A 57671-nucleotide genomic window follows, 5' to 3' on the forward strand; every position below is an offset into this window, starting at 1 on the left:
CTGGCGATTTTCTTAATCCCAACCTGGGGTATGGGATTTTTCCAGGGAACTGTTGTGTACGACCGCCTGGTGCGCTGGGGGGCCGTCTACCTGCCGCAGACACCTATTGTTGAACTTAGAAACCTGCATTTCCATTCTCTTTACACCGGTGAAATATTATTTTACGCCATAATCATGGCAGCGTTGCTTTTCATCTCGGGTTGGCTGCTGGATCACAAAGTTGAGGTGTAGCCTATGGGAGAAGAATTCAATTCTACACAACCGATTTATCACCAGTTGGTACAGCGGGTTTGCAGACAAATTGTAGGCGGCGTTTTAAGAGCCGGAGAAAAACTCCCCTCGGTCCGGGATTTTGCCGTTCGGAACAGTGTTAATCCCAATACGGTGCAGCGGGCCTATGCTGAATTGGAACGATTAGCGGTGGTGGAGTCTCGCAGAGGCTTGGGAACGTTTGTAACGGAAGATGCGGCACGACTTGATGAGTTGCGTGAACAGCTTAAAGATAACCAAATAACGGCTTTTGTATTGGATATGAAAGAGATGGGTTTTTCTTCAGAAGAAATTATGGAAGGTGTGGAGGAACATCTTGCTGAAGATAAATGAGGCTATAAAGGAGGACCTGGCATTGGCTACAGATATTGTGCGGTTTGACCATGTAACAAAACGATACCCGGGGAAGGTTGCATTGCGTGACGCCACTTTTACGCTGCCCCGGGGGAAGGTGATAGGTTTAATCGGCCCCAATGGCAGCGGGAAATCCACCGTGCTTAAGCTAATGGCCGGGTTACTCAGGGCCAGCGGGGGAACTGTTGCGATTAACGGCAAGCCTGCTACAAGGCGAATCGGCGGTGAAGTGGCTTACCTTTCGGAGTTGGACGCCCTTTACTCCAGCTTTACCATTGAAGAAACAATTAGGCTGCACCAGGGTCTCTACGAAGACTTTAACCAGGAAAAGGCGCACGAGATGCTGGCTTTTATGCAGCTAAACCCCGGTGACCGGGTAAAAAACCTGTCCAAGGGGAACCGCGGCCGGTTGAAAATTGTGCTGGCCCTTTCCCGCCGCGCTGCGCTGATACTGATGGACGAACCATTGTCCGGACTTGATCCCATTGTCCGGGAATCTATTATCAAAGGTATGATTTCTTTTATTGACCTGGAAACTCAGACGGTAATCATGACCACCCACGAAGTTGCGGAAATTGAGCCGGTGTTGGATTTGGTGGTGGCTATCAGGGACGGGCAGGTGCTTAAAGTAGAAGAAATTGATAATATCCGCGGCGAGCTTAACATGAGCCTGGTGGAGTGGATGAAACAAACCCTGGCGTAGCATTTAAAAAGGGGACATACCTCCTATGTCCCCAACTTTATGTCTTCTATTTTTTTAAGCAGCTTGATGAACTCTTTCATGAAACCGGCAAGCCTGGCCAGGCATGGCCGGATAATATAATGATAAAACAGGCCAACCTTGAGTGGATTCCACCTTGAGACTGGCCTGTTCTTTACAAAAATGGTAAATTAGTTTTATTTGGTGTTTAATTCCTTAATGGCATCAACAATCATATCCACTCCCAGGCCGCCATGGAACCGGGGCTGGCCGTTGATGACGGTCAGGGGCAGCCTGACCTTAGGCAAAATCTTTTCAATTTCAGGGTAATTTTTTATTTCACTGGTGCTGACATCAATAAAACTGGTTTCTACCCGGTCGCCTAAAGCAAATTTTAGCTTATCTCCTAATTCAGCCGCTTCTTCCTTCATAGTTTTCGCAGGCCCACATCCAGTGGAGCCACTGCCGCAGCCTCAGCCACCTGTCGGTATTGGCGCGTCAATGCCGAATACCTGTACTAATGTTTTTTGTTCTTCCATAAAAATGAAGCCTCCCTTAGTATCTTAATTGTATATTTATAGGTTAACCGTAAAAATAGAAACAACACATATAACAATAATTATATTATCATTATATCTCATTTTATATATCTTATGTTACTACTAAACAATGACCAAGTCAATGTATTCTTTGGCGCCTAAACCACTACGAATTTCGCCACGCTGCCCTTTTCCGAGGGCTTAACTTCAAGCCTGGCGTCTATTCGCTCTTTTAGTTCAGGCACGTGCGAAATTATTCCCACCAGGCGGCCGCCCTTTTGCAAGTCAACCAGAGCCCGCAAGGCCAGATCTAATGCTTCGGTGTCCAGAGTGCCGAACCCCTCATCTACGAAAATCGTATCCAAATGGATGCCTCCGGCATATGATTGCACTACGTCTGCCAGACCCAGGGCCAGAGAAAGGGAGGCCAGAAAGGTTTCCCCTCCCGACAGGGTTGCCACGCTGCGGGCTACGCCGGTATAAGCGTCGAAAACCTCAAGCTCCAGCCCGCCGGCGGCGTTCCTGCGGACCCGGTCCAAGGTGCGGTGCAGGTGGTAGCGGCCCCGGCTCATCAGTTTAAGCCGCTCCGTTGCCGCCACAGTCACATCATCCAGCAGTGCTCCAAGTACAAAACGCTGAAAAGTTATACCGTAATTATTTTTGCCGCCGGCTACATCAGCCAGGCGACCCATTACGAAGTACCGTTTTTCCAAATTGGCTATTGCTTCTGCTAAATCGCCAACTGTTTTCAGCCATTCAACTTCTTGCCCGGTTTGTGCCTGCAGTCCGGAATATTCTTTAACCGCCAGTTCCCGGGCATTCTCTGCCTCGGATAACGCTGCCGACAGCTTGTCCAGCTCAGGCTCTTCCAGACCCTCTGCGGCTTGTGCCGCACGTTCCAGGCGGTCTTTGGCGGCGCGCAGCTTTTCACCGAATTCCGTTATTTGCTGCTCCAGCAATTGGATTTGCCCGGGCGTTTTTCTGGCTTTTATGTACTGGTCAGTTGTTTCAAACCCGGCTTCCTGCATTCGGCTGATAAACAAAGTGTATTCATCCCGGGCCCGTGCCCTGGCCGCGGTAAACGCTTCCAGCGCGGCCTGCTCCGCCGTTTCGGCCTGGGCCAGCGCTTTGCCGGCTTCCTCTGCGTTTTTACGGCTGGTTTCGTAAGCCAGCATCAATTGCTCCAGGCGCTTATTGGCCGCCTCCTGTGCCGCCAGTAAATCCGGCGGGTTGCGTAATTTTTCCGGAATCTCTGCTTCGCGTTCCAGCACCCTGGTCCGGGCTGATTCCAGTGCCAGGGAAGATTGCTGCTGTTCACGCTGCAGTTCTTCCTGTTTCTCTGTCAAAGATTTTTGCCTGAGCTCCAAATCAGCAAGTTCCTTGTTGATTCTTGCCAGAGTCTCCGTTGCTTTTAAAGCGCTTTCCCACATGTTTTTTGTTTCCACAGCTTGTTTTTGGATTGCTGCTAAAGTACTCCAGGCTTTATCGCCCAATTCTTTTTGCAGGTCGCCCGCCCGGCCGGCAGCCTCTCTTTTTTGGGCTTCCAGGGCACTTAGCTGTTCCCTCAGTTTATCTCTGGCTGCTTCGAGGTTGCTCAGGTTTTGCCGGTAAATTTTTAAGTCTTTTTCTGAAGGAAGCGGGGTGTCACTTCGGGCCGGGGCAGGGTGTTCCGTTGAGCCGCATACAGGGCAGGGATTTCCCCTGACCAGCCCGCCGGCCAGTATGGCGGCCTGCCCCTTGTTCCATGCTTCCTGCAGCGAGGTCAACTCTTCTTTCGTCTGGTGATAATTGTTTTCGGCTTGCTGATAAGTGCTGTGGGTTTTGTCATATTTCTTTTGCAGCCGGGCTAATTCGCCGCGCAGTGCTTCCAGGGCCTGTTTTTGCCTTAACGTTCTTCCGGCGTCTTTGTAAGCAGCTTCCAAGATTTCCGCCCTGGCCGCCAGGTTTTGCGCTGCGTCCCTTTCTTTGGTTTTTGTTTCAATATCAGTTTTTAACCAGGCTAATTCTTCTTTGTTTTGATTCAGGTGTTTTTCTGCCGCTTTCAGGTTTGTTTGTGCTTCAGTTTCAGCTTTCTTTGCCTCCTGCATGGCGATGACCTTCTGTTTTAAATCTTCCAGGCGGTTGGCCTCCCGCCGGGCGGCTTCCCTTTCCGGTTCCTTTTCCCTTTCGGCTGTCGCTTTTTCCCTGGCTTTTTCCATGACCAGGAGTGCTTGCTTTCTGTCCGCAAGTTTTTGTTGGTATGCTTTTTCCGCTTCTACCGCTTCCCTGCGCCTGATTTTAAATGAATTTTCTGCTTCCACCAGAGTCAGAGCCCGCCGGGCTGCTGCCAGATCTTTTTTGGCAGCCTCAATATTTTCCCTGCCTGCATCAATAGCGGCAAAGGCCCGGTGTGCTGCTTTTTTTTCATTAAGCTTATCCCTGGCCTGCATGCCGGCAGACAGCTGCTCCTGGGCCCTGGCCGCGGCGGCTTTGCTTGCAACAAGGTGCTTTGAGGCTTCCTCCAGAGCTTTTAAATGACTTTGATGTAATTCCAGCAGCTCTTGCGGTGATTGAACTCCAGCCTGGTGCAATACCCAGTTTTTTTGATCCGTTAACCGGTCGTAATCATTTTTCAGTTGTTTGGCTTCGTTTTTTAAAAATTCCTCAACCTGCCGGTAAAACTCCGTCCTGAATAAAGCCTCCAGAATTACCTGGCGCTCTTTTGAATCCGCCATTAAAAGCTTGCGAAATTCACCCTGCGGCAGCATGACCACCTGCCGGAACTGATCGCTTTTAAAGCCCAGCAGCCTTTCCACAGCTTCGGTAACCTTTCCGGCACCGCTGGCAATTAAAGAGATTTTTCCCTCCGGTAATTCGCCGGAACTCCATAATTCTGCGCCCGCGGGCATGGTGGTGGTTCCCTCACCGCGTTTTTTCAGCCGTTCCTGCTCCGGGTGGCGGCGGATGCAATAATGCCGGCTGCCAACGGCAAAATCAAAAACCACCTCCGTCTCTGTTGCCGGGCCGGCGTGATCGCTGCGCATTTGTTTGCCGTCCCGCAGCGCGCCGCTGGTATCTCCGTAGAGGGCATAACACATAGCGTCTAAAATTGTGGTTTTGCCCGAACCTGTGGGGCCGTGGATGAGAAAGAACGAGCGATTGCCCAGTTCGGAAAAGTCAATGACCTGGGTGCCCGCGTATGGTCCGAAGGCGGTCATCGCTAATTTTAACGGTTTCATGCCGGCACCTCCCGGTCCCTGAGGTACAGCTTTTCAACTGTTTCCGAGAACGCTCCGGCCAGGTCCTCGGGCAGCGGTTCACCGACGGTCTGCTGGAAAAATGAATCAAAAAGTTCCATTACGCCGGTGCGGCGGTGATCCCCGCCGGGACCCCGCAATTCCCCGTTAACAGCCAAATGGGGCCGCTCAATGTGGAGCACGTTGGGATATACTTCCCGTAGTTTTCCGATGGCGTCCAGAATGGCGCCGGAATCCTTCAGGGTAACCATCAGGTAGTCGTTCCTGTTTTCTCCTGGTTGAGGTCCTTTCAATAGCTCGGCTAAAAAACCCTCAATGCAACGCACGTCTTTTTGAAGTGTAAGGGAGATCCTTTCCAGAGCTACTTTTCCGGTTTGGTCCATCTCCACCAGGTTTACAGATTTTTTATGGCTCGCCTCGGAAAAAGAATATTTCATCAAAGAGCCGGCGTAACAGATACTGGTTTCACCAAAGCTTTGACACTGGTGCAGGTGTCCCAGGGCGGTATAATTAAATGGCTGAAAACAGCAAGTATCCACCCAGCCGGTTCCACCCAGGGAGAGAGGGCGCTCCGAATCACTCTCCCGTCCTCCTGCAACAAAGGCATGGGCTACGGCCACCGCCCGCTGCCCGGGCGGTAATTGCAGCGAATAGTGTTGGGCCAGCCGGGTAAGTGCCTGGTTGTGGTCCCGGATTTCGGGATCTTCAAAGGTTAGCTGTACCAGGGGTGGTTCGGCGTAAGGAAACGGGCAGAAATAAACCGGGCCGTGCTCGTCGTGTATCACCACCGGCGCCAGGTTTTGGCCCGGCCGGACCACCAGGTGCAGCCCCTGGCGGGCCAGCAGCCTGGTGCCGAAACCGAGTCTTTCCGCGCTGTCATGGTTTCCGGCAATCATGATAACCGGAACCCGGTGGTCCAGCAGGATCCTGGTGATAGTTTCATCCAATAATTGGACCGCTTCAACGGGAGGGACCGCCCGGTCATAGATATCCCCGGCGATAAGGACAGCATCGGGTTTGGACCAGCCGACTAAATCTACAAATCCATCCAGAATGTGGGCCTGGTCTCCGGTCAGGTGCACACCGTGAAAAATGCGCCCAAGATGCCAGTCTGAAGTATGTAAAAACCTCATTTTCTACTCACCTTTTCCAAAATAAGTATTGAAGACTATTTGGCTTCGCAACACTTAATTTCCTGCCTGCCAAGAGGCCGGGCTAAATTTTAAAAAAATAAACAAAATATAGAGGAAAATGTCGATAATATGTTAAATATTTACCTTATTTAAGGGGAGATTGGTTGATGGCGGGGAAAGCGGATCAAAAAGTCAGCTCCATTAATTTTAGCCACAGGCATTGTATCAGTATATTGGACAGCATTGAGGATGGTTTTTTCGAATCTGACCTGCAAGGTAATATAATTTTTTCCAACCTGGCTTTATGTAGAATTTTAAACTATCCCCGTGAGGAATTGCTGGGTTTAAACTATAAAAGGTTCATGGATGAAACAAACGCCAAAAGAATCAGCCAAACTTTTTATATGGTTTTGCAGACCTGCAAGCCGGCTATTTTTGATTACACCATATACAGAAAAGATGGCTCGGAAAGAATAGTTGCCACTTCTGTTGCGCCGATTATGGCCTGTGATGGGTCGGTAACAGGATTTAGGGGTATTGTCCGCGATATCACCAAAAAGCGGAGAACTCAATGGGCGTTGATTAATAGCGAAAGAAATCTGAAAGAACGGGTTAATTATCTTAATTTATTAATAGAAAACATGAACGAGCTTTTTTATACCTATGATAATAATGCCAGAATTACTTTTATCAATAAGAAATCCAACGAAATAACCGGTTACAGCCCGGAAAAAATGATCGGTAGAAGTCTGCTGGAGTTTGTGCCTGATGAATATAAAGAAATGGTATGGCAGGGTATACGCTCCAGGTTGGACAAGGGAGAACCGGGGAGTTACGAAACCCCGATCTATCATAAAGACGGGAGCACCAGGATTATCAAATTAAATACATCATCGATAGTCGTAGATGGTAATATTACCGGCGGTATGGTTTTGGCCGAAGACATAACCGTGCGCAAACAAGCCGAAGCTGTACTGCAAAACACTATTAAGGAACTGAAGGAAACCCAAAATGTGTTGCGGGAAAGAGAAAAGCTTTCAATTATCGGCCAAATGGCTGCCGGCATGGCCCATGAAATAAAAAATCCCCTCACCGCGGTTAGGGGGTTCGCTCAACTGCTGGCCCAAAAATGTAATGACAATCAGGTTCTTGCACAGTATGCCGGGATAATAATTGAGGAGGTTGACCGGGCCAATAAAGTCCTTTCTGATTTTTTACAGCTGGCTCGACCCAAACCTTCCGTGTTGGCCAGGGAATGTGTCGGAGATTTGGTGGAGGAGACCCTGGCCATTGTATCGCCCCAGGCTTTTTTAAGTAATATATCTGTTAACTATAAACCCGATCAGGATTTGCCACAATGCATGATCGACCGGAATCAGATCAAACAGGTCTTGCTGAATTTATGCTATAACGCGATAGAAGCAATGCCCGGCGGGGGTGTGATTGACGTTGAGGTAGGATACCTGCCGAAGAATAACGAAGTTTTTATCAATATTAAGGATACCGGCTGTGGCATCCCCTCTGACCAAATGGAAAACCTAGGAGTTCCTTTCTTCTCAACCAAGGCAACGGGAACGGGACTGGGGCTTAGCATCTCTTATGCAATTGTAGCTGCCCATAAGGGCCGTATTGAAGTAATAAGCAGGGAAGGCGTGGGGACTTTGTTTCGGATTTTTCTCCCCTGTTGAACATCGTATGGCGGAGCCTTACACATATATGGAGTCATTATGGGATGTTTATTTATGGTTACTCTTCAATATTCAGGAGCCGGAATTCAGCAGCCGGAATGCCCCGTGTCCCGTTCTCTCATTCTGACTCCTGACTTCTGACTACTAAGTAGGTACAGGTGTTGGATAGTTGCTATTTATGTTGATTTGATAATAAGTCGATATCTTCATCATATTCAGTTATGGTATCTGTATTCAAGGTTACTGATACATTTATTGCATCACCCACTACGGCTTCTTCCGGTAGTAATTCCTTTGGCAGGTTAAAAGTGACATTGTTATATTCCACAACCGCCCAGTTGTCTTCAAATTGTTGAATTATCATCACTATATCTTCACCCCCGGTTTATATTATTCATTAAGTTGAGGACATTCATACGTTGGGGACATTTCTCCGAAGGAGGTATGTCCCCTTTCTTTGTCCAAGTGGGCGGACGACCCTGTCAGCCCGTATAGCGAATTAATTTGTGTTACCGTTTTTAGCTCACGATTTCCTGATTTTTAATTGCAAAAAAGGTACAGGTGAAGATGCGGCGAATAATTATGATTGTATTTGTGCGCGAGGAATGGTAAGAGTATGCCTTATACAAAAAACACCAAAAAATTTATATTCTGGCAGAGCTTTTTTTTTATATTTATTGTTCTTTTAGCAGCATATGTTTTACTCCAATCGCCCATATTTACTATAAGTAATATTTATGTGACGGGTAATAACAGCCTTCCCGCGGGGGATGTTATCAAAGTATCCGGTATTGTAACGGGAATGAATATATTTAAGGCTGATATAAACACTGCTGTCAGCAAAATAAAGGCAATTCCAATGGTTAAAGATGTTAAAGCAACAAGAAAGTTCCCTCACACAGTTGTTATCGAAATAAGTGAACGCGCACCCATAGCTTTGGTCCTTTGGGACGGGCGCTTCGTTGAGGTTGACGCCGAGGGTGTTTATTTGCGCCGGGGTAAGGCCGGAACTACGGGGTTGCCGGTTATCACCGGCGGCCGGTTGCAAGCCTTTGGCCCCGGAAAGCCGGTGAAGGGGACGGAATTTGAGAAGGCATTAAAAGTGGTGGGACAGCTGCCGGTGGAACTGCGGCAAAACCTGTCGGAAGTTAACGTCAGTGGTGATGAAAGGGTTACCTTATATACCATTGAGGGGACAGAATGCAGATTGGGTTTTGCGGAAGATGCCGGTAAAAAAGGGAATTACATTTGGCAGGTTTTGCAGGAATTAAAAGAAAAAGGTAAGAAAATTGAATATGTTGATTTTTCTATTGCCAACTCTCCGGTGGTTAAATACCGGAATTGACGTGCGGGTGCGGGGGATGAGGTATGAAAAATAAATCTTTTTATTTGATATTGGTGCTTATTGGATTGATTATGGGTTTTATACTGGCAGTTCAGTTCAGAATGACTTCGAATATCGCCCAAAATGAGTCTCCCTCCATTGACAGGCCCATCGCGCTGGCTCAGGAACTTGATAAAGCCAAGGAGTCCAGGGATGAACAGCAAAAAAAAGTGGACAGCCTGCGGGGGCAACTGGACCAGGCTGCCGGCGGGCCGGAACTGGCCAGGGTAAAGGAAGAACTTGACCGCGCCCGTAAGGAGGCCGGTCTGACGGAACTGCGGGGTTCCGGGGTTGAAGTCACGTTAAACGACAGCAACAACGTGCTTCAGCCCGGTGAGAACCCAAATTTTTACGTGTTGCACGACGGTGATGTTTTGAGTATCTTAAATGAGTTGAAAGCAGCCGGGGCAAAGGCAATATCAATTAATGACCAAAGACTTATCTCCACTTCAGAAGTTCGCTGTATCGGCCCAACCATTCTGGTTAATAAGAACCAGAGGTTAAGCCCGCCGTTTGTGATCTACGCTTTGGGCAACCCCGAGACGCTGGCTAACGCGTTGAAAATGAAAGGCGGGGTTGTTGAGTCCCTTCAAATTTGGGGAATCCAGGTTGATGTTAAAAAAGTGGATAAAGTTGTCATGCCGCCTTACTCCGGGGGGCTGGTATTTGATTATGCCAAGCCATCAAAATAAAGGGAGCTAAAAAAATGCCCAAGAAAAATACAGCGTACCTTTCAATCATGCTGGTTACAGCGTTTATGGGATTAATGCTGGCAGTTCAGTTCCGAGCGGCCAACCGGGCACCTGGTGGTATTCCTACGGACAGGGCCAAAGAAATGATGACTGAGCTTAAACAGGTAAATCATGAAAGAGATAATCTCACAAAAGAAATTAACGACTTAACATATAAGTTAAACCAGTTAAACAAGGGTAGAACTGAAGCACTAAACGCGCTTAACAGTGAGCTGGGAAAGGTTAGGATGCTTGCCGGGCTGGTAACTGTGACCGGACCAGGGATCGAAGTGGTACTGGATAACCCGGAAAATGGAGGCAAAACAACTTCGCCGGAGCTTTCTTTTATTCAGGACCAGGACCTGCTTGGTTTAGTCAACGAGCTTTGGGGGTCAGGGGCAGAGGCAATTTCCATCAACGGCCAGCGCATCATTGCCACGACAGAAATAAGGTTGGCTGCTCCTTTTATCAATATCAACACTACCAGAGTGGTACCGCCTTACCAGGTATTGGCTATCGGCAGTCCTGATTCAATGGCGAATGCGCTGGAACTCCCTGGAGGACTGGTCGAATATTATCGTGATATAGGTTTTCAGGTGACCGTGGAAAAACATGATGATTTAACCATACCGGCCTACGCGGCCAGGTAAAAATATGTAACTACTCAGGAGTCAGAAGTCAGGAGTCAGAATAATACGGGGTGCGATTAAAGGGTTTAAAACCATGAAGGAAGGCAAGAAATCCTTCTGAATTCTGACTACTGACTACTGAAATTCTAATTAGTAATTCTGACTACCTGAATAGTAACAAATAATTAAAGCGGGAAGCGGGGGACATATATGTGGGTGGGTGTATTATTGGCTGTGCTGGGACTTGGGCTGGGGGTACTGATTGGTTTTAATATTCCGGTTGTTTTGCCCCAGGATTATGCCAAGTATATGTCGGTTGCCGCCCTGGCGGCGCTGGACTCGGTTTTTGGCGGAATCAGGGCGGCCATGGAGGATAAGTTCGATCAGGGCATTTTTGTGTCCGGCTTTTTTAGCAATGCCTTATTGGCGGCCGGCCTTACTTATATCGGTGACCGCCTTGGTATTGACCTATACCTGGCTGCCGTTGTTGCTTTTGGTGTCCGTTTATTTCAAAATCTGGCGTTCATCCGCCGTTATTTATTAAAAAAGAAATTTAGGTAATAAAAAAGGGAATTATTATTGGATGTTGAATTTTACATTTTAAGTAAAGCTTGGTTGGGGGGAAACCTGCTTGGCCGGGACGGAGACAAACGTCGTGGTGGGCATGGAAATTGGAACTTCGGGAATAGCTGTGGCCGTTATCAATACCGGTTTCGGGGCCAGACAGGAATTGACCGGGGTTGGTTTCAGCCCTTCCATTGGGATAGAAAACGGATCTGTTACCAGGCCCCATGAATTAGTGAGTTCCATTCGGAGAGCGGTGGCAGATGCGGAATTTGCCGCCGGCGTGGAAATAAAAAAGATTTTTGTAAGCTATGATATGCCCGGCATGGCTGTTCACAAGGCAGTTATCAGGCATGATATCGGCAAGCATGGTCTAAGTTTGCGTGAGTTGGATGAAACCTTGCAAAAGCTTTATAAGAGTATCCGGAATGATGACCATTCAATTGTGCAAACGATTGGGATACGTTATTACATAGACAATGAGCCAGTTTTACGTCCGGAAAATTGCAAAGGCAGAAAGTTGGAAATGAAGGCCCTCGTCGTTACTGCACCGGCAGCGCCCATGGAGGCATTGAGGCGTTGCCTTGAATGTTCAGGCCTTAAGGTTCAGCAATTTGTGGCCGGACCTTTGGCGGCCGCGGAAACAGTGTTGGACGCGGCGGAACGGGAACTGGGTGTTATCCTTGTAAATATAGGTTCTGGTTTGACCAATGCAGTATATTTCAATCACGGAATAATGAAAAACCTCGGTATTTTCCCGGTAGGCGGTGACCATGTCGTCTCCGACCTGGCGGTAGGGTTGCACACATCTCTTGATGTTGCCCGTGCAACTTTGATGTTTAATGGCCTTAAGGACATTGAAGGCCACATTGAACTGGCCAATATTTCCGGGCAGGGTGAACACAGCGTTCCGGGGGATCTAATTAATAGAATCATTAGATCCAGGATTGAAGAAATATTTAGTTTTGTTAATGACAACTTTATTGAAAATTTGAAATTAAACGCTTCTTTACCCGGGGGGATTGTTTTGATGGGAGGTTGCTCATTAATTGATGGCATTGCGGAACTTGGTGAATCCTTTTTCGAAATGCCTGTTCGGGTAGGAACTCCCCGGATGACGCCACCCGGTATTACAGAGGATGAAGCATACAGGTATGCCGGAGCAATTGGTCTTGGACTCTGGGGTTCCCGTCAGATCAAAACTTATAGCAGGATAAGGCGCAGAACGGGGGGAGGTATTTTTAATCGGTTGACCAAATGGCGTTAAACTTTCACTTTTGTTATAAAATTCTGACCCCCTAGAAGGAGGATTTTTGATGCTGGATTTTGATATTGACCTTGATCAATACGCACACATTAAAGTAATTGGGGTTGGCGGAGGTGGCAATAATGCAGTTAATCGCATGATTAACGCCGGGTTGAAGGGCGTGGAGTTTATTGCGGTTAACACCGACGCCCAGGCGCTTCAGATGGCGCTGGCAGGTACTAAAATACAGATTGGCACCAAGCTGACCAAGGGTTTGGGCGCAGGTGCCAATCCCGATATAGGCCAGAAAGCGGCAGAAGAAAGCAGAGAGGACATTGAACAGGCACTCAAGGGCGCCGACATGGTCTTTGTAACGGCCGGCATGGGCGGCGGTACCGGTACCGGAGCAGCGCCGGTGGTGGCTGAAGTGGCTAAAGAACTCGGTGCTCTGACGGTTGGGGTGGTGACCAAGCCGTTCACCTTTGAAGGCAAAAAGCGCCAGAACCAGGCAGAGGTTGGAATTGATAATTTAAAAAGTAAAGTTGATACCCTAATTACCATACCCAATGACCGGCTGCTGCAGGTGGTGGAAAAAAACACCTCTATTGTCGAGGCATTTCGTATTGCCGACGACGTATTGCGTCAAGGCGTTCAGGGCATATCCGATTTAATAGCGGTTCCTGGTCTGATCAACCTTGATTTCGCTGACGTCAAAACGATTATGAAAGATACCGGATCGGCATTAATGGGCATAGGAAGTGCCAGTGGTGATAACCGCTCTGTCGAAGCAGCCAAGGCAGCTATTTCCAGCCCGTTGCTGGAAACTACCATTGAGGGTGCGCGGGGCGTTTTACTTAACATAACGGGCGGCACATCTTTAGGCTTATTTGAAGTGAACGAAGCAGCGGAGATTATTTCCCAAGCTGCTGATAATGAAGCAAATATAATTTTTGGGGCCGTTATTGATGAGCGTATGGAGGATGAAGTCAGGGTAACGGTAATAGCAACCGGGTTTGATAAAAAGCAGTTTGCCGGTGTTCAAAAAACTAAGAGGGCCGGCGAAGGCATTGAGCTAAAACCGATTTCGGGCGGCGGGCACGACGATCTGGACATTCCCGCATTTTTGCGCCGGAAATAATGTCGAAGAATAATTAAAACTATTTTAAATTAAAGACAATTGTTAACAAATTTTACCAGCCACGGCATGTATAATAAAGCCGGGGCTTTTTATTTTTATGACGCTGTCATAAATACAAGATACGAGCCATATGAATGTAGCAGGGATACTTTGTCATTAGAGGAAAAGGGACGCACCTCCTCTTTTGAGGTCATGGCTTTGGGGTCGGAGGAATGTCCCCAATTTATAGCCGCTGGTGCTGTCGGCACGAAAGTTCTGAACGCAGCGTGGACCACCGGCCCTCGAACTACATTATTTTCTGGGTAGCAGGGAGATAGATTAATGCCGTCTTATGTTGTGTATGTGGACCAAGTGATTGCGGGCAGCCTGGTGATGAATTTAATGATTCTCTGGCTGGCAGCCAGGCTGGGCAGAATAGCTTACCGCCGCTGGCGCCTGGCTATAGCGGCTGCCCTGGGGTCAATATACTCGCTGGTAATCTTTATTCCCGCGCTGCAGGCATTTACCGCTCCTGGTTATAAATTGCTGGTGTCCATGCTGATGGTGGCCGCTGCTTTTATACCGCAGCAGCCTAAAAAGGCTTTGATGTTAATTGCTTATTTTTACCTGTGCACTTTTGCCCTGGGCGGTACGGTAATGGGGATTATTAATTTTATGTACCGGAGTGTGCCGGGTGAAACGATGGCCGGGATTATGCAGGCGGTGGACACTTACCTGTGGTACGGAATATTAATAGCGCTGGCGATATTTTGGCTTGGGGGTAAAATTGTGCCGGCAGCGCTGCGGAAAAGGTTAATGCTGCCTCTGCTCAGGGCGGATTTGGATATAAATTTGAGAGGAAAAAAAGTATGCCTCGCCGCAATGGTGGACACAGGTAACAGTCTTACTGATCCCTTGTCCGGAAACCCGGTGATTATAGCTGAATTTGATGCGGTAAAAGATATTCTGCCGGAGCAAGTTAGCAGTGCTGTGCAAAAGCAAGGTTGGAAAGACGGCGGCACGCTGCTGTCTGAAATGGGCGAGGGCATCCGGGAAGGAAATTTTCGTTTAATACCTTTTTGCTCGGTGGGCCGCGACAACGGTTGGTTAATCGGGTTCAGGCCCGATGAAGTTCTGGTAAGGCAGGGAGGTTGCGTTATTAGGACTAATGAGGTGATCATTGCTCTCTGCCCGGACCGGTTACAGGGGGATACGCCCTGCCGGGCTTTGTTGCCACCTGATTTTCTGGAAACGAGGTTGGCCGGCTGATAAGCATTTAAAGTAACTACCAGGAGTCAGCATAAGAGAACGGTTTATCGTCTCGTAGTATTCTGAATTCTGACTACTGAATTATGAATACCCGAATAACCTTTTAAATACATTCCACCATAATCATAGTGCATGAAATATTGTATGAAGGAGGGAAAATGTTGAGGCGGTTCTGGAAGATAAAACTGATCCTGCGACTGAACCTGGTTAAACTAATGACCAGACTGGGTATAAAATCCGGCGTATATTACGTGGGCAGCAGCGAAGCCCTTCCGCCCCCGTTGACTAATGATGAAGAGTGCTACCTGATTAATAAACTGGAATCGGGCGACGGCGCAGTGCGTAGCGTGCTGATAGAGCGGAATTTGCGTTTAGTTGTTTATATAGCGCGGAAATTTGAGAACACCGGGGTTGGCATTGAAGACCTGGTATCAATCGGAAGCATCGGGCTGATTAAAGCCGTAAATACTTTTGATCCTGCTAAGAAAATTAAACTGGCAACTTACGCGTCCCGGTGCATTGAAAATGAAATATTGATGTACCTCCGCCGGAACAATAAAACCAGGACAGAAGTATCTTTTGACGAACCCCTCAATATTGATTGGGACGGAAATGAACTGCTGCTCTCCGACGTGCTGGGGACGGAAAACGATATTATCTACAAGTTAATTGAGGAGGAAGTGGATCGGAAACTGCTCCATCTGGCCCTTCAGAAACTAACCGGCAGGGAGAGAAGGATAATGGAATTACGTTTTGGGTTAAACAGCGGAAAGGAGAAAACACAAAAAGAAGTCGCCGATATGCTTGGAATTTCGCAGTCATACATTTCCCGGTTGGAAAAAAGAATCATCAAACGGCTGAAAAAGGAAATCAACCGCATGGAATAAATCAGTCTTCTCGTATCAACAAGTGATGTATAAATCACCAACCCCGAGGTAATAATGAAATTGAACTTAGCAAAATTCGCGGGAAAAGGTGGGAGATGATTTATGCTGGTTAACAAGGTGGAAATTTGCGGTGTTAACACATCAAAGCTCCCGGTACTCAAAAGCGCCAGGATGAGGGAACTTTTTGAGGCTATGCAGAACGGAGACGGTTCCGCCAGAAACCAGCTAATAAACGGAAATCTTCGACTGGTCTTAAGCGTGATTCAACGTTTCACCAACCGCGGAGAATACGTTGATGACCTTTTTCAAGTCGGTTGCATTGGTCTAATGAAGGCCATAGATAATTTTGACCTTTCCCAGAACGTTAAATTTTCCACTTATGCTGTTCCAATGATTATCGGAGAAATTAGGCGTTATTTAAGGGATAACAATCCTATCAGGGTCAGCCGCTCCCTCAGGGATGTTGCTTATAAAGCACTGCAAGTGCGGGATGCTCTGGTCAACAAACATTCACGGGAGCCGTCGATCAATGAAATCGCCAGTGAGTTGAAGATGCCCCGGGAGGATATCGTTTTTGCCCTTGATGCCATACAAGAGCCTATTTCTTTATTCGAGCCTATTTACCATGACGGGGGCGACCCGATATTTGTAATGGATCAAATCAGTGACGAAAAGCATCAGGACCTGAACTGGTTGGAGGGCATTGCCATTAGGGACGCCCTGCGCAAATTAAGTGACAGGGAAAAGTTAATTCTAACTCTGCGTTTTTTTGAAGGAAAAACTCAAATGGAAGTGGCAGATGAAATCGGGATATCTCAGGCCCAGGTTTCGCGGCTGGAAAAAGCGGCGCTGAGCCATATGCGCAAGCATATATAGGAAAGGGGACACACCTTCTCTTTGGGGTCAGATCTATGGGGTCGAAGGTATGCCCCTAATTGAAACGGGGACACACCTGTAACAACTGCCTTAATTTAGTGATACGGAGGTGGGAGGACATACCTGCAAAAATAATTGCCGTTGGATTTGGCTTATCCATATTGCTGCTGGCAATGTTCTTTATGAAGACCGGTGTTGCCGCTCCCGGAGAAGAAGCAATACACGCATACAACCAGCATAACCTTTACTATGAAAATGATTACCCCGGCAAACCAAACCAACCATATTAATAATATTTTCCTGTTCAGTTTCTTCAAATGCCCTCATATACATCAGTATATGGGGGTGTTTTTTCCATGGTGAGAATAACCGATTTGCGTATGCGTGAGGTCATCAATATAGCCGATGGGCGCCGCCTTGGGCCCATAAAGGACATAGATGTAAACTTGGAGGAGGGCCGGATCAACGCCATTATCCTGCCCGGTCACGGCGGGGGGAGGCTTATGGGCATCCTGGGACGGGAGGAAGAAATTGTAGTACCCTGGCAGAGAATAAGAAAAATTGGGGTGGATGTGATTTTGGTCGATCTTTCTTTTGAAGCCCCGGGCGGAGGGGAACTGCACGGCGGGATACGGGGTAAATATTTTTAAGCCTGGTTGCCAGGCCCTTAACTTAAGGTTTTCTCAGTTTGGCCCCCATGTCCTTGATGCAAAGCGTAGCCGCCCCCGCCGCCTCCTGTTAAAAACGTTGTTGGAATTTGAAAAAACCATGTTTAATCAGAAAACCAAAGGAAAACATAGCCAGTTGGTTATTGGTGTTGTTTTTCTTTTTTGTTTTTTAAAACAAGGTTTAGTATAATAGTAACTACATATATACTATATATACTGATTAGCAGGCGGTGTACAGGTATGCGATGTCCATATTGTGGTGTTGCTGACAGCAGGGTGCTGGATTCCAGGCCTGCGGAAGAAGGCAATTCGGTGCGCAGGCGCCGGGAGTGCAGCGAGTGCGCCAGGCGCTTTACCACCTACGAGCGGGTGGACGAGCTTCCGTTAATGGTGGTCAAGAAAGATGGCCGCAGGGAGGTCTTTGACCGGGCTAAATTACTGGCCGGGCTGATTATTGCGTGCCAGAAGCGCCCTGTCCCGACCGGCCAGCTGGAGGAACTGGTTAACGAAATCGAACGGGATTTTAAAGGCGTTACCGAACGGGAAGTGCAAAGCAGGGACATTGGCGAGCAAGTAATGTTACGCCTGCGCGAGCTGGATGAGGTGGCTTATGTGCGTTTCGCTTCTGTTTACCGCGAATTTCGGGATGTGAAGGAATTTATGCGGGAAATAGAGCAGCTGGTGCTTAAAAAAGATTAAATCATTGACACGTATGGCCAGCTTTTAAGAAATAGAATAACTAGTTGAAGAGGAGGCAGCAGTTTTGTTCAAGGTGATCAGGAAAAGAGACGGGCGTGAAGTGCCCTTCGATGAGGGTAAGATAACAGATGCCATCTTCCAGGCAGCCCGGGCAGTGGGTGGTGAAGACAAGCAAACTGCCATGGAACTTACCATTGAAGTGCTGAAGATGTTAAAGAAAAAATTCAACGGGCACGCTTTCGGTGTTGAAGACGTCCAGGATATAGTTGAAAAGGTGCTGATTGAAGCCGGCCACGCCAGAACAGCCAAGGCGTATATCCTTTACCGGGACAGGAGGACCCGCATCAGGGAAGCAAAGGGCGACTTAATGGATGCGGTGGAGGAAATCCTGGAGGAGACCAGTAAAGAAAACGCCAACATTAGCAATTCCCCTTCGGCTAAGATGCTCCAGATTGCCAGTGCCGCCAGTAAAAAATATTATCTGACCCGGCTGATTGACGAAGAATTTTCCCTGGCCCACCAGCGCGGGGATATCCATATACACGATTTGGACTTCTACGGAAAAACCTTAACCTGTATTCAAATCCCGCTTGGCAGGCTTTTAGCGGAAGGGTTTGACAACGGGCACGGGTACATTCGCCCGCCCAAGCGGCCGGCGTCAGCAACGGCCCTGGCGGCGATTATCCTGCAGAGTTCCCAGAACGACATGCACGGCGGGCAGTCCTTTGCCTTTTTTGACCGGGATATCGCCCCTTACGTGGAAAACGCCAGTGACGATGAAACCTACCAGGCGATGGAAGCCCTGGTCTATAATTTAAATTCCATGCACAGCCGCGCGGGCGCGCAGGTGCCGTTCAGTTCACTCAATGTTGGCACCGAAACTTCCGAAGCGGCCCGCAAGGTGACCAGGAATCTGTTATTAGCCTACGAGGCCGGCCTGGGCCGGGGTGAGAACCCAATCTTTCCCAACATAATTTTCAGGGTTCAGGAAGGAGTAAATTACAACCCGGAAGATCCCAACTACGATCTGTTTAAATTGGCTTTGAGGGTGGCGGCTAAACGGCTTAACCCCACTTTCAGTTTTATGGATTCCAGCTTCAACAAGGAGTGGGGGGACCAGGTAAGCTACATGGGCTGCCGCACCAGGGTTATGGCCAACCGCCGCGGCCCGGCGGTAACCGACGGGCGCGGGAACCTTTCCTTTACCACCATCAATTTGCCCAGATTGGCCATCAAGGCCGAGCGGGATATGCAAAAATTTTACCGCCTGCTGGACGATATGATGAACCTGGCCATTCGCCAGCTGTATCACAGGTTTGGGGTTCAGGCCAAGCTAAAGGTTAAGGATATGCCCTTTGTCATGGGGCAGGGACTTTACCTTGAATCCAGGGGCCTCAGGGACTGCGACCCCATCAGGGACGCCATTGTTAACGGAACCCTCTCAGTTGGCTTTATCGGGCTGGCCGAGGCCCTGACGGCGCTGACCGGGCGTCATCACGGCCAGGACAAGGACGCTCAAGCTTTGGGCGAAGAGATTGTAGCCCGCATGCGGCGACTCATTGACGAAGCCTGTGAGGAATACGACCTGAATTACACGCTGCTGGCAACTCCGGCGGAAGGGCTCAGCGGCAGGTTTATCGGCAAGGACCGTAAGGAATATGGTATAATCCCCGGGGTTACAAACAAGGAATATTACACAAATTCATTCCATATTCCGGTTAGTTTCCCGATTTCCAGTTTTGAAAAGATCAGCTTGGAGGGGGTTTACCACAAATACTGCAACGCCGGGCACATCAGCTATGTGGAGATGGCATCACCGCCGGTGCATAACCCCGAGGCGATGGAAGCAATTATCAGGCATATGCGCGACAGCGACATGGGTTATGCAGCAGTCAACTTCCCGGTGGATTTTTGCACCGGCTGCAGAACCCTGGGCGTAATTAACGAAGATAACTGCCCCCGCTGCGGTTCGACGGCTATCCGCAGGGTACGTCGCATTACGGGTTACCTGAGCACGGTGGACCGGTTCAACGACAGCAAAGTGGCCGAACTAAACGACCGGATTATTCATGATTTTTAAAATGGTCAATAATCAAGCGGCTGTAAATTTGAAACGTGGCTTACAGCCGCTTCTGTTTTTTTAAAAGTTTACACTAATAGTTAGCATATTAAATATTTTTGTATTAGAATTAGATTAACAGTGATAGATTTATTTAAGGTAGGTGGTAAAATGAACAGTATTATTGCGGAGGCTATTAATTTAAAGTATTCGCCTGTTGCCGTACTATGGACTGATGAAAAGCCGGAAGGTGCCTTACAATTCAAGGAAGGGCGCTGGGGTTGTGTGGTGGCGATGTTAAGGGGTGCCGCCAGAGGTAAAACAGCGGTTTTTGACCGAAAAACTTTTGGCTGTATGGGTGGGGGAACCGGTTTGGGGTTTGGCGATCAGTATGTTAATTTCCCGGGAGGCATTGAATATTTTCTTTCCACCGGCAACCCGCAGTTTTGCCAAAGCGAAGTGGGTAAGAATATTGTAAGAAATATGCCAGCCCTGGAACATGGTGAAGGCTATTTAAAAACACCCGAGCTGGCCAAAAAATTTGTTGACGCATTACCTATGGTTGATGTGCCCACGGAGTATGTTGTATTCAAGCCGCTGGAACTGGTGCAAAAAAATGAAACACCAAAGGTGATTGTATTTTTAGCCAATCCCGACCAGCTTTCCGCCCTGGTGGTGCTGGCCAACTATGGAAGGGAAGCAAACATTAACGTTGTGGCACCTTTTGGTGCGGGCTGCCACAGCACCTGCATAATTCCATATGCAGAAGCTGAATTGGCAAATCCAAAAGCAATAATCGGTTTAACTGACATTTCTGCCCGAAAACAAGTTGATAAAGACATTCTATCCTTTACAGTTCCCTACAAAATGTATCTGGAAATGGAAGCAAACGCGCCCGGAAGCTTTCTTGAAAAAGAAACCTGGTTAAATGTGCTGGAAAGGAATAAATAAAGAAAATAGCACCGCCTTTTCAATCATGGTATCATCAGCCGCAATGTCCTGTCGAAAGGTTTTAGCAACAGGAAGATAAAAATTTAGGTTTTGAATAATGAAAATAGCTATTTTGTCCGGCAACCCAAAAGGGGTGGCCATTAAACTTATTTGCAGGCGGTTGGATTAATTATGACGCATGGAAAGATTATGATAACTTTTTTACCGGCCCGCGCTAAAATAGGCGTAATTCCCGGTACTACTTTGCTGGAAGCGGCAAAACAGGCCGGCGTAAGAATAAATGCCGACTGCGGGGGGACGGGGAGCTGCGGAAAATGCCGGGCCAAAATTATTGACGGCCCGGTAGGAGATGCGACGGAAACAGAAAAGATTCATTTAACCACAGAAGAAAATAAACAGGGTTTATGCTTAATGTGTCAAAGAAGGCCCGAACAGGACATCACGGTTGAAGTTGTGACGGCTAGCGCCGGAACCGGCGACAGTGGCACAGAAAAAGCAACCATTATCAGTTTGGACTTGGAATTAAAGCCGGCTGTAATAAAACGGTTTCATATTCTGGAACCGCCTACTGTTCAAAACAATACCGCCGACCTGGACAGATTAATGCAACGGCTGCCGGATGCTGCGGACGCCGATGTCAGGTTGGTCGGCGGGGTCCCGGATTTATTCAGGGATGCCCAATACCGGGTGACGTCTGTTGTCTATAATAACCTTCTAATAGCCTTTGAGAAGGGAAATACAACTGCTGAAAATTACGGAATAGCGGTGGATATAGGCACAACCAGTGTTGCCGGCTACCTGGCAAACCTGGCCGAAGGAAAGATTGTTGCTGCAGCTTCCACCGCCAACCGGCAGGGGATGCACGGCGCCGATGTGATTTCTCGTGTAACCTATACCATGGAGCATGACGGTGGCTTATCGGAAATGCAAAAACTGGCCGCCCAAACAATCGACGAGGTGGTTGGCCGTTTGCTGTACAAGTCCGGTGTTGCGAGAGATAACGTGTATAGCATGACTTTGATCGGCAATACCGTTATGAGCCATTTGCTGCTGGGCGTTTCCCCGGTTGGCGTGGCTTCAGCCCCGTTTGTTCCCGCCTTTGCCAGAAGTATAAACGGCACGGTGGAAGCGCTGGGATTAAAAAGCCTGCCCGGTTACACCCGGTTCACACTTTTGCCCAATATTGCCGGGTATGTTGGCTCGGATACGGTAGGAGTTATTCTGGCCACCAAGCTTGATAAATTGCCCGGAAACTGGCTGGCGGTTGATGTCGGCACCAATGGTGAAATTGTTTTAGCTGCCGGCGGCAGGCTGTTAACCTGTTCCACCGCAGCCGGACCGGCTTTTGAAGGGGCCCGGATCAGCCAGGGCATGCGTGCGGAAACCGGCGCGATTGAGGAAGTCAATATCAACGATGATGTTTATTGTAAAGTAGTTGGTGATGCAGAACCTGCCGGCATTTGCGGCTCCGGTCTGGTAGACGCCGTGTCGGAGCTGGTAAGGTTGGAGGTTTTAGAGCATAACGGCAGGATCAAAAAACCGGAGGATTGCCCGGATAACCTGCCGGTTAAAGTTAAAGAAAGGATTAGACCGGCCGGCAGGGGCTATAAATTTGTTTTGGCGGCAGGCGCTCGGGAAGTGGCCATCACCCAAAAGGATATCAGTGAACTGCAGCTGGCCAAGGGCGCCATCAGGGCCGGCATTCAGGTTCTACTGGATGAGGCTAAAATAGATCCTGTGGACCTGGAGGGTATTTTGCTTGCCGGCGCATTCGGCAGCAACTTGCGACCGGCGAGCATCCAGCAAATCGGCATGTTTCCCGGTATTGAGTTAAGCCGGATTAAGGCGGTGGGAAACGCGGCAGGCACGGGGGCGGTGATGGCGCTGCTATCCAGGGATCAGCTGGAGCTGGCGAAAAACCTGCCCGGCCGGGTTGAGCATATTGAACTTTCCGTACACCAGGGCTTTCAGCAGCTATTTATTGATTCATTAGGTTTTTAGAAAAATTTCTTAATTATACTATCATACCCAGAGAAGATTTAGTTAAATGCAGCAGGATTCCACTGAATGTTGTCAAATATAATTCTAATAAGTTGTCGTTAAAAAACAATAATAATGTGCTCCGAGCCACTTTGCCTAAAACAACAGTTATGGTAACTTGGCCGTTAGGGTATTACTGGAAACGGTTATGCCTCCCATTGTGGAAAGGAGTGCAGTGTTAAGCTGTGTATTTTTCAAACAGACACCACTGTGCCCCTTGCGGGCCGTTTTGGGTGTCTGTTTTTTATTTGGAGAATAGGATTAATAACTGTACCAGTTTGCATTCTGAAATCAAGAGGAGTTATGCCGTAATTATATGACAGCATTTTATAAGAAAGTAAATCTGGTTTTATACAGCAATGAAAAGATGCAGGTTGTCAGCAATGTAGTTGTTAGGGATAAACCGTGACAAGTGCTTGTTATTAAGCGGGCGGGTATCATCGGAGATTCTGATCAAAGCGGCAAGAAGCAATATTCCCGTAGTGGTTTCCCGTGCAGCTCCCACGCAGCTGGCGGTGGAACTAAGCAATCAGTTGGGCGTAACCGTGATAGGCTTTGCCCGCGGGTTGCAGCTAAGCATATACAGCCATGCAGAAAGGATATTCCCGTAAAAATTTAATATTATGCTCCGAGCTTTTCTGTCTAAAGCTGTTTGGCCATGGCAGTGAAGCCGTTGGGTAAAGTGGGAAACAGCTTTGCCTCCCGTGGTTGGAAAGGAGCTTGATCTTAAGATAAAAAGAAGTAGCTTGTGGTACACCAGCAGGTATATTTGTTTCTTTTTGCTGCTATTTTAAATCTTGCGATCACTGTTTAAAAACTCCAGCCATGGCTGGAGTTTTTTGATAGATGCCGCTAAACGGCACCAACAGATCAATGAAAACGTATAGGGGAGGGCCGGTGGCTTCCCGCAAGTGATGAATAAGGAAAGGGGACACACCTCCTCTTTAGGGTCATGGCTTTGGGGTCGGAGGAATGTCCCCAACTTATAGCCGCCGGTGCTGTCGGCGCGAAAGTTCTGAACGTAGCGGGGACCACCGGCCCTCGAACTACATTATTTTTTGGTAGAAATAAGGCAATAAAACCCTGAATTAAAAAGGAGTGACGGTATTTTGGAAATGGTCAAGCTGAGTATTGACGGCAAAGAAATTGAGGTTCCGGCAGGCACGACGGTATTAAACGCTGCCGAACAAGCGGGTATCCACATCCCCAGGCTTTGCTACGAACCGGATCTGAGTCCATTCGGGGCGTGCCGTCTATGTGTGGTGGAAATCAAGGGGATGCGGAACTTGCCGGCCTCGTGTGTGACAGCCGTTGCACCGGGAATGGTTGTGCAAACCCGTTCTCCGGCGGTAATTGAAGCAAGGCGTACAATCCTGGAATTGTTAATTGCCAACCACCCGCAGGATTGTCTGACGTGCGAAAAAATGGGTGCCTGTAAACTGGCGCAATACTGCTATGAATACGGAGTCAAGCAAAGTTCCCTGCAGGGGGAAAGACATAATTATGCGGTGGATGACAGCAATCCCTTTATTGTCCGCGACCCTAACAAATGTATTTTATGCGGTAAATGCATCCGCGCTTGTGCGGAAATAACCGGTAAAAACAACCTGGACTTTGCCTACCGTGGTTTTGACACCAAGGCGACAACCTTTTATGATGTTCCATTTGTGGAATCCGATTGTGTATTTTGCGGGAATTGTGTTTCCGTATGTCCCACGGGAGCGCTGACGGAAAAACAAATGCAGGGCAAAGTCAGGCACTGGGAATGCCAAAAGGTTAGAACAACCTGCCCGTTCTGCGGTACCGGCTGCAATTTCGACCTGTGCGTCAAAGACGGCAAGGTGGTTGGCGTCGTTTCCGGCCCGGAAGGTGCAGTTAACGGCCGCGCTTTGTGCATTAAGGGAAGGTTTGGCTGGGACTTTATTTATAATGATCGCCGGTTGACCACTCCTTTAATCAAACGCGATGGAAAATTTGAACCTGCATCGTGGGATGATGCGCTGGTTTTAATAGCAGACAGGCTAAGCGAGATTAAAGCCAAATACGGGCCTGATGCATTTGCCAGTCTGAGTTCCGCACGGTGCACCAATGAAGAGAATTATCTGGTGCAGAAATTCACCAGGGCGGTGATGGGCACCAACAATGTGGACCATTGTGCCCGGACGTGACACGCGCCTACGGTGGCCGGTCTGGCCACTTCCTTTGGCAGCGGTGCAATGACCAATTCAATCTCGGAAATTGCCCAGGCTGAGTTATTATTCTTGATTGGTACCAACACAACCGAAGCCCACCCGGTGATCGGTTATAAAATGAGGCAGGCGGCACGCAAGGGGGCAAAACTTACTGTTGTTGACCCAAGGCGCATAGAACTTGCGGAGGAAGCCGATTACTGGTTACGCATCCGGCCGGGTACCGATATTCCGTTTCTTAACGGTCTGATGAACATCATCATTGCCGAAAATTTATATGACCGGGTGTTTGTGGAAGAGCGAACCGAGAACTTTGCAGCCCTTAAAGAAACAGTTGAAAAATACACACCCGGGTATGTGTCGGGCTTAACCGGCATACCGGTTGAGGATCTGTACGCGGTGGCCCGCCTTTATGCCGGTACGGACAAAGCGATGATTTTTTATACTCTGGGCATTACCGAACATGTTTGTGGCACCAACAACGTGATGAGCATTGCCAACCTGGCCATGCTGACCGGTCATATGGGGCGTCCCGGCACGGGGGTCAACCCGATCCGCGGTCAAAATAACGTTCAGGGAGCCTGCGATATGGGGGCGCTGCCAAACGTGTTTTCGGGCTACCAGCGGGTGATTGACCCGGTGGCGAGGGAAAAATTTGAACAGGCCTGGGGTGTTTCTTTACCCGGTGAGATTGGACTGATGATCCCGGAAATGTTTGACCGGGCTAATGCCGGTGAGGTTAAGGCGATGTATATTCTGGGTGAAAACCCCGTGCTGACGGACCCCAACAGCAATCATATCCGTTCAGGACTGGAAAAGCTGGAGTTCCTGGTGGTTCACGAGCTGTTTCTGACGGAAACCGCGGAATACGCTGATGTAATCCTGCCCGCCGCCAGCTTTGCGGAAACAGATGGGACCTTTACCAATACCGAGCGCCGGGTACAGCGGGTTAGAAAAGCAGTTGAACCGCTGCCGGGCAAAACCAACTGGCAGGTCATCATGGCCCTTGGCGAAAAGATGGGATATCCAATGAGCTACGGCAGCGCTGAAGAAATCTTTAAGGAAATGGCGTCCCTGACTCCCTCCTATGGCGGTATAAGCTATGCCAGGATTGATGAAAAAGGCCTGCAGTGGCCGTGTCCAACCGCCGATCACCCGGGAACGCCTTATTTACACGCCAATTCCTTCGTCCGGGGCAGGGGTCTTTTCCAATCCATCGAGCATATTCCTCCTGCGGAAATGCCTGATCAGGAATATCCATTTCTGCTGTCCACCGGCCGGATATTGTATCACTATAACGTAACCACGCCTTACTCGGCTGCCATTAAAAGCATGTGGCCGGAAGAGTATGCCGAGGTTAACCCGGAAGACGCCGCCCGGCTGGGGTTTGTTACCGGCGACACGGCAAGGGTAACCTCCCGGCGTGGAGAGGTTACCGCCAAAGTCAGGGTAACCGACCGGGTTCCCCCCGGTATGATCTGGATGTCGTTCCATTACGGGGAAAGCCCCACTAATGTTTTGACCAGCGCCGCCCTGGACCCGGTTACCAAAACCGGTGAGTATAAAGTTTGTGCCATCAAAATTGAGAAAATACGGGAGGCAGTTTAAATGCGCAAAGTCCCGGTTACCGAGGCAGTGGGTATGGCGCTTTGCCACGATATAACGCGCATCGTTCCCGGCCTTGAAAAAGGCCGGGCCTATAAAAGAGGACATGTTATAACGCCGGGCGATATCCCAAGGCTTCAGGATTTGGGAAAGGAGCATGTTTTTGTTTGGGAGCCCGACGATGACCTGGTGCATGAAGACGAGTCCGCGCTGCGCCTGGCCCGGCATGCCGCTGGGCCGGGATTGAGCTGGGGCGAGCCCAATCAGGGCAGGGTCGACCTCCGTGCTGCCTATAACGGTTTGCTCAAAGTTCAGGTTGACAGGTTAACAATGCTGAATAACCTGGACGGTGTGATTATGTCCACCCTGCACAACAACCGGTTGGTCATCGAAGGACAAAAGGTTGCGGGAACCAGGGTTATCCCGCTGGCTATCCGGAGAAGCATTTTAGAGCAGGCCGAAGGCATTTGCAGCCGGCCCGGGCCGCTGATTGCGGTTAAACCTTTTCAGCCGCTCTGGGTGGGCATCGTTACCACGGGCAGCGAGGTGTATGCCGGGCGCATTAAAGATGGCTTTTGCAGTGTTTTGAAACAGAAAACGGCCTTTTTCGGCGCCAGGGTGCTGGGCCAGGTGATTGTGCCCGATGACCCTGAGATCATTGCCATGGAAATACGCCGTTTTATTGGTGAAGGGGCAGAACTGGTTCTGGTGACCGGAGGTATGTCGGTAGACCCCGATGATGTCACCCCGGCCGGCATTAGGGGGACCGGGGCGGAGGTTGTGTTTTACGGCGCGCCGGTACTGCCCGGAGCCATGTTTATGATGGCTTACCTGGGGCATGTGCCGGTTTGCGGGCTCCCCGGCTGCGTCATGTTCAATAAGACCACCGTATTTGATCTGGTGCTGCCCCGCATTTTTGCCGGGGACCGCCTGGGCCGGGGGGATATCGCCGGCATGGGGCACGGAGGTTTTTGTGAAGAATGTGAAGTTTGCCGTTTTCCGGCCTGTTCTTTTGGCAAGTCGACAGAAATGTGAGCGGGGTTGAATCAAAGATGTTGACAAATATACCGCTTGAAGAAGCCCGGGAGCTTCTCATGAGCAACATTATTGCTTTGCCCGGCCGGTTTGTTCTCCTTGAAGCAGCTTCAGGCCGGGTTTGTTACCAGGATACCCACGCCCTGCACGACTTACCCCCCTTTTTACAGTCTGCAGTGGATGGCTATGCCGTTTCAATGGACGATGGAGCTGATGATAAACAATATCTGCTAAAGGAGAGTCTCCGACCGGGCGATTATCCGGGATTTTCCCTGAAACCGGGACAGGCTGCCGGTGTGGTTACCGGCGGCCCGGTACCCCCCGGTACCCGGGCTGTGATACCCCGGGAATTTACTGAACTTAAAGAGGGGTATGTTACCTGTTTGAATGGGGTTAATCCGGGCGATAATCTAAAAAAACCCGGGGAGGATTTTTATGCCGGTGATATGATGGCCAAGCGGGGCACAATTCTGAGTCCGGGATTAATCGGTGCGCTGGCTGCCTATGGTGTAAGTCAAATAAAAGTGTTTGAAAGGCCCAAAGTAGCTGTGCTGAGCCTGGGGAGGGAGATTGTCCCTTATCATCAGGAACCGGCCCCCGGTCAAACCAGGGACAGCAACGGCATTTTCCTGGCCGCCCTGGCGCGCCGGGACGGGGCTGAGGTGACGGTGGCGGAAACAGCCGGTGATATGGAGCCTTTGCAAATTAAGTGCCGGTTGGAAAAACTGCTGGGACAGGCGGATGTGGTGCTGACAACCGGAGGGGCCGCCTCGGGAATATATGATCAGGCCCTTAATGCGATCAGGCTGACGGGGGCACGGCCGCTGTTTTGGGGTGTCAGGATGAAACCGGGCAGTCACAGCGGCGCTGCAATTATCAATTCCAGGCTGGTCATTGCTTTATCGGGCAATCCCGCCGCTTGTGCGGTTGGGTATCATTTGCTGGTCACCCCTGTTTTACGGGCCTTGCAGGGCCTCAACCCGGGGCTGGTACGCCTTGGGGCCGTGTTAAGAAACACCTTGCTTAAAAAAGGCGGTCCGCGCAGATTTGTCAGGGGACATGCTTTCTGGCACCAAAATAAATGGCAAGTGTCTTTTGCACCGGGGCAGAAATCAAGCATGTTAAGGTCGTTAATTAATTATAACGCGTTAATAGATCTTCCTGCCGGACACCCCCCTGTGGAAGCAGGGCAAGAGGTATCGATAATACTTTTACCTTCCTGTAATTTGGGGGATTACTGAAAAACTGCTTGATCAAAGTAAATGGAAAGGAAGCTGGAGCATGGATTGTCATCCTATATATATCAATGGTAATTGGACGGGGATTTGCTTATTGTTGGTCATGCGGGGGTTAACCGGGTAATTATCAGTCAACTGCTGGGTATGCCGTTAAAAAACATCTTTCAAATCTGCCAGGATTATGCTTGCCTCAATATTCTTTGCCGGGACTTCCGCCGGGACAAGGAAAGCTACCGGTTAAAGCTGCTAAACAGCACAGAGCACCTGGATATCTAATAGTTGGTTATTCAGCCTGGGCGTTATTGGTTATAATTTCTCTTGAACGCCCTTTATCAATGGATATAATGATGTCACCCAAATATGAAGCGTCTTCTTCATCGTGGGTAACCAAAATAAAGGGGATCTGCCATTTGCGATGTACTTTTTTAAGCTCACTGCGTAAAATCTTTTTGATGCTTTTATCCAGTGCGCTAAACGGTTCATCCAATAAAAGATAGTTGGGGCGCACGGCCAGTGCCCTGGCCAGGGCCACCCTTTGTTTTTCGCCTCCGGAAAGCTGGGAGGGAAAACGGTTGTTTAAATGGCCAATACCAAATGTGTTAAGCATCTCTTTTATATCCGTCGAGGGGCATTTAAGTTTGTTGCACTTTAACCCGTAAAGGACATTTTGTTTAACGGTCAGATGAGGAAACAGCGCATAGTCCTGAAACAGGTAGCCGGCATTCCTGGCCCGGGTGGGAACATTAACCCGTTCTTCATGAGAATAAAGAATACGTTCATTTAATTTGACCACACCTCCGGAAGGACTTTTTAGCCCTGCCAGGCAATGCAATACGGTAGTTTTTCCGGAGCCGGAAGGACCCCAAAGAACCAGGATGTTTCCCTCCGCTTTAAAAGCTATTTCCAGGTCGAAATGCCATAATTTTTTGGTGAATTCAGCTTCCAGCATTAGTATCACCGCTTATTTTTGTTTTTTTGACCACCGGTTTACCCAGTATATCACCAGAAAACTAAATAAAGTTATAACAGTTACCAGTATTTTGGCTGTTCGATTATCGCCTGCTTCTACGGCGAAGTAGATAGCCAGAGGAATGGTCTGGGTTTGGCCCGGTATGTTGCCCGCCACCATTAAAGTTGCGCCGAATTCACCCATGGCTCTGGCAAAGGAAAGCACCAGCCCGGCCACAATGCCCGGCTTGGCCAGTGGAAGGGTGATAGTGAAAAAAATACGCAATTCACTGGCGCCAAGGGTGCGGGCCGCATTCTCATAATTTTCATCCACGCTGCTGAAGGCGGCCCGGGCGCTCTGGTACATCAGCGGGAAAGCAACCACAGCAGCTGCCAGGACAGCGGCCCACCAGGTGAAAACAATAGATACACCCATGTGGGACAGTATAGATCCCAGCAGGCCGTTTTTGCCGATGATCAACAGTAACCCATAGCCGATAACGGATGGTGGGAGTACTAATGGCAGGGTAATCACTGATTCAACAATGTCTTTTCCCCAAAAACTGTTGCGGGCCATGATGCGGGCGAACGGTAATCCCAGGCAAGTTACGGCGCAAACAGCTATTAATGCAACCTTCAGTGATAGTAAGACCGGAAACCAGTCAATGGGGTTAATCCGCATGGCGCACCTGTTAAAGCAGCGGATTAAACCCGTATTTTTTGAAACTCACTGCCGCTTCTTTGCTTGCCAAGAAATCAGCAAAAGCTTTAGCCTGTTCCGGATACTTGGTGCTTTTTATTACCGCCATCGGATAAACGATGGGCTGGTGAGTATCCGCGGAGGCTATGGCTGCTATCTTGATGTTTTTTCCCACCATGGCATCGGATTTGTAGACCAGGCCGGCATCCACATTGCCGGTTTCCACATATGTAAGCACCTGTCGCACATCCTTGGCCAGCACCAGTTTGGGTTGCAGCCTGTCCCACAAGTTGAGGCTCGCCAGGGTTTCTTTGGCGTACTTGCCGGCAGGTACGGTTTCCGGGGTGCCGATGCTTATTTTGGTAATGCCGGCGCCTGTCAATTCGTCGAACTGGGTAAGCTTGCTGTTTTGCGGTACAATCAGAACCATTTCATTACCCAATAAATCCTTGCGGGTTGTTGGATCAATTAAGTTTTTTTCAGCCACGGCATCCATTTGTTTTTGGCCGGCCGATAAAAACAGGTCAACCGGTGCGCCTTCTTCTATTTGTTTTTGTAAAGTTCCTGAAGAAGCAAAATTGTAATCGATGGTCACATCAGGGTGTGTTTTGCTATAAACATCAGCCAGTTCCTTTAATGCATCCTGCAGGCTGGCCGCTGCAGCAATTGTTAAGTTAACATTACCGCCGGTCTGATCTTGAGCTTTATGTGTATTGCCGCAGCCTGCGGCAATGATAAAAAGCATAGCAAGTACGACGGTGAGGACAATTTTCTTCATAAACTTAAACCTCCCGGTGAATATTGGAACACTCTGGGTATGGTGAGTTGCCGGTGTTTACATGTAATTCTCCCCCTTCCGGAAATGCATTCACAAAAATCATAAAACTAAACCGCAACTGTATGGCTGAGGTCTGTATTGGGTTCTCTACGCTAGTTAACTAGAAAAAATTTTACAACCAAGTAAAACATAACGCAATTAAACATAACCAAACATAGCAAAAGAAAACAAAACATAACAAAACATGATTATGAAATCAATCATAAATTATGCTACAATAATTGTCAAGAACCTGATGGAGGCTTTAAATTGAAAGAAGTTAATGCTCTGACACCGGCGGAGGTAGCCGGGATTTTAAGAATTACCAAAAATACAGTGTACGAGTTGATCAAACGTGGTGAACTGCCGGCTTACCGGGTGGGCCGAAAAATTAGGGTTGATATCAATGATGTTGAAAAATATAAAAAAAGAGGCAGGAAGTTGGATGTAGTTAATGATGTAAATATACTTTTACCTGATGATAAAAACCAGGTTGTCAGTATTCAACAGGAAGACCTCCTGAATCTGCGTGAGGCCCAATCACCGGCGCAGGGTTTGGTAATATGCGGGCAGGATGTATTGCTGGATATTTTGACTCGTCGCTTTGAGCAGTTATCCGGAGGAATCCGGGCATTTCGCCATTACGTGGGTAGTTTTGCCGGTCTGTTAAACCTGTACCAGGGAAAAGCGCAGATGGCAGCCATTCATTTATGGGACGGGGATCAAGATATATACAATATCCCTTACGTGCGGAGATTGCTGCCCGGTATGCAAGCCATAGTAGTGCATTTGGCTTGCAGAATGCAAGGATTTTACGTTGCCGGCGGCAATCCAAAGGGAATCAATGACTGGCGTGATTTAACCGGACCAGGGGTAGTATTTGTCAACCGGGAAAAGGGATGCGGCACGCGGGTTTTGCTTGATGAAACACTGCGGCTGCTTAAAATTGATCGAAGGCATATCACCGGTTACGACACCGAAGAAAACTCGCACTTGGCGGTAGCCAGCGCGGTTTCCAGGGGTGAGGCGGATGTGGGTCTGGGATGCGAGAAAGCGTCGCTGCAGGTAAAGGGTATTGATTTTATTCCATTAAAAAAAGAGCGTTACGATTTGGTGATAAAAAAAGAGGATTTAGAAAAACCGATGTTTTCATTGGTTGTTAAAATAATCCAGTCCGCTGAGTTTAAACTGGAACTTCAAGGATTAGGAGATTATGATATTGAAGAAACCGGTGCAGTAACTGAAGTTTGAAGAAATAGTTTTCAAGCTCGAGAGCTGTTGATCATTAAAGGATTTTTAATATTCGGTGCAGAATTTATACCGCAAACAAAATAAAGATCAATAACTTGCCTAAAGTTACTAGATAATAGGAGGCAAGCTCAGTTTTGAGTTTGTCTTTTTTGTTTTAAATAGGGGGGGTTAAGATGAACGGATCAATGAAACTTGGTAAAATTGCCTCTTTATTGGCATTAAGCTCTGTGGAAGATGAAAAAGAATTATATCAAATAGGTGCTGATCTTGGTTATAAATTGTATAAAGGAAAAGTCGGCTCCATGGATTCAACAAAAATATTTGCCGCAGTGGAAACCGCTGCTAAAAAAGAAGGTCTGGTAAAAGCCCTTTACCGGGAAGAGCACGCCATCTACCATTCCGTTCTTGAAGCCTATAACGCCATCTGCAGGGGACAGCTCGGTTTGGGCAATGTTTTAAGAAGTGCGGGTCTGGTGTTCAGCATTGTCCGGGGGCCAAGAATACCGGGTGATTACGAGGACGGGGAATGGATAGCGGTAGCCCTGTACGGAAACATGGGGGCACCTATTAAAGGCTTTGAACACGAGGTGATTGGTTTGGGCATCAATCCGGTGTAATAATGTAACCGGTTTTGGACTGCATCAAGTGCTGCTGGCTCATGATTGCAATAAATTAGATTCCATGATAGAATTTATAAAATTCGATATACTACAGCCGCAGCTAAGGCTACTCAGAGAAATTAGGTATGAGGGAGTAGAGGCGAGAGTTTTTTATTTCTTGCTCTACTCTTTTTTATTTTTTGGTTTGAAGGGATGTGCATTATGAGCGGGAAAAAAGCGGATTTGCTCGTTTGCCACGCCGGTCAATTAATAACAGTAGCCGGGCATTCCGTGCACCCCAAACGCGGTCCGGAACTGGCGGAAATCGGTATTATCAATGACGGAGCGGTGGCTGTCGCCGGCGGGGTGATTATTGCAGTGGGGCCGACGGCCGAAGTGGAAAAACAACTGGATATTGACGATTCCTGTAGGATTATCAATGCTGACGGCAGGGTGGTTTTGCCGGGTTTGGTGGATCCCCATACCCACCTGGTTTTTGCCGGGTCCCGGGAGCACGAGCTGGAAATGAAGATTGCCGGGATGGGGTATCTGGAGATCCTGGCCCGGGGTGGCGGTATCCTTGACACCGTTCGGGCCACCAGGGCCGCCGGCAGGGACGAACTGGTCCAAACCGGCAGGAAGTATCTCGATCAAATGCTGGCCCATGGCACGACTACCGCTGAGGCCAAGAGCGGTTATGGCCTTACGGTGGAGGATGAAATAAAAACACTGGAAGCCATTCGGGAATTAAACGCTGCGCACCCGGTTGATTTGGTGGCGACATTCCTGGGGGCTCACGCCATACCCGCCGAGTACAAAGGTGACCCCGACGGGTTTGTGCGCCTGATTATAGCTGAAATGCTGCCCCGGGTAACCCGGGAGGGATTGGCGGAATTCTGTGATGTTTTTTGCGAGGAAGGAGTTTTCTCAGTGGAACAGACCCGGCAAATCTTGCTGGAAGCGCGCAAGCTGGGGCTGAAGCTGAAAATACACGCCGATGAAATTGTGTCACTGGGCGGAGCGGAGCTTGCCGCGGAACTGGAAGCAACATCTGCCGACCACTTGATGGAAGCATCGGACGAGGGCATCAGGCGGTTGGGACAATCGGAAACGGTAGCCGTGCTGCTGCCGGCCACCACTTTTTGTTTGATGGGTAAAAAATATGCCCCGGCCCGCAAAATGATCGACAGCGGAGTGGCCGTGGCCCTGGCCAGTGACTTTAACCCCGGGAGCAGCCCGGTAAATTCGATGCAGATTGTTATGGGGATTGCCTGCCGTCAATTGAAAATGAATCCGGCCGAGGTTATTTCGGCGGTTACGATCAACGCTGCCCATGCCATAGGCCGCGCCGCGGAGGTGGGCAGTCTGGAAGCGGGTAAAAAGGCCGACCTTGTGGTGTTTGACGCTGCTGATTACCGGTATTTAATGTATCGTTTCGGCACAAATTTAGTTGAAACAGTGGTTAAAGCAGGCCAAGTTGTTATAGGAGGGTAGGTATAATGGCTAAATTGGTGGAATGCGTACCGAATTTCAGTGAGGGACGCCGCCAGGAAGTGGTGAATCAAATAATTGATACCATCAAGGATGTGGAAGGCGTCAGGGTGCTGGACGCATCAACGGATGCCAGCCACAACCGGGCGGTGGTCACCTTTCTGGGAGAACCCGGCCCGGTGAAAAGCGCTGCTTTTCTGGCGGCGGCCAGAGCTGCCGAATTAATCAATATGGAGGAGCACCGGGGGGCGCACCCGCGCATCGGGGCCACTGATGTGATTCCCTTTATTCCCATTGGAGAAACAACTATGGAGGAATGTGTGGGACTGGCGCGGGAATTGGGACGGGAAATCGGGGATAAGCTGGGTATTCCTGTTTATCTGTATGAGGCCGCGGCAACCCGCCCGGAAAGAAAGAGCCTGCCCGCGGTGCGCAAGGGAGAATATGAAGGACTTAAAACAGCAATAACCCAGCCCGGGCGGCGACCCGACTTCGGTCCGCCGCAACTGCACCCAACCGCCGGCGCCACTGCCGTCGGGGCCCGCCCGCCTCTGGTGGCTTATAATATCAACCTGGGCACTCCGGACGTTGCGATAGCCAAGGCCATTGCCAAATCAATCCGGGGCAGCAGCGGGGGGTACCCGAGCATTAAAGCGCTGGGGGTTATGCTGGAAGACCGCCAGATTGCCCAGGTTACGATTAATGTTTGCAACTACAAGGAAGTATCTCTGCACCGGGTATTTGAAACGGTTAAAATTGAGGCCGCCCGTTACGGAGTTAATGTTACCGGCAGTGAAATCGTTGGTCTTTTGCCCATGGAAGCGCTGCTTGACGCAGCGGATTTTTACCTGCGGCTGGAGGGTTTCAATATAAATCAGGTACTGGAAAAGAGGCTACTGGATCAATAATAAGGGTTAATAGTAGAAAGGATGACTCGACAAATGTTAATGGAGATGACGGTGAAAGGCTTTTTGGATGAACTTGCCTCAAAATCCCCCGCCCCCGGTGGCGGAAGTGTTTCTGCCCTGGCCGGCTCTCTGGCTGCGGCGCTGGTTTCCATGGTGGCGCGGCTGACCGGGGCCGAAGCCGGTAACGAAAACATGCGGAGGATTCTTGAGCAAGCCGGCGGCCTCATGGAAAGACTAAGCCGGCATGTTGACGATGACGCCGCAGCTTTCAACCTGGTAATGCAGGCCTACCGGCTGCCCAAACAAACAGAGGTGGAAAAAGAACAGAGGTCTGCGGCAATTCAAGAGGCATTAAAGGGTGCAGCCAGCCACCCGCTGCTGGTGGCCGGAGAATGCCTGCAGGTTTTGGCTTTGTGCCTGGAGGTTGTAACCCTGGGCAATCCCAACGCGCTGAGCGACGCCGGGGTGGCCTCACTTATGGCCTACAGCGGCATAACCGGCGCCATGTTTAATGTAGCGATTAACCTTGAAGGGATTAAAGACCCTGTCTTTACCCAGCAGTCAATGGCGGAGAGGGACAGAATCATGTCCGAGGCCGGCCGCCTTTATGCCGGTATCCAGGCCCTGATGCAAAAGAAATTAGCTTGCATGGTTGAGTGGTAGTGGTATTTTTATATTAATGCAAACAATTTTTGCATCTATTTAACCGGTGATAGGATATTTGTCTTATTGAGTCGAAGTCACTACTGTAAAACTCGATTGATCCTTGAGAAACCGGGGGGTAATCAGTGTGCAGGACGGACTTCCCAATGCCGGCAGACTAGCTGAAACAAGCATAGTTGTTTTTAATCAAGAGCATAAAGTGATATATGCCAGTCCGGGTGTTTTAGATACCATACGGGTTGAACTTCTCCAGCAGGCTGTGCGTAACAAGGCCAGGACTGTAGTTGACAATGAGGACTGTCCCGTGTCGATCAATTATGAACAAGGCGAATTTGACGGGCAGCCTGCCAGCATAGTCAAACTGACAAAAAAAGAAATGGATTGCCAAAAATGGCTGACCCTTTTGAAAAGCACACTGGACGAGGTTCCTGAAGGGATAATTATTACCGACCCGCAAGGTGAAATAATCTACTATAATGAAGCGCTGGAGGAGATGGAAGGGTTAAAGGGCAGCGAGGTGACAGGCAAGCACCTGACCGAGGTTTACCGGGTTACACCGGAGACGAGCGAGCATATGGCTGTTGTGCAAACCGGAGAACCGGTTAAGGAACTGCCAAAGATGTTTTTTACCGCTGCAGGGCGCGAGGTCAACCTGATGGCCAGCACTTACCCGGTGTTTGAACAGGGTAAGGTGATTGGAGCTTTTTCCATCTGCCGCGATGTCACCAGAATAAAGGACCTGTTGAGCCGGAATATTTTATTGCAGAAACAAATGCAGTCGAAGAACCGGGATAACGTTTACAATAATGGAACACGCTATACTTTCAGCAATCTTATCTATGCCAGCCAGACTATGTACAGTATAGTTCGCCAGGCCGAAAAGGCGGCCAAAACCGATTGTGCCGTATTGGTTTACGGGGAAACCGGGACCGGCAAGGAGGTGCTTGTCCAGAGCATCCACAATGCCAGCGCCAGGCAGTTCGAGCCCTTTGTGGGCATCAACTGCGCGGCCATACCTGACACGCTGCTGGAAAGCATACTGTTTGGCACCGTCAAAGGAGCCTTCACCGGGGCCATAAATAGTACCGGGTTATTTGAGCAGGCGGGGGCAGGCACCCTGTTTCTTGATGAGATTAATTCAATGAGCCCCCAACTGCAGGCGAAATTGCTCAGGGTATTACAGGAAAGAACCTACCGCAGGCTGGGTGACAGTAAAGAACTTCCGGTAAACTGCCGTATCTTTACTTCCACCAACCTGGACCCCTTGGAGTGCGTCAGGAAAGGAACTTTAAGGGAAGACCTGTATTACCGCTTTGCCGTTTTTGCTGTTTTTTTGCCCCCCCTGCGGGAAAGGCCTGCAGATATTGAAAGATTAATTTCCCACTTTATGCACAGGTATGGCAGCGTTTACGGCCAGGGCCAGGTTGAGTTGGATCAAGCGCTGAAAGACGCTTTTTTGCGCTACCAGTGGCCCGGAAACGTGCGCGAGCTGGAACATGTTATCGAAAGCTGCCTGGCCATGCTGGATCCCGGTGAAAAAGTGGTATCCTTTGACCATTTGCCTGTTTACGTGCGTCCCAAGTTTGTGCAGAGAAAGAAACTTCCGGTTTTGAACCCGGGCTCGTCCCAAAACACTTTGCATAAAATACTGGAGGAAACGGAGCGGCAGGTTATTGAAAACGTACTGGCAAGTAATAACGGCAACATTACCCGCTCGGCTCAAGAGCTGGGCATATTGCGCCAGAATTTGCAGTACCGGATGCGCCGCCTGGGCATCCGGACTAACGCCAAATAAATAATTAAACGATGGGAGAGATAAAAATGCTGAACAACAAGGAGATAGCGGGGGCCATGACGGTCAAGCTGGACAACGTTCTCCCCGAAATGCCCCAATTCGTTGAAGGCATCAGGAGAGCCCCTGACAGGGGTTTCCGCCTGACGCCCGAACAGACCAAAATAGCCTTGAAAAACGCCTTGCGCTACGTGCCGGAAGAACTTCATGAGCAGCTGGCGCCGGAATTTCTTAATGAGCTGATGACCAGGGGCAGGATCTACGCCTATCGTTTTCGCCCGGAAGGCCGCATCTATGCCCGGCCGATAGATGAATACCAGGGGAACTGCATCGAGGGGAAAGCCTTTCAGGTTATGATCGACAATAACCTGGATTTCGAAGTGGCCCTTTACCCTTACGAGCTGGTGACGTACGGGGAGACCGGCAGCGTTTGCCAAAACTGGCTGCAGTACAGGTTGATTAAAAAATATCTGGAAATTATGACCGGCCACCAGACCCTGGTGGTGCAATCCGGTCACCCGGTAGGCCTTTTCCCGTCCAAGCCGGAAGCCCCCAGGGTAATCATTACCAACGCCCTGATGGTGGGTATGTTTGACAACCAGGACGACTGGGAGATTGCCGAGCAGATGGGCGTTGCCAATTACGGCCAGATGACGGCCGGCGGGTGGATGTACATCGGCCCCCAGGGCATCGTGCACGGAACCTATAACACCATCTTAAACGCCGGGCGTAAAAAATTGGGAGTGCCCCACGACGGGGATTTAAGCGGCCACTTGTTCGTATCTTCCGGCCTGGGCGGAATGAGCGGGGCTCAGGGCAAAGCGGTGGAGATTGCCCGCGGTGTAGGCATTATTGCCGAAGTTGATGCTTCCCGCATCAAAACCAGGTATGACCAGGGCTGGGTCAGCATGGTGTCCGGCAACCTGGACGAAATTTTCAAGACCGCCCATGCCTGTATGGCCAGGCGGGAGCCGCTCTCCATCGCCTATCACGGCAATATTGTGGACCTGCTGGAATATGTGGTGCGGAACAATATTAACGTGGAGCTTCTCTCCGACCAAACCTCCTGCCACGTAGCATACGGCGGCGGCTATTGTCCCCAGGGGATAACTTTTGAGGAAAGGACCAGGCTGCTGGCCACTGATCAGGAAAAATTCCGCCGGCTGGTGGATCAAAGCCTGCGCCGGCAGTATGAGTTGATCAAAACCCTGGTGGAGCGGGGTACTTATTTCTTTGATTACGGCAACGCTTTCATGAAAGCGGTATATGACGCCGGGGTTAAAGAAATAGCCAAGAACGGCGTTGACGAAAAGGATGGTTTTATCTGGCCCTCCTACGTTGAAGATATCATGGGCCCCGAATTATTTGATTACGGTTACGGGCCGTTCCGCTGGGTCTGCCTCAGCGGCAGGCACGAAGACCTGGTGAAAACCGACCGGGCCGCCATGTCCTGCATCGACCCCGGCAGAAGAGGGCAGGACCGGGACAACTACATCTGGATCAGGGACGCGGAAGCCAACCGGCTGGTGGTGGGGTCACAGGCCAGAATTCTGTACCAGGACGCCGAAGGCAGGGTGAAAATTGCCCTTAAGTTTAACGAAATGGTCAGAAACGGCGAAATCGGCCCGGTTATGCTGGGCAGGGACCACCACGACACGGGCGGGACCGATTCGCCCTTCAGGGAAACAGCCAACATCAAGGACGGCAGCAATGTTATGGCGGATATGGCAGTGCAGTGCTATGCCGGCAACGCGGCCAGGGGTATGAGCCTGGTGGCGCTGCATAACGGCGGCGGGGTGGGTATCGGCAAGGCCATCAACGGCGGCTTTGGGCTGGTGCTGGACGGCAGCCGGCGAGTGGATGACATCATCAAGTCGGCTATGCTCTGGGATGTTATGGGCGGCGTGGCCAGGCGCTCCTGGGCCAGGAATGAAAATTCCATAGCCACCGGAATCGAGTTTAACAGAAATTATCAGGGCGCCGGGCACATCACCCTGCCTTACCTGGCCGACGATCAATTAATCAATGAACTTGTCAATAAGACCTTTAATAAATAACAGAAACTGCTCAGGAGTCAGGAGTCAGAATGAGAGAACGGTTTATCGTCTCGAAGTATTCTGAATTATGGCTACTGAATTCTGAATACCTGAATAGTAACAAATAAACCCATACTGTGCGTGGAAAGGGACGTGGTGCCGGTGATAAATAGTGGTTCGGATTTAGTTATGATTAACCTGTCAACCCGGGAGATAACCAGAAAACCTTGTCCCGGGCATGTGATCAAAAACTACCTGGGCGGCAGGGGCCTTGGTGATTACATTTTGTTAAAACACCTGGGCGCGGCAACCGGGCCGCTGGACCCGGAAAATATACTGGTTGTGGCCTCAGGACTCCTGACCGGGTCAAGGATGATCACCACCGGCCGGGTGCATGTCAGCTCCCGGTCACCCCTCACCGGCCTCATCGGCACATCCAATTCCGGGGGAATGTTTGGTTCCGAATTAAAATTGTGCGGAATTTTGGCCCTGGTTATTACCGGCAGGTCCGAGGCACCTGCTTTTATCAAAATCACAGGCGACCAAATAACCATTGAGGATGCTTCCCCGGCCTGGGGCCTGCCAAGACAGGAAGCCGCGGAAAAACTATTGGAGCTGGCCGGGGAAAAAAACGCCAGAGCGGCGCTGATCGGACCCGCCGGCGAAAAACTGGTCAGCCTGGCCTCAATCATGGTGGGGCCTGGGCATGCCTGCGGCAGAACGGGGTTGGGGGCGGTAATGGGCTCCAAAAACCTGAAAGGCATCGTGGTTAAAAAAACTGCTGCTGCCGCGGCCGAAAAAGTTCCGGCTGAGGCAGTCCGGGCCGTTAAGAATTACCTGGCCAAATTAAAGACCCTGCCGGACTGGGAGGAATGGACAACTCTCGGTTCCACGGACAGCGTTATCTGGACTCACCAACTTGGTGCGTGCGGCGCAAAAAACTACTCCCAGGTGACCTTTGACGGCATTGAAACCGCCACAGGGGCCAGTTTTAAAGACATGATCGTTAAATACCGGGGTTGTTATAACTGTCCCGTTCGCTGTAAGGCCACCGTAAAAATCGACCGGGGACGACACAAAGGCTTTGAAGGCGACCGGGGGGAATACGAGCCGCTTTCCACCTGGGGGCCCAAGTGCGGCAACGCAGACGGGCTGGAAAGCATTTACCTGTGCAACTTATGCGACGAGTACGGCCTGGACAGCATCGGAGCCGGGAATGCAGTCGCCTTTGCCATTGATCTTTACGAACGGGGCATACTTACGGTGGGAGATACCGGCGGCCTGGAGCTTACCTGGGGCAATGCCGAATCCATGGAGGAACTGCTGCGCCAAATTGCCGATCGGAGCACGTGGCTCGGCGATGCCCTGGCCCGGGGGATGAAACAAGCCGCCGGGATTATCGGCAGGGGATCAGAAAAATATACCCATACCGTAAAAGGATTAAGCATGACCATTATGGACCCCAGGGGTTTTAAAGGCAGCGGGCTGGGGTATGCCGTATCCAACAGGGGCGCTGATTTCGGCTATGTTTACGCCAAGCCCGAATATGCGTACACCCGTGAGCAGGCATTAAAGGCCTACGGCACCGAAAAAGCCGCCGACAGGCTTGCTGAGGAGGGAAAACCTCCCATGGTGCGGCAGTGTATGCTGGCCAACGCGGTTGTCGATTCTCTCGGAATATGCAAGATTCCCGAATTCGGCATGATAATGGACTTTGACCTGCAGGAAGCGGCGAAACTGGTGACAGCGTTTACCGGCAGCGCCGTTACCGGTGAAGATTTGCTGAAAACCGGAGAGAGAATTGTCAATGCCGAGCGGCTATTTAATTTTAGATATGGCGCTACCGCTAAAGATGATACCTTGCCTGCTAAATTTTTAACTGAACCAATTAAAGAAGGACCATGCCGGGGATCTGTGGTGAACCTGACCCCGATGCTGAAAGAGTTCTATGCCTTAATGGGCTGGCAGGAGGACGGGGTGGTAGGTAAAGATAAAGTAAATCAACTGAATCTGGCAGGCCTTACGGGTGATACGCCCCTGGACCGGTTATGGGAATAATGCAGCCAAATTGGTATGCATGCAATAATTATTTGCATTACTGCCAAGTCGCTGGTGCATTGATTAAGTATGTATTTAACTCTTGTGAAGATGCAATAACACATTGCTGCTATCTAAAAACCCTGGTATCTACCTTGGTCAGGTAAATGTTGTTATATGTAGAATAGTTTTATTGGAGACTATGTTAAAGCTATATCGTTCCGCCTATGTTATTGCGAGGAGTGAAACGACGCGGCAATCCCGAGATTGCTTCGCTACGCTCGCAATGACAAAAGAGTTACGTTCACAAAGACCTAAGTAAGGTAATGAAGAGTTCAAAGGATGGTATAGTTCTTGCATTACATCTGCTTTAAATAAAGTTCATTCACAGTTAAGCTATATAGGAGGGGTTGGACTAATGCTCATTGTAGGAGAACTCATCAATACCAGCCGCAAACTGATTAAGGAGGCAGTAGCTAATAAGGACGCGGATTATATCAAGGATATCGCCAGGCGTCAGGTTGAGGCAGGTGCCGGTTACGTGGACGTCAACTGCGGAACGCTGGTTCATGAAGAAGTGGAAACAATGGCCTGGCTGGTAAATACGATCAAAGAGGCTGTAGATGCGCCTTTGTGTATAGACAGCCCCAGCCCGAAAGCTTTGAAGGCGGGATTGGAACTGGCCGGTAAGGGGCAGCCGATGGTAAATTCCATTACTGCTGAAAAAGAGCGCTATGAAAGCGTGCTGCCGCTGGTGCTTGAATATAAAGCCAAGGTTGTGGCTTTATGCATGGATGACAGCGGTATGCCCGAAACAGCGGCACAGCGTATTGTCATAATTAAAAAGCTGGTTAAAGATCTTACCGCTGCGGGTGTCCCCCAGGACGACATTTACCTGGACCCTCTGGTTAAGCCGGTGGGAGTCAGTGACGGGGCCGGCCTTGAGGTTTTGGATACGCTGCGCTTTATTAAAGCTGATTACCCTTCCGTGCATATTATCTGCGGGCTCAGTAACATCAGCTTTGGTCTGCCCAATAGAAAGGTGCTGAACCGGTTATTCATGGTCCAGACTATGACGGCAGGTATGGATTCATACATCCTTGACCCCCTGGATAAAACCATGATGGGCTTTTATTACGCCTCCCAGGCGCTGTTGGGCAAGGACCCTTATTGCATGCAGTACCTTAAAGCGCACCGTGCCGGTTTGTTCACCGAATGATTTGATTTGTAAATATAGAACTTGTTTTGGATCTCCGCATAGCTTATAATTAAATTGACATACAACTGAATTTTCTCGGTGTTGTGCCGGTTTTCTACTCAAAGAAATTGAGATGAGAGGGAGTAGAGGGCGAGTTTAATCGTGCTCTGCTCCTTTTTTATTTTTATAATTGGAGGATGACAGAAATGATAGAGACCAAAAGCGCTGTTGATTATATCTCAATTGATGGTGAAAGCCTCTCCCTGGAACAAGTTATTTCCGTTGCCAGAGGCAGTACGCCGGTGAAACTGCATGTGTCCGGTAAAGCGAAACTGCTGAAATCAAGAGGGGCTGTTGAAAAAATACTGGCGGGCGACCAGGTGGTTTACGGTGTAAACACAGGCTTCGGCAAATTTAGCGATGTTACCGTGTCTGCAGAAGACAGAAATACGTTGCAAAAAAATATCATTATGAGCCACGCGTGCGGGGTTGGGGAACCGCTGCCGCGGGAAGCGGTTAGGGCGATGATGCTGCTGCGGGCAAACTCACTGACCAAGGGTTTCTCCGGTGTTCGGCTGGAAGTGGTGCAATTGCTTTTGGATCTGCTTAACAACAATATTCACCCGGTGGTCCCGTGCAAGGGTTCCGTTGGTGCCAGCGGCGACCTGGTCCCCCTGGCCCACATCGCCCTGGCCATGATCGGCCTGGGTGAAGTGGAGTTCCATGGCCGGGTGTTGCCGTCAGCGGAAGTATTTAAACAGGTTAAGCTGCACCCGGTTACCCTTTCGGCCAAAGAAGGCCTGGCCTTAATTAACGGCACGCAGTATATGAGCGCGCTGGGCTGCCTTGCTGCGTATGATGCGCTGGAACTGGTCAAGGCATCGGCTATTTCCGCTGCCATGACTTTTGAAGCACTGGAGGGATTGCCCAATGCCTTTGACCCGAGAATCCACGATGCGCGCCCGCATAGCGGCCAGAAACGCTGTGCCATGGCGATGCGACGGTTACTGGACGGCAGCGAATTAATGATTAGAAAAAACCACAAAAGGGTGCAGGATGCCTACACCCTCAGGTGTATCCCCCAGGTTCACGGGGCATCGCTGGATGCTGTTGATTATGTTAAAAAGGTTTTGGAAACTGAAATTAATTCTGCCACGGACAACCCGCTGATCTTCCCCGACGCTGGGGACGTCATCAGCGGTGGGAATTTTCACGGGCAGCCGCTGGCCCTTGCATTGGATTTTTTGGCCATGGCGGTTTCCGAGCTGGGTAGCATCGCCGAGCGGCGGATCGAAAGGCTGGTCAACCCGGCATTAAGCGGGCTGCCTCCATTTTTAACTGAGCGGGGTGGCTTAAATTCAGGCATGATGATTCTGCAGTATGCCGCCGCATCACTGGCCTCGGAAAACAAAGTGCTGGGGCACCCGGCCAGCTTGGATTCGATTCCCACCTCGGGCAACCAGGAAGACCATGTCAGCATGGGGTCTATTGCCGCCAAGAAAGTGGGAACGGTCATTGACAATGTTTCCTGGATTATAGCCGGGGAAATGCTGGCTGCTGCACAGGCCTTGGATTTCGCCAGGCACACGATCGGCAAGGGGGCCCAGGTGGCCCGGCGCCTGGTGCGGGAAGTAGTGCCCCACTGGGATGAGGACCGGATTTTATACCGGGACCTCCACAATGTTCACGATTTGCTGCTTACCGGTATGGTTAACCGGAAGGTGGAAATGGAAGTGGGGCTTTTGGTATAGACGTCACAGGCGGTGGGTAAACATATCCGGCTGTTTTGCTCAACTCCGTTGCTTCTATTTGGTGCAAAAAGTTCTGCGCAGAACTCAAATGTGTTGGCAACTGTGCAGGAAAAATAACAAACAATTACGAACCAATTATTAAAATACTCTCCGTCCGTGTGGGCTGTAAAAAGTCTTTTGCCACCTGTTGAGTATTGTGCCCTCCGGCCGGGATGAACACAAACGGTTTTAATAATTGATTCGGAAAGAGGTGATTGGACAAGCAGCATATGGCGCGCAGGCTTCAAGATTGATCACTGATCATTTTGAAGTATATACCTCAAAGACGCATAATTTTAATTTTTTTGAAAGGAGAACTGCCTGTGAAAAAAAACCAGATCCTTTTATTGGTGGCTATTTTTGCAGTTTCTTTACTTATCGCCGGTTGCGGCGGGAAACAAGCCGGTACCAAGGAGCAAGCAGGCGACGATTCATGGAATAAAATTAAGGAAAAAGGGGAATTTGTCATAGGTTTGGACGATAATTATCCCCCTGCAGGATTTCGTGATGAAAACGGTGAGCTTGTTGGCGTTGATATTGACTTAGCCAAAGAAGCCGCTAAACGGTTAGGCGTAAAAGCGGTGTTCAAGCCGGTACAATGGGATGGCGTGCTGATGAATCTAAAAAATGGTGATATTGATCTCATCTGGAATGCCCTGGGTATTACTCCTGAAAGACAGAAGGAAATTGGTTTTACTGACAGTTATATGGAAGATAGGAATATTATTGTGGTAAAATCCGGTTCTCCCATTAAGACCAAGGCGGATTTAGCCGGTAAAGTTATCGGGCTTCAATTAGGCAGTACGGCGGAACCTGCGGTTCAGAACGACCCAATATCTTCAAAAATTAAAGAAATCAGGAAGTTTGAAAGCCCTACCCAAGCCTTGATGGATTTGGATGCCGGTCGTATTGATGCTGTGGTTACCAATGAAATGAACGCTCGTTATTTGATTACCTCAGAAAAAACTGCTGATAAGTTTTATGTTTTGACAGCGGAAGAAGGCGACTTTGGTAAAGAGCCGTATGGCGTTGGTGTGCGCAAGGAGGATAAAGCCTTCCTGGCTGAGCTGAACCGTGTTCTCAATGAAATGAAAGCCGACGGTACGGCAGCTAAAATCAGTGAAAAATGGTTTGGGACAAATATCATTAAGTAGTAAAAATAACAAGTAATTAAAATATAAGGAATAGGAAGTAGTGGCAAATACTTCCTATTCCTTATTTTGGAGAACAACAGACAAGCATAAGGGGATATGGGAAAACCATGGATTACGTTCTAACAATATTACCCGTTCTTTTAAAAGGCCTGCAGCTATCGCTAACGGTTTATGTTATGGTGATGTTTTTAATTTTTCCTCTGGCGATTCTGGCAGCTATCGGTAAAGTAGCCGGTCCCCAATTAATTAAAAAAATTCTATTTTTATACACCTGGATTTGGCGGGGTACACCATTGTTGCTCCAATTGTTCTTTATTTATTTCGGTTTGCCTTACTTTGGCATTAAATTATCCCCCTTAACTTCTGTGATCATTGCTTTTGTATTAAATGTGGGAGCTTATGAAACAGAAATAATCCGGGCAGGGATTGAATCCATAGACAAAGGGCAGTACGAAGCCGCCAAGGCTCTGGGAATGACTTATCCGCAGACTATGCGCCGCATCATTATACCTCAAACTATTAGAAGGGTGCTGCCTGCTACCTGCAGTGAAGCCATTCTCACCTTTAAAGATACGGCTCTGGTTGCGGCTATTGGTATGGGTGATCTGCTTCGTTCTGCCAAGGAAGTAGTTACTACAGATTTTAAAATTACTGCCTTTTTTGTAGCCTTTGCCATATATTTAATGATTTCTTCCATTTTGGTTCAGTTGTTTACCAGAATGGAGAAGAAGTATTCCATATATGAATAAGAGTGCCGTACCCTTTGATTCAACACGACTGAGCTTTATTGATAGTCAATTATAAGGGGATAAGAAAAACAATGGATCATCTGGATTATGTTCTAAAAATACTTCCGTTTATTTTGTCAGGCCTGAAGTTAACGGCAAAAATCTACGTGGCAACTTTGATTTTTGCTTTGCCTTTAGGTCTTTTGGCCGCTATCGGCAAGGTAACCGGCCCGAAAATTATTAAGTCGATATTATTCTTATATACGTGGATTTGGCGGGGTACACCCTTGTTGTTCCAATTGTTCTTTATGTACTATGCCCTGCCTGTAATCGGCATCAGGTTTTCCCCTTTTGTCGCGGCGACTGTTGCCTATGTTTTAAACTATGGGGCATATTTAACCGAAATTTTTCGGGGAGGCATAGAATCCATAGAGAAAGGTCAATATGAAGCCGCCAAAGCCCTGGGGATGACTTACCCCCAGACTATGCGCAGGATCATCATTCCCCAAACCGTTAGGCGAGTTTTACCTCCCATCTGCAGTGAGGCTGTTAATTTGGTGAAGGATACCGCCCTTCTGGCTGTTGTTGGTATGCCGGATTTACTGCGTATTGCCACCCAGATTTTCACCCGGGATTTCAATATTATTCCATTTATTGTGGCTTTTGTTCTGTACTTAATCATTTCTTCTGTCCTTGTCAAACTGTTTGGCAAATTAGAGAAGATGCATTCGATTTATGAATAGGGGGGTGCAGCAAATGACGATGATTCGTATGAGCAATATTCACAAATATTTCGGAAGCCTTCATGTTTTGAAAGGGGTATCTTTGGAAGTAAATAAAGGGGAAATTGTATCCGTTATTGGCCCCAGCGGTTCAGGAAAAAGTACTTTGCTCCGCTGCATGAATCAATTGGAAAAAATAGACGGGGGAATTTTAGAGATAGAAGGTCTGGTGGTGGAGGCGGCGGGAAATGTGGGAGTTAAGGTGTCTGCCAGCCAGCAACAAGTAAGGGATACTTATCGGAAAATGGGTATGGTGTTTCAAAGTTTTAATCTTTTTCCCCATATGACAGCCTTGGAAAATGTAATAGAGGCTCCGATAACCGTAAATAAAATGGCCAAAACCGATGCCGTAAAAATCGCCGAGAGGCAATTGGCAAAGGTTGGCTTGCTGGATAAAAAAGATACCTATCCCTCCAAGTTATCCGGTGGACAAAAACAGAGAGTGGCTATTGCCAGAGCCCTGGCTATGGACCCGGATATAATGCTTTTTGATGAACCGACATCGGCTTTAGACCCGGAGTTGGTAGGGGAAGTGCTTGGTGTAATTAAAAAGCTTGCCGAAGAGCATATGACCATGCTGATAGTAACTCATGAAATGGGGTTTGCCCGGGAAATATCCGATAGAATAATTTTTATGGATAACGGGGAGATTCTGGAGGATGCCAGCCCCAAAGAGTTTTTTGAAAAACCACGGCATCCAAGGATCAAAACTTTTTTGGAAAAGATGTTATAAACACCGGGCTAAACGTAATGACCGTTTAAACGCATATCTGGAACAAAAAGATCTGTTCATTTATGCCATTGGTACAGTTTTTGCGAATAAAATTTTAAAATAATTTTGAATATCTGCTGGTTACCGTTGATTTGTTCCGCGGTTTATATCCGTTGCTTCATTTGTAATGCAGCCGGGATAGCGTTTAGCTTCAAGTTTCAGTTGGGAGCGCCGGTTGCAAGTAACGTGATAATTTTTCTGGTTGGTACCGGTGCAAATAATTGTTGCTTGCATAATATTTTTGCACTTTTAAACACCCCGTCTCAGTTACTTTATTTGACAATTGCAAGATAATTATGCGGCTGGACAACTTTTTGCCGGAAGGAACAGTAATTAAAACCTGCACAGCAGGGCCGGAGCCCGGTATGGGCAGTAATTGCGCATGCGAACCATTAAGTAATGATTTTAATTGGAAAGTGCAGCAGAAACACAATATTTAACCAGGTACACAAGGTTGAAAGCGGGTGAGTGTTTGAATTACATTGAATATATGATCAGGAATTTCAGTATGATTATGGAATACACTGAAAACCACTTTTCCCTGGTCTTGGCGGCGGTAATTATTTCATTGCTGCTATGGGTTCCGGTTGGTGTATTAATTACCAGAAACGAAAAATTGGCGAGCATGGTTTTAAATATTGCCAACACAATATTCTGTATTCCCAGCCTCTCCCTGTTTGCAGTGATGGTTACCATCCCTGCTTTGGGACTGGGCAGGCGGTCTGCCCTGGTGGCCCTGGTGCTGTACTCAATGATGCCCCTGGGGCGAAATGTTTACCAGGGAGTAAAGGTTGTCGATAAAAGTGTAATTGAGGCGGCCAGAGGCATGGGTATGAACTCGTGGAGGATTTTATGGGAGATACAGCTTCCGCTGGCCACGCCGGTAATTTTTGCCGGATTCAGAATTGCCGTTGTTATGACTACAGGCATTGCGGCAATCGCCACATACATTGGAGAGAGAAATTTAGGGCGGCTTATAGCAGAGGGCCTGACCAGATTCAATATTGAAATGATTGTTTCGGGAGCATTGCTGATCGCTTTAATAGCCATAGCCCTGGATACAGTGCTTGGGATCATAGAGAAACAAATTGTTCCCAAGGGCCTCAAAGTACGCAGAAGCTAACTTGAATATTATCGTTCCTGTGACTTGCAATGCGGAAGATTTTTGCCGGTAAGGGGGAAACAAGTTGATTGAACTAAAGGAAGTAACAAAAATCTACACGGGGCAATCTGTTCCGGCGGTTGATAGTTTGACCATGAAAATTGAAAAAGGAGAAATCTGTGTTTTTGTTGGGCCGTCCGGCTGTGGAAAAAGTACCACTTTGCGTATGATCAATCGAATGATTGAACCAAGTTCAGGGACAATTTTAATAGATAATAAAAACATCAAGGATAGCGATCCGGATAAACTCAGAATGGGCATCGGGTATGTGATTCAACAAATCGGCCTGCTGCCGCACAGAACAGTAGCGGAGAACATTGCCATAGTGCCGCGTTTACACGGCTGGCCCAAAGATAAAATCAACCGGCGGGTGGATGAACTGCTGGTGCTTATCGGACTCGACCCGGAAACAACCAGGAGCAAGTTTCCCTCCCAGTTAAGCGGCGGCCAGATGCAGCGAATCGGCGTGGCACGCGCCATGGCGGCGGACCCTCCCGTCATGTTGATGGACGAGCCATTCGGTGCTGTTGACCCCATTGCCAGAAACCATTTACAGGATGAATTCCTGCGCCTGCAAAGAGAGATTAAAAAAACAATTGTCTTCGTAACCCACGATATCAATGAAGCGATTAAAATGGGAGACAAAATTGCTATTTTTAATAGGGGCCGGCTTGTGCAGTACGGTACCCCTCAGGATATTTTGTCCCGGCCGGCAAATGATTTTGTAGCTGATTTTATAGGCTATGACAGAGTTGTTAAGATGCTGAGCTTGTTCAGGGTGGAAGATATTGCCAGGCCGGTGGGCTGTACCATTGAGCCAAATGAACTTCCCAACGCCTGGAATAAGATGCAGGATTATCAAGCTGCTGTCTGTTTCTTAATTAATTCAGCCGGGGAGCCGTCCGGCTTTATCACCGGGGATGACTTTTTAAAGCAGGGTAAAGATGCCTCTCCCGATGTGCTCAATAAGATTGCCGGCCAAAGAAAGAGAGCGTTTGTCGAGGGGGATGTTTTATTGCGGGATGCCTTGTCTCTTATTTTAGAATTTAATACGGAATATCTTGGAGTTCTTAGCGGCAACCGGGTGGTTGGAGTTATCTCTTTAGGGGACATCAGAAAGCATGCCAGTAAGAAAGAGGGCGATTAGATGGACTGGATGCGTGTTAAGCAAGCCCTTTTGGAGAGAGCGCCTGAGGCCCTGGGTGTGCATATAGTGATGGTATTGGTTACCATCAGTATTGCCATTGCCATTTCGGTGCCGCTGGGTGTTTTGTTAACCAGGCCGAAATACAAGAACCTTGGCGTTGTTGTCTTAAATATTTTAAACTTATTGCAGACGATACCTGGTCTGGCAATAATCGCGTTGACCATGCCCTTTCTGGGCTTGGGCTTAAAGCCAACCATTTTTGCATTAACCGTTCAGGGGCTTTTGCCCATTGCCAGAAATACCATAGCTGGTCTGTACGGAGTTAGCCCGGATGTAAAAGAAGCTGCGCTTGGTATGGGCATGTCACATAAAAAGATTTTATATGAGGTTGAGCTGCCCCTGGCCATGCCAATCATATTGGCCGGTGTAAGAACCGCTACGGTATATGTGGTCAGCGTAGGCACCCTGGCCGCTTATATCGGCGGCGGCGGCTTGGGCGACTTGATTGTGACGGGACTGGCCATGTTCTGGCCTGAATTTTTAATTGTCGGCGCCGGGCTGGGAGCGATACTGGCTATTTCACTGGACAGGCTTCTGGCATATGTGGAATATAGGATAACTCCCCCTGGATTGGGGACTTGATCATATAGGATTTTGAATAATTGCTTGGGAAAGAGGTGATTGAACAAATTGTATCTGCATCTGGAGGTATTTAAAAAATTAATTAATGATTAAGGGAGGAAGAACTTAGTGAGAAAAAGATCTGTTTTATTAGCTCTGGTGGCTGTCCTCGCGTTGTCAATGGTGGTATTGGCAGGCTGCGGCGGCGGTGGCGGAGGCTCCAAGGGCAAGGATAATGCGTCATCCGGCGAAAACAAGCCGACTATTGTTATAGGATCCAAAACCTTCACAGAGGCTCTGTTACTGGGCACCATGACTTACCAGTACCTTGATTACCTCGGCTACCCCGTGGAAAACAAAGTTGGTCTGGGCGAATTGGCTGTAATCAGGCCCGCTCTGGAATCCGGCCAAATCAATTGCTACTGGGAATATACCGGAACTGTACTGATTAATGTTATGAAACACGACCCCAGCTTTGATTCGGAGGAAAGTTACAAGCTGGTAAAAGAATGGGATGCAAAAAACGGCATTATCTGGTTGGACTATACACCGATGAACGATACTTATGCCATTATGGTCAGGAAAGACATAGCCGACAAGTATAACCTGAAGACAACTTCCGACCTGGTTAAAGCCATCAACGGCGGCGCGCACTTCAAGTTTGCATCGGCTCAGGAATGGGTTGAGCGGCCCGATGGTCTGCAGCACTTTGAAACCGTTTACAATTTTAAATATCCTAAACAAGATATGGTAAACCTGGCGCTGAACATGGGCTATGAAGCTCTTAAAGCGAAACAGGCTGATACCGGACTGGCCTTTACCACAGATGCCAGAATTGGTGCTTACAACCTGGTTGCGCTGGAAGATGACAAGCATGCGTTCCCGGTTTACAACGCAGCACCGCTATTTAGAAAAGAGATCCTTGACGCCTATCCCGACATCCCCGGGCAAATGAAAAAGCTCAGCTCGCTGCTGGACAACGAAACGATCATGCAATTAAATAAGGCTGTTGATGTTGACAAGAAGAGCGTTGACGAAGTATCCAAGCAGTTCCTCACCGAAAAGGGACTGATCAAGTAACAAATAATTAATTATTGATATTTGTAACTACTCAGGAGTCAGAAGTCAGGAGTCAGGTGTCAGGAGTCGGAATGAGAGAAACGGCGAAAACATTTTCTCGGGACATTCTGGATTCTGACTACTAAATTCTGAATACCTGAATAATAACGTTATTTGTAAAATTCAGGCCTTGGTTTTCCCGCCGGCGAGGTGCGCAGGTGGGAATCAAGGCCGTAATTTTGCCGGATGTCAACTCCAGCAGCACTCAATCCGGGGAGGTTAATCTATGCAGTTGTTAAATGACTTTATGAAAATTATCCAGGCTCCCGATTTTGTCCAGCCATATATACATTTTTTTGCTTCGGAAAAGGAAATGCAGCTGGTAGTATTATTAAATGAACAAAAATTGACCGGGCAGGAAATTGCAACACTGCTGCAGGAGCCTGATGAGGACGTAAAGTTTTTGCTTGAACAGGCTTACCGGCGTCATATCATCAATAGAACTGTAGAAGACGGTGTTGCCGTTTACAGCGCGGGTGATTTTTATAACCGTTTGGACAGTCACAGCTTATACGGAAATTATTATGTTATTCCCAAAAAAATACGCAGTAAGCTGGATGAATGGTGTTTTGAGGAATATCTCAAGCGGCACGAATATTTCAGCAAGGTCATTAACAGCGAGCCTGAATACGACAATTGCCACAACGAATGGGTGCTGCTTTTAAATGAAGTGGAAGAAATGATTGACGCCTCCACCAAAATCAAAGTTGTTCCCTGCAACTGTAAAATGATGGCGGATAACTGTGATTATTCAAGAGAGATATGCATCTTCTTTGATGATAAAATTGATGACAGAACCATAGGTAGGGAACTTACCAGGGAAGAAGCCAAGGATCTGGTTCGTAAGCTGGACAAGGAAGGGTTGATGCATACCGGTGGTCCCCACAACTGGCGGGAAAAGGGGCCCGGTGTCGTTTGCAACTGTTGTGCTTGCTGCTGTTATCCTTTCAGGGCGGCAATAAAACTTGGTACCAAGGGCAAGTGGCCCAAGTCCCGGTACGTGGCTAAATATGATGCTGAAAAGTGCCGGTCCTGCGGGTTATGCGTCAAGCGGTGCCACTTTAATGCTTTTTATTTTGACGGTTCTAATATTGCATTTAACAACGAACTCTGCTGGGGGTGCGGGCTCTGCGCCAATACGTGCCCCTCGAAAGCAATAACGCTTGAAGAGCTTGCAGGTACAAAGTAATTTGAGACCGGTGTCGTGCACAGCGATGGAATATGCCAAAAAATTTTGCACCATTTTCAATGACTCACAGGCTTCCATAGTGCATATAAATTTTGCGTCCGGCGACTTCTATATGTCATTGCGAGGAGTGAAACGACATGGCAATCCCCATTCAAAGAAAGGGGACACACATTGCGCTCGCAATGACAGTTCCTTGTCAAACATAATTGGGTGGTGTAAAAATGCCCGTGCAGATGAAACTGATTAAGCATGGGTTATTGTTAATTGTTTGGTTGGCATAATACTTGCAAAAATATTTTATGACTACGGTTCTATGACGCTCTTAAAAAATGTAAATTAACGTTTGGCGTTTAAAGGTTCGCCCGGCGGAAAATTATAAGGAGGTTTTGGGATATGGAAAAATTCCTGTCTAATTACGATGAACAGGTCACGCCACGGCTGAAATGGGTAACCGAAACCCAGTTGGAACAGATCCATTATGCTTCGTTGGAAGTGTTGGAACGCACCGGCATCAAGGTACAGCATCCACAAGCACTGGCATTGCTTAAAGATGCGGGATGCATGGTTAAAGACGACTTGGCCCGGATACCCGGCTGGCTGGTGGAAGAGTGCCTGCGCCTGGCGCCCAAGCGGGTTGCCGTCGCCAACAGGTTGGGGGAGCGGGTTATGCCTCTGGAAAAAAACAGGGTCTATTATGGAACCGGCTCAGACCTTCCTTTTACCATTGATATTGAGACTAAGGAGAGAAGAACCTCCAGCAAGCGTGATGTGGTAGAAGCCGCCAAGGTTATGGACTTTTTGCCCAATTATGATTTCATTATGAGTTACGCCATTGCCTCGGATACGAACCCCGCGGTCAGCGATTTACACCAGTTTGAAGCGATGACCGCCAATACCGGCAAGCCGGTTATTTTTACCGCTCACAATGCCGAAAACACCGAGGCTTTGATCGAAATGGCCGCGGCCTGTGTGGGCGGAGAGGACAATCTCAGAAAGAATCCATATATCATACTATATTCGGAGCCTATATCTCCGCTGGTACATACCCTGGACGGGGTCGGCAAAATGTTCAAGTGCTTCGAGTATGATGTGCCCGTGGTCTACACGCCCGGCGTGCTGGCCGGTGCCACCACGCCTGTCACCAAGGCGGGCTGCATCACCTTGATGAACGCCGAGGCCCTGGCGGGTGTTGTCATGGCCCAGCTGTTCAAGAAAGGCTCCCCCATAGTCATTGGCGGCGGGGCCACCCCCATGGATATGAGGACAACCACAACTCTGTACGGAGCTCCGGAAACATCAATGAATTACGCAGTTATGACCCAGCTGGCCCAATTCTACGGCCTGCCCAACTTTACCGAGGCCGGTTGCGTCAACGCGCCGGTGCCCGATGTGCAGGCCGGTGTGGAAGCGGCCATGTCCATCCTGATGACCCAGCTGGAAGGGTGCAACCTGGTGCATGATGTCGGTTACCTGGAAGGCGGCAAAACAGGTTACCTGCCATTCCTGGTGATCTGTGACGATATTATCGACATGGCCCGCTACACCGGCAGGGGGACCAATACATCGCCCGAACACCTGGCGGTCGACTGCATCGACCAGGTTGGCCCCGGCGGCAATTACATGGGCCACGAACATACCTTTAAACACTTCAGACAAGAAATCTGGAACCCCCGTTACTTTATCAGGTACCACTGGGAACAGTGGGAAGCCAAGGACAAAAAGCTGCCCATTGATCTGGCTCTGGAAAAAGTAAAAGACATCCTGGAAAAACATCAACCTGCGGCTTTGCCCAACGGTGCCGCAGAGGAAATGCAGGCAATCATCAAGCGCAGAGAGACCGAGTGCGCCGGTTAAGGAGGCGGTCCAAATATGAGGTATGCAAGTAAAAAAGGGGCGGGAATAGCCTTCAGGACGCTGACAGCAGAACAAATTAAAGAAATTCACAGCGCCAGTTGCCGTATTTTAAATGAGGTGGGGGTAATTGTCCACCACGACGAAGCAGCGGAACTGCTCAAAAAGGCCGGGGCCTATACCGATGCGGGCGGCCGGACCTACCTGTCCGACGCTTTGGTGGAATGGGCCATTCGGACGGCGCCCTCCAGGGTGACCATTTATAACAGGCTGGGAGCCCCGGCCATGTTTCTGGAAGACTCCAATGCCTATTTCGGCACCGGCTCGGATACTTTGATGTATATTGACCCCGCCGGCGGGGAAAGGCGTCCCTGGAACAGGGAAGACGTAGCGGCTGCGGTGCGTCTGGTTGACAACCTGCCCCAGCTTGATTTCGTTATGTCCATGGGTTTGCTGAGCGATGTGGACAAACGCATGATTTACCGCGAGCAGTACGCCCTGATGCTTAAAAACAGCGTCAAGCCCCAGGTGATTATTGCCGAGGACAGGTCCACGGTGGACGATATTTTTGCCATGGCCGCGGCTGTCGCGGGCGGGAAAGAAAAATTGATGCACCAGCCGCTGTTTGCCTTATACACCGAACCAACTTCTCCGCTGCAGCTGCCCTTTGAGTCGGTGGATAAATTACTGGCCGCGGCGGAATATAAAATTCCGGTCAACTTTGCCTGCGGCGCCCTGGCCGGAGCGTCCACCCCGGTCACGGTGGCCGGGACAGTGGCCCAGGCCAACGCCGAGGCCCTTTGCGGCCTGGTGATTCACCAGCTGAAGAACCCGGGGGCACCGTTCCTTTACGGCTACGGTGATTCACCCCTTGATATGCGCACGATGCAGGCGATTTACGCCGTGCCGCACGCGCTGCTGCTGCAGGGCTCACTGTGCGACCTGGCGCGCTTCTATGCGCTGCCTTCTTGGGGCTATGCCGGCTGCAGCAGCTCCAAGATGTGTGATGAGCAGGCGGTGATTGAGGCGACCATGTTTACACTGATGGGTGCCCTGCAGGGCTGCAATTTAATGCATGACGTGTTCTACATTGAATCGGGGTACACCGGATCGGTGGAACTGCTCGTTTTGACCAATGAAGTAATCTCCCGGGTCAGGAACATGCTCCAGGGAGTGGATACCAGCCCCGAGTACATGGCTGTGGAGGCGGTAAAACGGGTCGGCCCCGGCGGAAACTTCCTGGGAGACGAACATACAGCCCGTCATTTCCGGGAAACCTGGCAGCCCGATCTTTCTGATTTCAACAGTTACGATGCCTGGGCGGCAGCCGGCGCAAAGAGTATGGGGCAGCGGGCCAGAGAAAAAGCCCGGCAGATTATGGCCACGCACCAGCCGGTTCCGGTTTCCGCCGAGGCGGAACAGGAAATTGAACGAATTCTGCGTGATGCCGAAAAAAGGCTTTGCGTTTAAATAAAGGATCAGCTAGATTTTTATACAGGAGGGTGTAATCATGAGTAAATACCAGGAATTAGCCAACGCTGTAATCAAAGGAGACACGCAACAGGTAAAACAAATTACCCAGCAAATGCTGGATGCGGGTGAACAACCGCTGGCCATTATCAATGAAGGCCTCATCCAGGGACTAAACGAAGTTGGGATACGCTTCAAGGAAGGCGAAATGTTCGTTCCGGAAATGATGATGGCAGCCCAAGCGATGAAGGGCGGCGTGGAACTGGTGAAGCCCCTGATGGCTGGAACAGACATGCCTACAGCGGGTACAGTTGTGATTGGAACTGTTAAAGGGGATTT

At 49.1% G+C, this 57671-nt stretch carries 54 protein-coding genes and 2 riboswitches (2 of these 56 cut by a window edge); of the genes, 46 read left to right on the forward strand and 8 right to left on the reverse strand.

Going from position 1 to position 57671, the window contains the following annotated elements; genetic code table 11:
- The 3 genes in view from H569_RS0117755 to H569_RS0117765 are tightly spaced (at most 3 nt apart) and all read left to right on the forward strand, a layout consistent with a single transcriptional unit that may run on beyond the window.
- Positions 1-231, forward strand: the final stretch of a protein-coding gene (locus H569_RS0117755; RefSeq protein WP_027366071.1) for a hypothetical protein. The gene continues 552 nt to the left of window position 1, outside the view; 231 of the gene's 783 nt are visible here — the last part of the coding sequence; its start codon lies beyond the left edge, outside the window; its stop codon occupies positions 229-231.
- Between the two features lie 3 nt (positions 232-234).
- Positions 235-603, forward strand: a complete 369-nt coding sequence (locus H569_RS0117760; protein ID WP_027366072.1) for a GntR family transcriptional regulator — start codon at positions 235-237, stop codon at positions 601-603.
- Complete coding sequence (locus tag H569_RS0117765) at positions 587-1327, forward strand: ABC transporter ATP-binding protein (RefSeq protein ID WP_238492596.1); 741 nt, start codon at positions 587-589, stop codon at positions 1325-1327. The genes H569_RS0117760 and H569_RS0117765 overlap by 17 nt, the downstream gene beginning before the upstream one ends.
- A 194-nt stretch (positions 1328-1521) precedes the next feature.
- Here H569_RS0117765 and H569_RS20980 read toward each other — a convergent pair whose 3' ends face one another.
- The 3 genes from H569_RS20980 to H569_RS0117780 all read right to left on the reverse strand — a co-directional run bounded on the left by H569_RS20980 (position 1522) and on the right by H569_RS0117780 (position 6232).
- Complete coding sequence (locus H569_RS20980; RefSeq protein WP_034631287.1) at positions 1522-1755, reverse strand: hypothetical protein; 234 nt, start codon at positions 1753-1755, stop codon at positions 1522-1524.
- A gap of 266 nt (positions 1756-2021) precedes the next feature.
- On the reverse strand, positions 2022-5081 hold the full coding sequence (locus H569_RS0117775; RefSeq protein ID WP_027366074.1) for an AAA family ATPase: 3060 nt from the start codon (positions 5079-5081) through the stop codon (positions 2022-2024).
- Positions 5078-6232 carry an exonuclease SbcCD subunit D gene (locus H569_RS0117780; protein WP_027366075.1) on the reverse strand — a complete coding sequence of 385 codons (1155 nt, stop codon included), beginning with the start codon at positions 6230-6232 and terminating at the stop codon, positions 5078-5080. The genes H569_RS0117775 and H569_RS0117780 overlap by 4 nt, the downstream gene beginning before the upstream one ends.
- 167 nt (positions 6233-6399) lie before the next feature.
- On the opposite strand from H569_RS0117780, the gene H569_RS21550 reads away from it, so the two are divergent.
- Positions 6400-7920, forward strand: coding sequence for a PAS domain S-box protein (locus tag H569_RS21550; protein ID WP_027366076.1), 1521 nt, complete (start codon positions 6400-6402; stop codon positions 7918-7920).
- A 172-nt stretch (positions 7921-8092) separates the two neighbouring features.
- Here the strand turns inward: H569_RS21550 and H569_RS20990 are convergent, their stop codons facing one another.
- Entirely contained in the window at positions 8093-8284 is a 192-nt protein-coding gene (locus H569_RS20990; RefSeq protein WP_034631341.1) for a DUF3006 domain-containing protein, read from the reverse strand.
- Positions 8285-8536: 252 nt separating this feature from the next.
- Here H569_RS20990 and H569_RS0117795 point away from each other — a divergent pair, with 252 nt between their 5' ends.
- The 16 genes from H569_RS0117795 (at position 8537) to H569_RS0117880 (ending at position 23651) form a co-directional block, all read left to right on the forward strand.
- The gene (locus tag H569_RS0117795; RefSeq protein ID WP_034631289.1) at positions 8537-9265 is read left to right on the forward strand and encodes a cell division protein FtsQ/DivIB; all 729 of its coding nucleotides are present in this window, start codon (positions 8537-8539) and stop codon (positions 9263-9265) included.
- Between the two features lie 23 nt (positions 9266-9288).
- Complete coding sequence (locus H569_RS0117800) at positions 9289-9996, forward strand: DUF881 domain-containing protein (RefSeq protein ID WP_027366078.1); 708 nt, start codon at positions 9289-9291, stop codon at positions 9994-9996.
- Positions 9997-10010: 14 nt separating this feature from the next.
- Entirely contained in the window at positions 10011-10685 is a 675-nt protein-coding gene (locus H569_RS0117805) for a DUF881 domain-containing protein (protein WP_027366079.1), read from the forward strand.
- Between the two features lie 189 nt (positions 10686-10874).
- Positions 10875-11225 carry a small basic family protein gene (locus H569_RS0117810; RefSeq protein WP_027366080.1) on the forward strand — a complete coding sequence of 117 codons (351 nt, stop codon included), beginning with the start codon at positions 10875-10877 and terminating at the stop codon, positions 11223-11225.
- Positions 11226-11295: 70 nt separating this feature from the next.
- Entirely contained in the window at positions 11296-12495 is a 1200-nt protein-coding gene (gene ftsA / locus H569_RS0117815; RefSeq protein ID WP_027366081.1) for a cell division protein FtsA, read from the forward strand.
- 49 nt (positions 12496-12544) lie between these two features.
- Entirely contained in the window at positions 12545-13612 is a 1068-nt protein-coding gene (gene ftsZ, locus H569_RS0117820) for a cell division protein FtsZ (RefSeq protein WP_027366082.1), read from the forward strand.
- Positions 13613-13933: 321 nt separating this feature from the next.
- Positions 13934-14860: a sigma-E processing peptidase SpoIIGA gene (gene spoIIGA, locus H569_RS0117825; RefSeq protein ID WP_027366083.1), complete on the forward strand. Its 927-nt coding sequence runs from the start codon at positions 13934-13936 to the stop codon at positions 14858-14860.
- A gap of 158 nt (positions 14861-15018) precedes the next feature.
- The gene (gene sigE / locus H569_RS0117830; RefSeq protein ID WP_207637587.1) at positions 15019-15747 is read left to right on the forward strand and encodes an RNA polymerase sporulation sigma factor SigE; all 729 of its coding nucleotides are present in this window, start codon (positions 15019-15021) and stop codon (positions 15745-15747) included.
- A gap of 102 nt (positions 15748-15849) precedes the next feature.
- The gene (sigG, locus tag H569_RS0117835) at positions 15850-16623 is read left to right on the forward strand and encodes an RNA polymerase sporulation sigma factor SigG (protein WP_027366085.1); all 774 of its coding nucleotides are present in this window, start codon (positions 15850-15852) and stop codon (positions 16621-16623) included.
- A 59-nt stretch (positions 16624-16682) separates the two neighbouring features.
- A complete protein-coding gene (locus H569_RS0117840; protein WP_027366086.1) occupies positions 16683-16913 on the forward strand; it encodes a hypothetical protein in 231 nt (76 codons plus the stop codon).
- A gap of 66 nt (positions 16914-16979) precedes the next feature.
- Positions 16980-17273 carry a YlmC/YmxH family sporulation protein gene (locus tag H569_RS0117845; protein ID WP_027366087.1) on the forward strand — a complete coding sequence of 98 codons (294 nt, stop codon included), beginning with the start codon at positions 16980-16982 and terminating at the stop codon, positions 17271-17273.
- 258 nt (positions 17274-17531) lie between these two features.
- Complete coding sequence (gene nrdR / locus H569_RS0117850) at positions 17532-17990, forward strand: transcriptional regulator NrdR (RefSeq protein ID WP_027366088.1); 459 nt, start codon at positions 17532-17534, stop codon at positions 17988-17990.
- A 64-nt stretch (positions 17991-18054) separates the two neighbouring features.
- A complete protein-coding gene (gene nrdD, locus H569_RS0117855) occupies positions 18055-20070 on the forward strand; it encodes an anaerobic ribonucleoside-triphosphate reductase (protein WP_027366089.1) in 2016 nt (671 codons plus the stop codon).
- Positions 20071-20220: 150 nt separating this feature from the next.
- Positions 20221-21000, forward strand: a complete 780-nt coding sequence (locus tag H569_RS0117860) for a DUF169 domain-containing protein (protein ID WP_027366090.1) — start codon at positions 20221-20223, stop codon at positions 20998-21000.
- A gap of 171 nt (positions 21001-21171) precedes the next feature.
- Positions 21172-23001 carry an ASKHA domain-containing protein gene (locus H569_RS0117870; protein WP_034631344.1) on the forward strand — a complete coding sequence of 610 codons (1830 nt, stop codon included), beginning with the start codon at positions 21172-21174 and terminating at the stop codon, positions 22999-23001.
- 107 nt (positions 23002-23108) lie between these two features.
- Positions 23109-23227, forward strand: a riboswitch (molybdenum cofactor riboswitch).
- Positions 23228-23429: 202 nt separating this feature from the next.
- Entirely contained in the window at positions 23430-23651 is a 222-nt protein-coding gene (locus H569_RS0117880; protein WP_081411105.1) for a formate dehydrogenase accessory sulfurtransferase FdhD, read from the forward strand.
- A 3-nt stretch (positions 23652-23654) separates the two neighbouring features.
- Positions 23655-23775: riboswitch (molybdenum cofactor riboswitch) on the forward strand.
- A 68-nt stretch (positions 23776-23843) separates the two neighbouring features.
- On the opposite strand, the gene H569_RS23435 is transcribed toward H569_RS0117880, so the two are convergent.
- Positions 23844-23975 (reverse strand): hypothetical protein, encoded by a 132-nt coding sequence (locus H569_RS23435; RefSeq protein ID WP_257720129.1) that lies wholly within the window; start codon positions 23973-23975, stop codon positions 23844-23846.
- Positions 23976-24149: 174 nt separating this feature from the next.
- Here H569_RS23435 and fdhF point away from each other — a divergent pair, with 174 nt between their 5' ends.
- The 4 genes from fdhF to H569_RS0117910 all read left to right on the forward strand — a co-directional run bounded on the left by fdhF (position 24150) and on the right by H569_RS0117910 (position 29383).
- A complete protein-coding gene (fdhF, locus tag H569_RS22100; protein WP_081411106.1) occupies positions 24150-26837 on the forward strand; it encodes a formate dehydrogenase subunit alpha in 2688 nt (895 codons plus the stop codon).
- Complete coding sequence (locus tag H569_RS0117900; RefSeq protein ID WP_027366095.1) at positions 26838-27869, forward strand: molybdopterin-binding protein; 1032 nt, start codon at positions 26838-26840, stop codon at positions 27867-27869. It begins immediately after the preceding gene.
- A gap of 17 nt (positions 27870-27886) precedes the next feature.
- On the forward strand, positions 27887-29110 hold the full coding sequence (locus H569_RS0117905; RefSeq protein ID WP_027366096.1) for a molybdopterin molybdotransferase MoeA: 1224 nt from the start codon (positions 27887-27889) through the stop codon (positions 29108-29110).
- Positions 29111-29194: 84 nt separating this feature from the next.
- Positions 29195-29383: a histidine phosphatase family protein gene (locus tag H569_RS0117910; RefSeq protein ID WP_238492597.1), complete on the forward strand. Its 189-nt coding sequence runs from the start codon at positions 29195-29197 to the stop codon at positions 29381-29383.
- 7 nt (positions 29384-29390) lie between these two features.
- On the opposite strand, the gene H569_RS0117915 is transcribed toward H569_RS0117910, so the two are convergent.
- Genes H569_RS0117915 through modA form a run of 3 tightly spaced genes read right to left on the reverse strand, consistent with a single transcriptional unit; the run spans position 29391 to position 31533 of the window.
- Positions 29391-30056, reverse strand: coding sequence for an ATP-binding cassette domain-containing protein (locus H569_RS0117915; protein WP_027366098.1), 666 nt, complete (start codon positions 30054-30056; stop codon positions 29391-29393).
- Between the two features lie 12 nt (positions 30057-30068).
- The gene (modB, locus tag H569_RS0117920; RefSeq protein ID WP_027366099.1) at positions 30069-30737 is read right to left on the reverse strand and encodes a molybdate ABC transporter permease subunit; all 669 of its coding nucleotides are present in this window, start codon (positions 30735-30737) and stop codon (positions 30069-30071) included.
- 10 nt (positions 30738-30747) lie between these two features.
- Positions 30748-31533, reverse strand: coding sequence for a molybdate ABC transporter substrate-binding protein (gene modA, locus H569_RS0117925; protein ID WP_027366100.1), 786 nt, complete (start codon positions 31531-31533; stop codon positions 30748-30750).
- A gap of 309 nt (positions 31534-31842) precedes the next feature.
- Here modA and H569_RS0117930 point away from each other — a divergent pair, with 309 nt between their 5' ends.
- From H569_RS0117930 to H569_RS0118045, 22 genes are all read left to right on the forward strand, one after another.
- Positions 31843-32823 (forward strand): helix-turn-helix transcriptional regulator, encoded by a 981-nt coding sequence (locus H569_RS0117930; protein ID WP_027366101.1) that lies wholly within the window; start codon positions 31843-31845, stop codon positions 32821-32823.
- Between the two features lie 173 nt (positions 32824-32996).
- Entirely contained in the window at positions 32997-33440 is a 444-nt protein-coding gene (locus H569_RS0117935; RefSeq protein WP_027366102.1) for a HutP family protein, read from the forward strand.
- A 204-nt stretch (positions 33441-33644) separates the two neighbouring features.
- Positions 33645-34916, forward strand: coding sequence for an imidazolonepropionase (gene hutI, locus H569_RS0117940; protein ID WP_027366103.1), 1272 nt, complete (start codon positions 33645-33647; stop codon positions 34914-34916).
- 5 nt (positions 34917-34921) lie between these two features.
- Positions 34922-35821 (forward strand): glutamate formimidoyltransferase, encoded by a 900-nt coding sequence (gene ftcD, locus H569_RS0117945; protein WP_027366104.1) that lies wholly within the window; start codon positions 34922-34924, stop codon positions 35819-35821.
- Between the two features lie 33 nt (positions 35822-35854).
- Positions 35855-36484 carry a cyclodeaminase/cyclohydrolase family protein gene (locus tag H569_RS0117950; RefSeq protein ID WP_027366105.1) on the forward strand — a complete coding sequence of 210 codons (630 nt, stop codon included), beginning with the start codon at positions 35855-35857 and terminating at the stop codon, positions 36482-36484.
- Positions 36485-36611: 127 nt separating this feature from the next.
- Entirely contained in the window at positions 36612-38279 is a 1668-nt protein-coding gene (locus tag H569_RS0117955) for a sigma-54 interaction domain-containing protein (RefSeq protein ID WP_238492598.1), read from the forward strand.
- A gap of 26 nt (positions 38280-38305) precedes the next feature.
- On the forward strand, positions 38306-40333 hold the full coding sequence (locus H569_RS0117960) for a urocanate hydratase (RefSeq protein WP_027366107.1): 2028 nt from the start codon (positions 38306-38308) through the stop codon (positions 40331-40333).
- Positions 40334-40474: 141 nt separating this feature from the next.
- A complete protein-coding gene (locus H569_RS0117965; RefSeq protein ID WP_238492599.1) occupies positions 40475-42370 on the forward strand; it encodes an aldehyde ferredoxin oxidoreductase family protein in 1896 nt (631 codons plus the stop codon).
- Between the two features lie 397 nt (positions 42371-42767).
- On the forward strand, positions 42768-43568 hold the full coding sequence (locus H569_RS0117970) for a methyltetrahydrofolate cobalamin methyltransferase (RefSeq protein ID WP_027366109.1): 801 nt from the start codon (positions 42768-42770) through the stop codon (positions 43566-43568).
- Positions 43569-43753: 185 nt separating this feature from the next.
- The gene (gene hutH / locus H569_RS0117975; RefSeq protein ID WP_027366110.1) at positions 43754-45298 is read left to right on the forward strand and encodes a histidine ammonia-lyase; all 1545 of its coding nucleotides are present in this window, start codon (positions 43754-43756) and stop codon (positions 45296-45298) included.
- A 362-nt stretch (positions 45299-45660) separates the two neighbouring features.
- Positions 45661-46491: an amino acid ABC transporter substrate-binding protein gene (locus H569_RS0117980; protein WP_027366111.1), complete on the forward strand. Its 831-nt coding sequence runs from the start codon at positions 45661-45663 to the stop codon at positions 46489-46491.
- Between the two features lie 107 nt (positions 46492-46598).
- Complete coding sequence (locus H569_RS0117985) at positions 46599-47240, forward strand: amino acid ABC transporter permease (protein ID WP_027366112.1); 642 nt, start codon at positions 46599-46601, stop codon at positions 47238-47240.
- A 71-nt stretch (positions 47241-47311) separates the two neighbouring features.
- Positions 47312-47962 (forward strand): amino acid ABC transporter permease, encoded by a 651-nt coding sequence (locus H569_RS0117990; RefSeq protein WP_034631291.1) that lies wholly within the window; start codon positions 47312-47314, stop codon positions 47960-47962.
- Between the two features lie 13 nt (positions 47963-47975).
- On the forward strand, positions 47976-48734 hold the full coding sequence (locus H569_RS0117995) for an amino acid ABC transporter ATP-binding protein (RefSeq protein WP_027366114.1): 759 nt from the start codon (positions 47976-47978) through the stop codon (positions 48732-48734).
- Between the two features lie 511 nt (positions 48735-49245).
- Entirely contained in the window at positions 49246-49896 is a 651-nt protein-coding gene (locus H569_RS0118010) for an ABC transporter permease (protein WP_027366115.1), read from the forward strand.
- Between the two features lie 64 nt (positions 49897-49960).
- Positions 49961-51082: an ABC transporter ATP-binding protein gene (locus H569_RS0118015; RefSeq protein ID WP_027366116.1), complete on the forward strand. Its 1122-nt coding sequence runs from the start codon at positions 49961-49963 to the stop codon at positions 51080-51082.
- Positions 51083-51724 (forward strand): ABC transporter permease, encoded by a 642-nt coding sequence (locus H569_RS0118020; RefSeq protein WP_027366117.1) that lies wholly within the window; start codon positions 51083-51085, stop codon positions 51722-51724. It abuts the gene before it with no gap.
- Positions 51725-51832: 108 nt separating this feature from the next.
- Positions 51833-52783 (forward strand): glycine betaine ABC transporter substrate-binding protein, encoded by a 951-nt coding sequence (locus H569_RS0118025; protein WP_027366118.1) that lies wholly within the window; start codon positions 51833-51835, stop codon positions 52781-52783.
- A 265-nt stretch (positions 52784-53048) separates the two neighbouring features.
- Positions 53049-54011 (forward strand): 4Fe-4S binding protein, encoded by a 963-nt coding sequence (locus H569_RS0118030; RefSeq protein WP_027366119.1) that lies wholly within the window; start codon positions 53049-53051, stop codon positions 54009-54011.
- A 393-nt stretch (positions 54012-54404) separates the two neighbouring features.
- Positions 54405-55865: a trimethylamine methyltransferase family protein gene (locus H569_RS0118035; RefSeq protein ID WP_027366120.1), complete on the forward strand. Its 1461-nt coding sequence runs from the start codon at positions 54405-54407 to the stop codon at positions 55863-55865.
- Between the two features lie 15 nt (positions 55866-55880).
- Positions 55881-57332 carry a trimethylamine methyltransferase family protein gene (locus H569_RS0118040; protein ID WP_027366121.1) on the forward strand — a complete coding sequence of 484 codons (1452 nt, stop codon included), beginning with the start codon at positions 55881-55883 and terminating at the stop codon, positions 57330-57332.
- A gap of 40 nt (positions 57333-57372) precedes the next feature.
- Positions 57373-57671, forward strand: partial view of a cobalamin B12-binding domain-containing protein gene (locus H569_RS0118045; RefSeq protein WP_027366122.1) — the beginning only. It continues 334 nt past the right edge of the window; only the first 299 of its 633 coding nucleotides appear in the window; the start codon lies at positions 57373-57375; its stop codon lies beyond the right edge, outside the window.

The sequence above is a fragment of the Desulfotruncus alcoholivorax DSM 16058 genome, from assembly GCF_000430885.1.
Lineage (GTDB): Bacteria > Bacillota > Desulfotomaculia > Desulfotomaculales > Desulfallaceae > Desulfotruncus > Desulfotruncus alcoholivorax.

Excerpts from the sequence above, each read along its gene's own strand:
- H569_RS0117760 (WP_027366072.1), top strand. The coding sequence starts at position 235 with ATGGGAGAAGAATTCAATTCTACACAACCGATTTATCACCAGTTGGTA.
- H569_RS20980 (WP_034631287.1), bottom strand. The coding sequence starts at position 1,755 with ATGAAGGAAGAAGCGGCTGAATTAGGAGATAAGCTAAAATTTGCTTTA.
- H569_RS0117775 (WP_027366074.1), bottom strand. The coding sequence starts at position 5,081 with ATGAAACCGTTAAAATTAGCGATGACCGCCTTCGGACCATACGCGGGC.
- H569_RS0117780 (WP_027366075.1), bottom strand. The coding sequence starts at position 6,232 with ATGAGGTTTTTACATACTTCAGACTGGCATCTTGGGCGCATTTTTCAC.
- H569_RS21550 (WP_027366076.1), top strand. The coding sequence starts at position 6,400 with ATGGCGGGGAAAGCGGATCAAAAAGTCAGCTCCATTAATTTTAGCCAC.
- H569_RS20990 (WP_034631341.1), bottom strand. The coding sequence starts at position 8,284 with ATGATAATTCAACAATTTGAAGACAACTGGGCGGTTGTGGAATATAAC.
- H569_RS0117795 (WP_034631289.1), top strand. The coding sequence starts at position 8,537 with ATGCCTTATACAAAAAACACCAAAAAATTTATATTCTGGCAGAGCTTT.
- H569_RS0117800 (WP_027366078.1), top strand. The coding sequence starts at position 9,289 with ATGAAAAATAAATCTTTTTATTTGATATTGGTGCTTATTGGATTGATT.
- H569_RS0117805 (WP_027366079.1), top strand. The coding sequence starts at position 10,011 with ATGCCCAAGAAAAATACAGCGTACCTTTCAATCATGCTGGTTACAGCG.
- H569_RS0117810 (WP_027366080.1), top strand. The coding sequence starts at position 10,875 with ATGTGGGTGGGTGTATTATTGGCTGTGCTGGGACTTGGGCTGGGGGTA.
- ftsZ (WP_027366082.1), top strand. The coding sequence starts at position 12,545 with ATGCTGGATTTTGATATTGACCTTGATCAATACGCACACATTAAAGTA.
- spoIIGA (WP_027366083.1), top strand. The coding sequence starts at position 13,934 with ATGCCGTCTTATGTTGTGTATGTGGACCAAGTGATTGCGGGCAGCCTG.
- sigE (WP_207637587.1), top strand. The coding sequence starts at position 15,019 with ATGTTGAGGCGGTTCTGGAAGATAAAACTGATCCTGCGACTGAACCTG.
- sigG (WP_027366085.1), top strand. The coding sequence starts at position 15,850 with ATGCTGGTTAACAAGGTGGAAATTTGCGGTGTTAACACATCAAAGCTC.
- H569_RS0117845 (WP_027366087.1), top strand. The coding sequence starts at position 16,980 with ATGGTGAGAATAACCGATTTGCGTATGCGTGAGGTCATCAATATAGCC.
- nrdR (WP_027366088.1), top strand. The coding sequence starts at position 17,532 with ATGCGATGTCCATATTGTGGTGTTGCTGACAGCAGGGTGCTGGATTCC.
- H569_RS0117860 (WP_027366090.1), top strand. The coding sequence starts at position 20,221 with ATGAACAGTATTATTGCGGAGGCTATTAATTTAAAGTATTCGCCTGTT.
- H569_RS0117870 (WP_034631344.1), top strand. The coding sequence starts at position 21,172 with ATGACGCATGGAAAGATTATGATAACTTTTTTACCGGCCCGCGCTAAA.
- H569_RS0117900 (WP_027366095.1), top strand. The coding sequence starts at position 26,838 with ATGCGCAAAGTCCCGGTTACCGAGGCAGTGGGTATGGCGCTTTGCCAC.
- H569_RS0117905 (WP_027366096.1), top strand. The coding sequence starts at position 27,887 with ATGTTGACAAATATACCGCTTGAAGAAGCCCGGGAGCTTCTCATGAGC.
- H569_RS0117915 (WP_027366098.1), bottom strand. The coding sequence starts at position 30,056 with ATGCTGGAAGCTGAATTCACCAAAAAATTATGGCATTTCGACCTGGAA.
- modB (WP_027366099.1), bottom strand. The coding sequence starts at position 30,737 with ATGCGGATTAACCCCATTGACTGGTTTCCGGTCTTACTATCACTGAAG.
- modA (WP_027366100.1), bottom strand. The coding sequence starts at position 31,533 with ATGAAGAAAATTGTCCTCACCGTCGTACTTGCTATGCTTTTTATCATT.
- H569_RS0117935 (WP_027366102.1), top strand. The coding sequence starts at position 32,997 with ATGAACGGATCAATGAAACTTGGTAAAATTGCCTCTTTATTGGCATTA.
- hutI (WP_027366103.1), top strand. The coding sequence starts at position 33,645 with ATGAGCGGGAAAAAAGCGGATTTGCTCGTTTGCCACGCCGGTCAATTA.
- ftcD (WP_027366104.1), top strand. The coding sequence starts at position 34,922 with ATGGCTAAATTGGTGGAATGCGTACCGAATTTCAGTGAGGGACGCCGC.
- H569_RS0117950 (WP_027366105.1), top strand. The coding sequence starts at position 35,855 with ATGTTAATGGAGATGACGGTGAAAGGCTTTTTGGATGAACTTGCCTCA.
- H569_RS0117960 (WP_027366107.1), top strand. The coding sequence starts at position 38,306 with ATGCTGAACAACAAGGAGATAGCGGGGGCCATGACGGTCAAGCTGGAC.
- H569_RS0117970 (WP_027366109.1), top strand. The coding sequence starts at position 42,768 with ATGCTCATTGTAGGAGAACTCATCAATACCAGCCGCAAACTGATTAAG.
- hutH (WP_027366110.1), top strand. The coding sequence starts at position 43,754 with ATGATAGAGACCAAAAGCGCTGTTGATTATATCTCAATTGATGGTGAA.
- H569_RS0117985 (WP_027366112.1), top strand. The coding sequence starts at position 46,599 with ATGGATTACGTTCTAACAATATTACCCGTTCTTTTAAAAGGCCTGCAG.
- H569_RS0117990 (WP_034631291.1), top strand. The coding sequence starts at position 47,312 with ATGGATCATCTGGATTATGTTCTAAAAATACTTCCGTTTATTTTGTCA.
- H569_RS0117995 (WP_027366114.1), top strand. The coding sequence starts at position 47,976 with ATGACGATGATTCGTATGAGCAATATTCACAAATATTTCGGAAGCCTT.
- H569_RS0118020 (WP_027366117.1), top strand. The coding sequence starts at position 51,083 with ATGGACTGGATGCGTGTTAAGCAAGCCCTTTTGGAGAGAGCGCCTGAG.
- H569_RS0118030 (WP_027366119.1), top strand. The coding sequence starts at position 53,049 with ATGCAGTTGTTAAATGACTTTATGAAAATTATCCAGGCTCCCGATTTT.
- H569_RS0118035 (WP_027366120.1), top strand. The coding sequence starts at position 54,405 with ATGGAAAAATTCCTGTCTAATTACGATGAACAGGTCACGCCACGGCTG.
- H569_RS0118040 (WP_027366121.1), top strand. The coding sequence starts at position 55,881 with ATGAGGTATGCAAGTAAAAAAGGGGCGGGAATAGCCTTCAGGACGCTG.